Raw genomic sequence first — 57,671 nt, 5'->3', positions numbered from 1 at the left:
ATACAGACTACCGCAAGCAGAAAGAGCATGAGCGTTTCGTACAGCAAAAGCATTATGATGAACAGCAACAATACATTGCTGAAATAGAAGGGCAAATCGAGCAGCTTGATAAATGGTCTGAGAAAGGGCATGCCATGTCCACGAAACGAGGAGGAGCTAAAGAATATTACCGTAAGAAGGTAAAAAAGCGGAACGTTCAAATCCGTTCCAAGAAAACCCGATTGGAAGCGGAACTTGAGAAAAATCGGGTAGAGGTGCCCGCTACAGAAACATCTGTCTCATTTGAACTGGAAGGGCTGAAGAAGAAAGGGAAGCGCGTGTTGGAGCTGAAAGATGCCGGTAAAGCGTTTGGCAACAAACCGCTCTTTCAACATTCTTCGTTTACTGTGCAGGCAGGTGAGCGGCTTGCATTGCTTGGACCGAATGGTTCCGGGAAAACGACACTGTTCCGAATGCTTTTAGGAGAACTCGATTACGATGGGGATGTCTGGCTATCAGAGGGCATGACACTCGGATACTTGCGTCAAACCGCCTTCGATTTACCGGATGACCAGACAATGGCTCAATATTTTTATTCGCCGTCTTACGAGGAGCAAGGTTTCCTTCGAATTCAATTGACTAACTTGGGTTTTACTGCGGATCAATGGCAGCTGCCTCTCGGTGCCCTTAGTCAAGGTGAGCGGCTTAAAGTGAAATTGCTCGATTTCATCCTCAGGAAAACGGATGTGTTATTGCTGGATGAACCGACGAATCACTTGGATCTACCGTCGTGTGAAGAGCTGGAGCGCACCCTGGAAACTTATCCGGGCACATTGCTGTTTGCATCCCACGATCGATATTTCACTGAGCGTATGGCAGATGGATTGCTGTTATTTGAAAAAGGGACCATTCGTAAAGTACCGTATAGTTTGGTGGAATGGGAAGAACGGAATTCCTCTGCTCCAGTTATATCTTCCGGCCAAGAAAAACTCCGGCTCGAAACGGAATTACAAGCGGTATTAGGTAAGTTGAGCCTGCTGACCCCTGAGAATCCGGAATACAGCAAACTAGATCAGCAATTTCTTGAGTTAACCCGGCTACTGAGGGAATTGAATAGCTGAAAACGAAAAAGCAGAGGCACCCGCGCTCTGCTTTTTTTCCTAGACGGAAAATGAAACCATATCCCATTATGTATTGTCTAATAATTTGAGAGAAAGCGGAGGTGGGGGATTGGAAATACAAGAACGTGACAGGTTGCTTACTGAAGCGATGGATATACATGGAGATTATTTACTTCGTGTCGTATATGCCATCGTAAAAGAGAGGGCCAAAGCGGAGGATATCGTCCAAGAGGTTTTTATTCAATATTACATACATATCGATAAGTTCGAACATCGTTCCTCCGTTAAAACGTACTTATATCGGATAGCGATCAACCAATGCCACAACCTTTTCAAAAGCTGGCATTACCGTAAGCTAGAACTCTCCCATCAAGTTGTCCAGATACTAGTATCCTTTCAAAATACTGAAGAACAAGTGATACACGAGGAATCGAGTGAAGAGTTGAAGAGGCTAATCGAACGGCTCCCGCTAAAGTATAAAGAAGTGATCTGGTTGTACTATTATGCGGAATTGACGGTATTAGAAGTAGGGGATGTACTAGGGTGCTCCGTTAATACAGTAAAGACCAGATTAACACGAGGACGACGACTTTTAAAAGGAATTCTGAAGGAGGAGAACGGCGGATGACTAATAGAGTGCAGAACCACTTGGACGCAACATTGGAGGAACGACTGGTTTTAGAATATACGGTAAAGCAACGTATTCTCTATCAAGCACAACAACGGCTTGTTTCCGAAGGGCCGCCTAAGCGAACAGTTGTGAAGCCGCTCTTGACAGCTGCCGTCTTTGTAGTTGTGGCAAGTGTTCTCTTAGTCCCTTATGTGCAGCAAGAGCAACAAGAGCGCACTTTCCAGGAATTTATATCCAAAGAAACAATCCAAAAAGTCATCGTACCAAATGTAACATATCCGAGTTTAATCAATTCCATTTATGTTGAAGAAAATGCTGAAATCATTCATACCGATGAAGGAGGGATCTATTCGTATTCCATCGACGATCAGGCAGAGACGGTATTGGTAGCGTCAACTGAAAGAATTGAGTTTTCGAGTGTGGATTTAGCAGCAAATGAAAACTGGGTGATATGGGGAGGACGCGGAATCCACATTCTAAATCGGCAAACAGGTGAACAGCATGTGCTGTTAGAAGGCTATGGAAGTTTTCAGTTGGTAGGAGACCAAATGATATATTTAGGGCTTTCCGAAATGCCAGCATATTATGTATATGATTTAAACAAGGAGGAAAAGTTGCTACTACATGAAATAGAAGGTGGTGGTAGTTCACCTGCAGTAACGAAGGAATGGCTGGCAGTGGCAGAAGAAGTGGAAGAAGATAACGGAAACTCATTGAACGTATCCATCTATAATTTAGAGAATCAAGAACTAATACAAACCTATACGCTACCTTATGAAAGTTTCTCCTATCTAACACTTGGTGATGATAGGATCTATGGTAAATTTTCTTCCAATGGAAGTGATGCATCGCTAGGTTATCTTGACTTAGCCACTGGTAAAGTTCATATTTTGGATGTCCCTGAAAATAGCGCCTATGCAATCTATGATGATTATTTAGCTCTAAGCGTGACAAAAGGTGAAAGCGATACTGTAAAACTATTTCGCCTGAAAGAGAGTACTGCTGAACCAATTACGATGTTGGACGGTGTCGGAGAACGACTTGTCAAACCGCGTTTTAATGAATCCGGAAAACTCATCGTAAACGGAGAAGGACCGGAGACGCCGCTTTATGTTATAGACACGAAAAAACCGCAGGGAAACTAAAAACCAGCGGATCCATCGAAGAGCAGGGAGCTCTACGATGGATCCGCTGGTTTTCACTATTTACTGAATGGGCATGAATGCTACTTGCCAAATGCCGTCTTCATTTTTGATCAGTTGAAATCCAGAAGGTGATTCGCTTTCACTTTTTGGGTAATATTCAATATAGCCTTCAATTTTACTTGTCTGAAGAAATCGACCATCTTCAAAATTCCGGTACTGTTGAGTCAATTGTTCAGGTGTACCGCGATCTGATTCAAGGATTGCTTGATCTTCCTCTTTACTCCAGTGAACGTACTCTTTGCGGTCGGTGTAAAGTGCGTAGACGACCTCATAATTTCCTGAATATGAAGCATGAATGTAGAGCTTTGCAACGCTCATTGGTGATAACCCCGCTAAATGTTGAGTATCTAAATCTTTCTCAAATGCAGTGTATACGTTCTGTTCCGAAGTGTTCAAATCAGTGGCAGGCTGCTCACTAACCTGGTCTTCAGGCAGCGTTTGCAAGCCTTGTACAACGCCTGCTACAAGGAGTTGTTCTTTTTCTTCGCCGTCCACGGAATATGAAATTTTAATGGTACGCGTTTTGTCAGGAACTACATTTCTCAATGATACCTCTAAAATTAAGCTACTTTCACCTTCAATTACAAAGTCATGAATATCATTGATTTTTCCAATTTGATCGCGACCATAAACACCAGGATTTTTCATAGCGTCTGCAAGATAGAATGTATAAGAAATTCCATCAGTGGTAGTAAGGGATTGCTGATTCTCTTTGATTAATTCAATGGAATTAATTGTCGCATCCTGTTTTCCATTCCACACTATTGGCATGACAATGTAGTAGGTTTCATTCGCAAGAAATGGTCTTGCTGAAAAGTCCTCTATAGTGAGCACCCCTGAATTATTCGCATCATTGCCTATTATTCCAGCCTGTTTTGTAGAATCTAACAGTTCGCCTTTTACTAGAAAAATACCTATGAATAACAAAGATATCGCTACAATTGTTCCAACTATAGCAGGAACAAATCGAGCTGGACGTTGTGAACGGCGAATTTTTTGTCTGACAACCTGTTTGTGCTGTTGGGTAAATGATTCTTTACGAAAAACGGTCTTGTCAAAAGCGGAACGAATTTTTTTCTCCTTATCTTTCATCCTGATCCCCGCCTTCCAGCAGTTGTGCTAATTGTTCGCGACCTCTCTTTAGTCGGGTGCGAAGGGTGTTTTGATTCACGTCTAGCAGTGCACTGATTTCAGGTACTGTCAGATCCTCGTAATAATAGAGCAAAATGACTTCACGATACGTGAGTGGTAGTGCTAGCACACATTGCACCAACTGTTCATCCTCACTGTTTTGAAGCGTGTGTTCATGTGGAATATATTCTTTAGATCGAAGAAATTGAAAGAGCGGGCTCCCAACAATTACACGCTTGAACCATGAACTTTTCAACACATCTTTACATCGGTTGATTGTAATACGATATAACCATGCTTCAATAGATCGAATTTCATCCAACTGATGAGCTCGATGAAAACAAGTCACGAATACATCTTGGACAACTTCTTGAGCGCGTCCCCAGTCTTTTAGGTAACTGAACGCAAGATTCGTCAATCGGTTTCCATATTGATCCATCAATTGTTCGAGCCACTCATCCTGCTTCCATTCTGGAACGGACTTGTTATCACGAGGCATGCCAATCCATCCTTTCTCACTGCACTCCACTCAGGTGTACCTTAAAGACGAGTGAAAAAGCACGACCGTTTCATTTTTCAATCAAAGAATTCATTTTTCTATCGTTAATCATCAAGCAAGGGGTAGTATACAGGTAAAGGGAGTGATCACGTGATTTCAGAATCAGGATGGAAATTGGACAATAGCTATAGTCGGTTACCAGAAGTTTTTTTTGCAGAAGCGAGTCCGAAAAAGGCCGCGTCTCCCAAAGTGGTCTTGGTGAATGAGGGCCTTGCTGAATCACTTGGACTGCAGGTGAAGAAGCTAAGTCAGGAAGTGCTTTCAGGAAATGAGTTGCCAGAAGGCGCTTCGCCAATCGCCCAGGCGTATGCTGGCCATCAGTTTGGGAATTTCACGATGCTTGGTGACGGACGTGCCATACTTTTGGGTGAGCAATTGACCCCATCTGGAAATCGAGTGGATATCGGCTTAAAAGGATCTGGTCCCACAGCATTTTCACGCGGAGGCGATGGTCTGGCGGCACTTGGACCCATGTTACGCGAGTATATCATTAGTGAAGCGATGTACGCATTGGGCATCCCCACGTCACGGAGTCTTTCGGTGACGTTAACGGGCAATGACGTGCTTCGTGAAACTGTATTACCCGGGGCTGTGCTTGTCCGGACAGCTAGCAGTTATTTACGCGTGGGCACGTTTCAATACGCAGCTGCTCGTCAAGTACCTGAAGATTTGAAGGTGTTGGCGGATTACGCGATAGAGCGGCATTATCCAGAAGTTGCCTCAGAGGAAAATCCATATGAACTGCTGCTCGGAAAGGTTATCGAGCAACAAGCAGCATTGATTGCCAAGTGGCAGCTAGTCGGGTTCATCCACGGGGTCATGAATACCGATAATATGACGATTAGCGGGGAAACAATTGACTATGGACCATGTGCATTTATGGACACATACGACCCAGCGACTGTGTTCAGTTCCATTGATGTGAATGGGCGTTACAAATACGGCAATCAGCCGGGCATTGCATCGTGGAACTTGGCACGGTTTGCAGAAACCTTACTGCCGCTGCTTGATGAGAAACAAGACGTGGCCATTCACATTGCGCAGAAACAACTCGGCCGGTTTGGTGAAATTTTTGAGCGGGAGTGGCTGAATGGGATGCGAGCGAAGCTAGGTTTGTTGGATGAACAACCTGAAGATGAAGCTCTTTCAAAAGAGTTGTTGCTGCTGATGAAAGAGGCTCAAGCAGACTTCACGAATACGTTCAGAGCATTGACAGATGAAAGTGGAGAGCAGCCGGATTGGTTTAGTCAAGATGCCTTTTGCGAGTGGAGAAAAAAATGGATGAAGCGACAGAAGCAACAACGTGCATCCATCAGTGATTCTAATGCATTGATGAGACGCAGCAATCCATCAGTGATTCCGCGAAATCATCGGGTGGAAGAAGCGATCAAGGCAGCAGAGAACGGAGACTTTAGCGTCTTGAACCAGTTAAATCGGGTTCTGGCTTTTCCTTATTCGTATTCAGAAGAGCAGGCGGCATATGGAGTACCACTGGATTCAACAGTTCCTTATCGTACGTACTGTGGAACGTAATTGAGCTCAGTGTAAACCTAAGTTCTGGCAGCACAATCATAAAACAAAAAAACCAGCTTGTAATCGACATTTCTCACTGTCGAGGGAGCTGGTTTTCTTTAGGAATCCCCACACTTCGAGAAATGTTAGGGGGTTTATGAATCGTATCATTAACTTCAAGGAAAAATCAGGCAAGAAAACTTAGGTGGTCGGAGTGGTTTCATCATTCAAAAGGCTGAGGGCGTCTTCGATCAGGCGGATGTCAGTGAGGATTATCATTTTCAATTGAGTGGGCGCAAGTTGATATTCTTCGTTGAGGTGATGTAGCTCACGTACCATCACATAACTTTCACACTCTGTCTGCATATTCTGTCCCTCCTCTATAAGTATTTTTACCCGGTAGATACTAGGGGTAAACTAATTTTTTAAGAATTCAAGAAAAGTTACTGTAACAATTGTTACAAAACGATGACGTGTTTTCATACAAAGCTTGTTGACATGCGAACGATTGCTGCACTATCGTTGAATGAGTAACATTTTCCATACAAAAAAACCAACTCACTTTTATTAGAAGTGTAGTCGGTTTTATTCGCTTTTATTCATTTTGAAACTGTCATCTCGTACTGGTGCATATAAGTTACGCTGTAATATCCCGCTTAGTGAACACTGTATAACTGACGATTAGGAAGACGATAAGATAGACAGCTAAGACTGCTAGCGAGAAGGGCAATGTGATGTCATCATTCAAAACGAAATTAGACTCGTAAATTGTAAGGTCCATGTGTGTGAATAGGAGGTATTTCACGATCTCAAATCTACTTAAGAGACTGACAATGACATTTCCCGTGAAGTAGATGAATAAGGATAGCCCAATTGCCATCCCGCTTGAGCGGAACACGCTTCCAATCATGAACGCGAACGTTGCAGTGATGATTACGTTGACAAATGAGAGGAGTAGCATATAGAGTCCGTGGCTCCATATGGAAACTTCCACGACGTTGCCGCCAGATATAGCGAGAGCTTGCCCGCCCTCTGATGGAAAGAATATGAATGCACTTAGGATAGTAGTGATAAAACCGATGAGCATCAGCAAAATACCGAATAACAAGATGGCTAGATACTTGGAAGTCATGATCTTCCAACGTTTTACGGGACGCGTCAGCAACATTTTAATCGTTCCTTGTGAAAACTCGGATGCAACGATGCCTGCAGCTACAATGACAGTGAGCAATAACGCAATGCTGCCAACTGATGGATTGTAAATCATACTTTCCCGGCTAATGTCATTCAGTGGTGCAATATCATTTGCAAGTCGATATTCATAGATTTGAACATTTTCTTCTGCAAGGCGTTTACTTTCTCCTTTAAGGTCACCCATTTCTAAAGAGGTCTTTTCCATCTCCAAATTACTACGCATATTAGCTTTCCAATCGGATTCCTCATCCATTAGACTACCCGACCATTTCATGATCCCCGCTAAGCCAATAATGAGTATGACCATCAATCCAGCCATGATCCAAGTCCCTTTTTTCGACCACAGTTTCATCCACTCATTTTGAAGCAGTTTCAGCAAGTTGGCCACCTCCTGTCAATTCGAGGAATTGGTCCTCAAGTGTTTTACGATGCGGTTGGATTGCGTAAAGCTCTAACCCGGCTGTAGCCAACGCTTTAACGAGTTCTGGAATTTGTGTTTTTTCCGCTTGGATCACGAACCCTTCGTTGACGCTTTCTGTCTTGAACCCGAGAGATCCAAGGAGTTCAAATGTTTGATCAGCAGGAAAAGCTTCAACATAATAATGAGCTTCTTGTGTCTCACTCATATCGCGCATATCGACTAGCTTGCCGTTTTGAATGACAGCAATCCGGTCACACATGAGTTCGATTTCTGACAGCATGTGGCTCGATACGAAAACAGAAACGTTCTCTGTTTCAGCAATGAGGCGCAAGTAATCTCGGAATTCACGAATTCCTGCAGGATCCAGTCCGTTAGTAGGTTCATCCAGAATCAGGAATTTTGGTCTGTGCAGCAAGGCTTGAGCGAGACCAAGACGCTGACGCATCCCGAGCGAATAGGTACCGACTTTTTCATGGATACGATTTTGCATGCCAACTTGCTTCACGACTTCGTCAATACGTTCTTTTGTTACCCCTTTTTGCATGCGCGCAAAGTGCAGCAAGTTTTTGTACCCGGACATGAATTTATACATTTCCGGATTTTCGACGATGACGCCTACTTTAGACAGCGCTTCTTCAAAATCTGCGGAAAGCGTTTGTCCGTCAATCACAACTTCTCCTCCGCTTTTTTCCATAAGCCCGACCATCATGCGGATGGTAGTCGTTTTACCCGCACCATTTGGGCCGAGAAAGCCTGTGATCTGGCCAGGATATAGCTGCAAACTCAGGTCATCGATAATTTTCTTTCCACGGATCGTTTTAGATAAATTCTTCAATTCCACGATAGGAGTGGGTCCCATGTTATTTCCCCCTTTGTTTCGTACTTAATAGGTAAAATGAAGTCCATAATAAGGTATACGGATAGAAGTTCATATAGTTTCATATTTTTGGGAATGATAAATAAACGGTTGTTGCTTTCCCCATTTTGTCTCAATCACGAGTACAATGAAGAAAATCGATAATGCACTTAGGAGGAAGAAATGATGGAGATAGGAATTAGCACGTTCGTTGAGACAACGCCTGATCCGGAAACAGGAAAGGTGAAGAGTCATGCAGAACGCTTAAGAGAAGTGGTGGAGGAGATTGTGCTCGCAGATCGGGTGGGGCTCGACGTATTCGGTGTCGGTGAACATCATCGGGCAGATTACGCAGCCTCTTCGCCAGCGGTATTGCTTGCCGCGGCGGCTTCGCAAACTTTTAACATCCGATTGACCAGTGCAGTTACCGTATTATCTTCTGCGGATCCAGTACGCGTATTCCAAGACTTTGCGACACTTGACGGAATCTCGAATGGACGAGCTGAAATTATGGCGGGGCGGGGATCATTCATCGAATCGTTCCCGTTATTTGGACAAGATCTGTCGGATTATAATGAGCTGTTCAATGAAAAATTGGATCTGTTATTGAAATTGCGTGAAACGGAAATGGTTTCATGGGATGGAAAACACCGACCGGCAATTGACGGAAGAGGTGTATATCCGCGTCCTGTACAAGATCCTTTACCCGTCTGGATTGGCAGTGGGGGAAACCCTGAATCTGTCGTACGAGCAGGAAAGTTAGGACTGCCACTTGTACTTGCGATAATCGGAGGACGTCCTACACAATTTGCCCCACTCGTGCAGTTATACAAGCGAGCTGCGGCTGCAGCAGGGCATGACGTGACAAAATTAAAGATTGCCTCCCACTCGCATGGATTCGTTGGGGAAACGACTCGGGCAGCTGCAGATGCATTTTTCCCTTCTACACAATACGCCATGAACGTAATTGGCAAAGAGCGTGGTTGGGCACCCTATAATCGAGATGCGTATGATGATGCACGAAGTCTGGAAGGGGCATTGTATGTAGGTGATCCGGATTATGTGGCGAAAAAGATTATCAAGTTGCGGAAAGAAGTCGGAATTACAAGATTCCTGCTTCACGTTCCTGTCGGTTCCATGCCACACGACGAAGTGATGAGTGCAATCCGTTTGCTCGGTGCGGAAGTGGCACCGCAAGTCCGGGAAGCAATTGCGGAATGGGAAACAGAATCGTGAGATGAATAAAGGGAGGGCGGCAGTGTGTTTGTAGACACTGTCGCCCTTTTTTAGTCAGGATAAAGGAGCTACACCAAATAACCACTTTTGAATAACCCAGAGAACAAAAAGGACGACTGCATACTTGACTAATTTCCCCCCTCCTTTTTTATCAACAAAGAGGAAGATGAGTGCAAAATAGGCCGCCTCAATTCCTGAAATCACCCATTCGGACAGGTGCAGCCATACCCCGATACTTGCAATGACAAGTATGACGACAAGGTGAATTCCGTCGTGTGGTTCATTGACGGTTTCGTCTTGAGTTGTTTCTCTCATGAAGCAAAAGCTCCTTTCATAATAATTACCTGTTCCGAAGGAGAACCCGCTCGTTTCCGGGTGTAACCCGCCCGTTCCGAAGGAGAACCCGCTCGTTCTCGGGTGTAACCCGCCCGTTCCGGAGGAGAACCCGCTCGTTTCCGGAGTCAACCCGCTCATTCCGGAGGAGAACCCGCCCGTTTCAGAGCAACATCCATCCACATACCCCCGGATTTAATAGTTCTGCAGAAAACATCGTAACAGCCAATTCATACACCGCCATGAATCCACATAAACTCTAACAGTGGATGAGTTGTGGGACAGGCGACCTAGCCCAACGTTCTGTAACCAAATCATTAAATTCTGATTATTCTTTATTGTAACAGTTTATTCCACAGAAAATTGATATACTAAAGAAAAATTGAAGGGAATTGGTGTTGAATGCTAAACAAACGAAATGGAAAACAACTTCTTTTACTTGCTTTGTTAGTCGCTGTCGCATATCTCCCGATTGCATATGAGCAAACATTTCCAGCAATCGCCGCTTCAGCAGCACTCATTACTACACCTGCAAATGCATCCTCTGCACTTTCCAAAAAATTGGACGTCCTGCTAGCAGATCCGAAGTTGCAGGGCGGGATTACAGGAGTGAGTGTCAAAAATGCGGAGACGGGCGAATCGGTCTATTCTCATATGAGTGATATTCGTTTGCGGCCTGCGTCCAATATGAAATTGCTGACAGGAGCCGCAGCTTTAGAGGTGCTTGGACCAGACTATCGATTCCAAACTGAAGTGGCAACGACGGGGAAGCAAAAAGGATCTGCACTTCACGGGGATGTATATTTAATAGGAAAAGGAGATCCGACGCTTCTTCAAAGCGACCTGGTGAAGTTTGCGAAGCAGTTGAAGCAACAAGGCATCAAAACCATTCAAGGTGATTTGTTTGCAGATGACAGTTGGTATGACGATGACCGGTATTCCCAGGACTTGAATTGGTCGGATGAATTCAACTATGTGGGTGCACAAGTATCGGCTCTCACGCTTTCGCCGAATGAAGATTATGATACAGGGACAGTCATTGTAGAGGTGAAGCCGGGGGCAAAAGCGGGCGCGCTTCCGGACATTTCGTTAACACCTGCAACCAAGACATCCGTTATTGTGAATAAAGCGACGACAGTTGGAAAAGAAGGTAAAAAGACGATTTCCATCCACCGGGAACATGGGACAAATCGAATTATTGTGGAAGGCTCCATTCCGGTCGGTGCCTCAAGTTCACGTTCATGGACGGCGGTTTGGCAACCATCGGAACTTGTGCTCGATGTATTCCGGAATGCCTTGAAGAAGGAAGGTATTCAAGTGAATGGAAAAAAAGGACTTCAGCGTGCAATAACACCCAAAAACGCTAAAACGCTCGCAATCAAAAAGTCCATGCCGCTAAATGAAATCTTCATTCCGTTCATGAAGCTGAGTAACAATGGACACGCAGAAATGCTCATGAAAGAAATGGGAAGAGTCGAAAAGGGGGAGGGAAGTTGGAACGCCGGCCTTGCGGTAATGTCTGAAACGCTTGAAGGACTCGGTATTGCAAAAGATACGGTGTTGCTGCGAGACGGCTCCGGCATGTCACACAAAAATCTAGTCTCATCAGAAACGTTGACGACGCTTCTCGTCCGGGCCCAAGAAGAGTCTTGGTATCCTGCGTTCAGAGAATCGCTGCCACTTGCAGGCGAAGCGGAACGCATGGTTGGCGGAACCCTTCGCAATCGTCTTAAAGGGGAGTCGACTAAAGGGAATGTAGCTGCGAAAACGGGTTCGATCACAGGTGTATCCACACTGTCAGGGTACGTGACAACAAAAAAAGGAACCCCTCTCGTGTTCTCAATCATGATTAATAATTATATTACGGGACCTGTGACACAAATAGAGGACGCCATCGCAACTGCAATCGCGGAAGCCGATTTATAAATGAAAGCAGATATTCCGGATCTCCCTGGAATATCTGCTTTCTTATTGTGTATGATCTACTAGGTTTTCAAAATCGAAAATGAGTGAATGAGCAATCCTTTAGTGACAGTCTCATCATATCCTATTCGCTATGGGACTTATTTTTAACCTGCAGAATTGCTTGTTTTGCGGTTTCTTTTAGCAAATTGAATGGATTCAACATGGCGTCGGCTACTGTTACGCTGACTGAAGTGATTGCGTGCACACTATCAAATAAGTCACCGAGCGCAGCCCGACTTTCTTCTGTAATGGTTCCGGAAATTAGAACTACCGGAACATTTGCAAGCCGGGCTGCCTGTGCAATTCCATAAGGCGTTTTCCCTGAAAAAGTTTGACTGTCAGAACGCCCTTCTCCGGTAATGACAAGGTCGGCAGTTTCCAAGTATTCATCAAAACGTAGCGTTTCTAATACGACACTTATACCGGGTTTGAAAGTGCTCGGAAAGAAGACTTGGAATGCCCCGCCAGCCCCGCCAGCTGCTCCTGCACCTGGTGTATGGTGCAACGAAATTCCTGTATGCTGCTCAATAATGTCTGCGAAGTTGGTAAGACTTCTATCAAGAATTTCAACCTCCGTGGGAGATGCCCCTTTTTGAGGTCCGAAAACTGACGAAGCACCGTCTGGTCCGATAAACGGATTGGTGACATCTGCTGCAATTAGAAACGTGCTCTCAGCAATGCGAGGATCGAAAAAGAACGAATCGATAACATGTAATTGCTGCAGTGCAGCTCCTCCTTTAGGAATTTCATCCCCTTTTGAGTCTAGCAATCTCATTCCAAGTGCTTGTAAAATCCCTGCGCCCCCGTCATTAGTGGCACTTCCCCCAAGTCCGATAATAAAATTCCGGCATCCCTCATTCAGTGCGTGTAAGAGTAACTGCCCCGTTCCAAAAGATGACGTGATCAGTGGATTCTGAGCTCGATCTTCGAGACGCATGAGGCCGGAAGCTTCCGCTAACTCGATCACGCAAGTAGCGTTATCTCCTAGCATGCCGTAGCGCGCTGGGATGAGGTGACCAAGTGGCCCTTCGACAAGCCGAGATATGAATCTCCCATTTGTCGCCTCGACCAAGCTTTCCATTGTTCCTTCCCCGCCATCGGCTGCAGGAAGTAAATGGATTGTGCTAGTAGGATCAGCTTCACGAATCCCTTCCGTTATCGCTTCAGCTGCATGCAGAGCAGACAAGCTCCCTTTGAAGGAATCGGGTGCAACGAGTATCCTCATACAAACATCATTCCTATCACATAGTAGTTGATGTCTATTATTATATGTACAGAATAGTCTAAATACATTAGACTTGTTGTATAACTATTAAACAGATTTGTAGATTATTTTATACATAGAGGTGGTTATGTGCTGACAAAGCGTCTGGCAGAAGAAATTGTTGAACAAACGATGCTTAGATTATCTTGGAATTTGAATGTCATGGACACGAATGGAATGATTTTAGCTTCAGGAGAAATGGAGAGGGTAGACCGAATCCATGAAGGGGCAGCGCATGTAGCAAAAACCGGTAAATCAATATGGATATCCGAAGAGAGTTTAGAGGAATGGCCAGGCTCAAAGCCCGGTGTGAATTTACCGGTACATTATAAATCACAACTAGTTGGAGTTATCGGCATTACAGGAACCGAGGAGGAGCTGAGAGATGTTGCGCCTCTTGTCCAGTTGACAACTGAAATGATGGTACATCAGTCTTTGTTGACTGCGGAAACGGAGTGGAAGCGAACTGCTAGGGAATTAGTGTTCAAAGAATTGGTTAGTGGGCACCCGGTTTCAGGAGCTACATTGGATCGGATGAATGTGTTATCAATTTCTTTGAAGGGTCCATTTACAATTGTGATTGTTCACCAAAGTGAGACGACACGTATTCCCAATCGTCTAGCAGATTGGTTAGCAGAAGCGCTGGGAATTCGATCTGTGCTGCCTGGAGCGGATCATGGCCATGTCATACCGTTTCTAATATGGGGTGTGGATCGGGAGATAGTGAAAAAAAGAGTGGAACATGCTTATAAACGGAAAGGTGTTTCGATCCTTAAAGTTGGAATCGGTAAAACAGTGTCCGTAGAAGAGGATATCGTATTGGCCTATGAATCTGCCCTCCATGCGATTGAGTTCAGTGTGAAGCATGAAGTCATCAGCGACTTTGAAGCAATTGCAATGCGTGCGTTGGTAGGAGCATACCAGCAACCTTTGCACGAGCATTACGTGGAGAAACTGTTAGGAAATCTTAACGAGCAGCTAATGGAGACGCTTCGAACCTATTTTGACTGCGACCAGCATGTTCAAAATACGTCAAATGAGCTTGGAATACACCGACATACGCTTTCGTACCGACTGAAACGAATCACTGAACTCACAGGGTTGGATCCTACTCGCTTCAGCTCGGCAGTTCAACTGCAATATGCCATGTTGCTAAAAGCTGGCGCACGGATATAAAATGACCGAGCGAAATCCGCTCGGTCATTTTAATCCGATGAATGCAAGATGTCGCCCGGTCTTCTTGTCTTGCCGGTATGAAAACCCATCGTTGCTTTGAAATGTACATATCGGATCGATCATAATGTTAGCACTTGGAATGCCAGCAAGTTCACACTGCGTTTTCACAGTCCGCTGATTATCAATATGATATTTACCTGTCATTTCATTGAACAAAATCCATGGTTCCGCATAGCCGAGTGCATGAAACTTCTCGTAGACATCCTTGTCCACTTCGAACTTGTCTTGACTAAGTGCTGGTCCAATCACTACCTGGAAATCTTCCGGACAACATCCTTCGTGTTCAATGAGATGTTGGAGCAATTTCGGCGTGATTTCTTTGACGGTACCTTGCCAGCCGGAATGGATGACGCCTACGATACCTGCGGGTTCATTGGCAAAAAGCACAGGTACGCAGTCTGCCATGAAGCCAGCGAGAACGATACCACGTTCGTTCGTGTACAGGGCATCCGTGTCGGGGATAGCAGTTGCCTGATCTGTAGCACCTCGTCCGCAATCCGAACGGGTTACTTTGTGGAAGTTCGAATTATGGGTTTGGTTAGCGCAGACGAAATCGGTAACTGCACGTTCAAGAGATGCAGCGAGGGTTTGACGGTTTTTTAAGACATTAGCCGGATTTAAGCACGCGTGTAATGCTAAGTTATGGTCTTCAGGTGCACTAGGATCTTTCAACGTAATACCAGAGAGTGAGCTTCCTTTTAAGTCGTATCGCTTTATTTTCATACCATGCACCTCCAGTTTTCAAAAGATTTGCTAATAATTGTACCACGTCATGGGATTATTTGTGCATGGGATAGGGAAGAAATGAATACACCCTGCCGTATTGAGCAGAGACATTGACAACCTAATTTTTGTGCATTATTGTAGACTATGTTATTCCCTAGTAAGCAGATAGGAATTAATCGAAAAATGAAGAAAAGGGGATGCCAATATACATGAAAGCACTCTGGAACCGATATGCGAATGCATCTTTGATTCTTAAAATAACGATAGCCCTGATTTTAGGGGTAGTAGTTGGATTGCTGATGGGCGAGCAAGCGAGCATGTTTGCGCCTCTTGGAGATCTGTTGATCCGTCTTTTGACCTTCCTGATCATCCCCCTCATATTATTTACGCTCATTGTTGGTGTGAATCAGACAACGATTTCGAACCTCGGCCGAATGGGTGGGAAAGTATTCATCTATTACACGCTCAGTTCTGCAGTTGCAATTGTTGTAGGGCTCGCGGTAGCGACGCTTTTCCAACCTGGATCAGGCATGAAGTTGGACGGGAGTGAGACATTTGAGGTCCCGGATAACCCCGGAATTGTCAATGTGTTACTGAATATAGTCCCATCAAACATTGTCACGGCATTCACAGAAATGAATTTGCTAGGAATCATTTTTACCGCTCTCGTTTTCGGTATTGCAATTTCTGCTATGCGGGGATCCGAAGGGTTGAACGAGCTTGGTAATCATTTGCTGAAAACGATTAGTGCGCTGAACGAAGCATCGCTGTTCATCCTGAAAGGGATTTTACAATACGTACCGATTGGTGTATTTGCAATTATGGCAAAAACGGTGGGAAGCCAAGGGGTCGATACACTTCTTTCGCTCGGTGGAATGATTGGTGTGCTCTATGCGGCATTGCTTGCACAAGTCGTGTTGTACATTGTCGCCATGTTGTTATTCAAAGTGAATCCGCTCACGTTTTTCAAACATACCCGGACTCCGATTACGACAGCATTTGTGACGCAGAGCAGTGCAGGCACATTACCATTGTCGTTGACTGCAGCCCATGATTTAGGATTGCCACGAAGTTTGTATGGTTTCAGTTTGCCGTTAGGTGCTACGATCAATATGGATGGGGCGGCGATACGAATCGCCGTGTCTGCAGTATTTGCTGCAAATATTTCGGGTAACCCGCTGTCGTTGACGGACATGCTAACGGTGGTCTTGGTCGGAACGCTTGCCTCAATTGGAACTGCAGGCGTACCAGGTGCTGGGATTGTCATGATTGCAACGGTTTTTGTGCAGCTTGGCTTACCGATTGAAGCAGTCGCTTTGCTTACGTCGATTGATGCTCTGATTGGAATGGGGGCAACTGCACTGAACGTCACAGGCGACCTCGTAGGTACGACGCTCATTAGTCGTACAGAAAAACAAAAAGGTGCTTCAAAAGAACACACAGAAGAAACTGCGGCGCACTCGTAAAGAGTAGCGTTCCAATAGACTGGTCAGAGCCAGCTTTCGGTGATGCGATATGCGTCCTGAAAGCTGGTTTTTCGCATGGAGTCTGCGTATTGCCTCATTGGAATGAGTGTAAATCCAAGGATCCTACTTCTTCTTACTCGACGAGCACGCACGGAGATGTTTGCATCGAGCTAATAGATTGATTTAATACCTGTGAGGGTATATGATGGAGTCAATTAAAACCAGAAGGAGTGTATGTCATGACACCTCAAGCAACCGTTTATGTATCTTCTACTTGCCCTTACTGCACGATGATGACGAATTATTTGGATGAACAAAAAATTCCATATGAAACCGTCAATGTTTCAGTAGACCAAGAAGCAGGTAAGCGACTCGTAAAAACGACTGGACAGATGGGTGTGCCTCAGACCAAATTGAATGACGTCTGGATTTTAGGATTTGATCCTGAAGGTGTCCAAAAAGCCCTTCGCGGAGAGGCTCAGTGAAGCGTATTGTTGATAAGTTCCGCTGTATGACGTGTTCTGTTGAAACAGACGTGGAAAAGGAAATGACACGGAAATTATTCCCGAAGTTTTGCATCGGACACGTTGCGTTATTTGCAACCGGCATTTTTCTCGTGATCATGGAATGGATGAACTGACAAACCGGCTATCCCTTAACTTTAAATGGGGTAGCCGGTTTGATTTTTTTCTATGAACTTGCGATACTTTACAATAGGAGTGAACGAATTTTTTGTGAATTCATTTGCATTATGCACTTATATGAAAAGGGGAATTGTCATGAAGCTGGATCGATTGCGTCGGTCATTTGAAGAACTTGCGAAGTTTACAGAGGAAGGGGAAGGCATCAACCGACTCGCTTATACAGAAACGGAGCGTAAAGCACGGGAATATATGATCCGGCAGTTCGAAGGAGCCGGCCTCGCTGTGCGCACAGATTACGCGGGAAACGTCATCGCCCGACGTGAAGGAACGACAGCTGAGCTGCCCGTAGTAGCAACAGGTTCCCACATCGACTCGGTCTATGCAGCAGGGGAATTTGACGGAACCGCTGGTGTGCTCGTTGCACTTGAAGTGATGCGCTCGCTTGCGGATGACGACGTTAAAACGCAGCATCCGATGGAAGTCATAATCTTCGCCTGCGAGGAATCGTCACGTTTTGGAGCATCGACACTTGGCAGCAAAGCAATGTCAGGACGGTTGGATCCTGCATATACTCGCTCGCTAACAGATCGAAACAGCGTTACCCTCATGCAAGCGTTTGAAGAAAACGGACTCGACTTGGAAGAAGTCCACTTAGCCATGCGCTTTCAAGATGAATTCAAAGCGTTTGTAGAACTGCATATTGAGCAAGGACCAGTGCTGGAGAAACAGCAAGCGGCTATTGGTGTTGTCTCTGCCATTGCCGCACCTGTCCGTTTCCATGTTCACGTTGGAGGAACAGCTGATCACTCAGGGACAACTCCGATGGATTATCGACATGATGCGCTACTTGGCGGTGCTGAAATTGCACTAGCTGTTGAGCGGGCTGCAATTGCGGAGATTGAGTACGGTACAGTTGGGACAGTCGGTGTATTTTCGATAAAACCGGGTGCTATGAATGTCGTACCAAGTGCAACCGAGATGGACGTCGACATCCGAGGTACGAACACAGAATCACGGCAGCGTGTCGTGGATGCACTTGAAACAGCGGTTAAAGAAGTGGCCGAAGCACGTGGCTTAGACATTTGGATGGATGCCATCTCGAGTGAAGAGCCTGTTCAAATGGATGTCGGAGTGGTGAATGAACTCAAAGCAGTGTGTGAAGAGCGCGGTGTGAATTGGCTGGAAATGCCGAGCGGTGCAGGTCATGACGCCATGAATATGGCGGCGTTCTGTCCGACCGGTATGATCTTTGTTCCATCCAAAGACGGACTTAGTCATAACCCTGCGGAGTATACATCCATGGAGGAATTGTTGGAAGGGGCAGGAGTGTTGCGTGCATTCATGCTAAGACAAGCTAAAGTTGTGTAATCGTTAAAACAGTACGGTGGGACAGTAGTAGTCTCGCTGTACTGTTTTTTGTAAGTGTTCATCTTTGAAACGAGTGATTTTGCCAATTCACACCAAATTCCATCGGCTGATGAATTGGATCACAAAAGGGCAATGTAGAATCTACCGATTAAAGCCCTCAACTCACTTTAATTGTGTCCCGTTATCGGGGATTTTCCTCAAGTGTCGGGGAAATCACTCCAAGTGTCGGAGAAATACCCTCCAGAGATCGAGAATTCCCTGCAAGTGAACGGCAACCGCTCCAAACTGATCGACAACGAGTGAAATCGTAAAAAAAGCCGGCCCATATTCAGAGGGCCGGCCAACACGATTACTTTGCAAAAGGATCCTTATGATCATATTGGTTATTATGAACGACATCACTACGTAAGTACTCAAGGATTTCATCTACAATCTCCACGCCGTTCTTCAACGACTCTTTCTCCTGAAGAGTTGTGTTCTGACCGGGGTATAGCACTTGGTCAAATCCTGGAGCTGGTTTCACCTCATTCAATTCCTTCATCATACCGGAAATGTTGGCGCGGAACAGATCGGAACTTGTGAAGGCACCTGGATCGATCACAATGTGGAGTTGTCCAAGTTCCCTGCCTTTCGTCAAATCATGATACATCGATGACACGTGCTTGCCGAAAGGGAGTCCAAGCAATACACCTGACAAGATATCTATCATCATCATAAGACCGTAGCCTTTAGGTCCGGCAATCGGGAGCAATCCTGTCACCTTAAATGGATCTGTCGTCGGCACGCCGTCTTTGTCCACTGCCCACGTATCCGGAATGGATTCACCTTTCGACCTTGCATGCAAGATCTTTCCCCATGCTTGAATGCTTGTCGCCATATCGAAAATGATCTTGTCGTCGCCTACGCCAGGCGCCGCGAACGCTATCGGGTTTGTGCCGAAATACGGCTCAGCTCCGCCAAAAGGAACGACCATTGGATCGGATTGGCACATTGAAATTCCAATCATTCCAGCTTCCGCCGCTTGTTGGACGAAGTAGGACATGGCTCCGCTATGACTCATCCGACGAATACCGACAATGGCTGTGCCGTTTTCCTTGGCCATTTCAATCGCACGGGTCATCGCGTCTTTTGCGGCTACGTGCCCCACGCCGTTATCTGCATCGAGTACAGCAGTTCCTGGTCCGGTCTTCTTGAATTGAACATCCGGATTAACAGTAATGCCGCCTTTTGCTATTCGCTCCGCGTAATATTCCGTCCGCATCGCCCCGTGTGAAAAGATTCCGCGAGCATCAGCGTGAGCGAGCACATCGGCAACTACCTCCGCGTCTTTCCGTTGCAGCCCCGCTTGTGTCAGTTTGTTTGCCATCAGTTCTTTCAATTCCTCAATCGATACGTTCATCTCCAACACTCCTTCTGGCTCTGCCAGTAATTTAGGTGGTCTTCATCTGAAACCATTCTTGTAAAAATGCAATCCCATGATTCACAGCACGCATAGAGTCCGGATCATCCATATTGGCATCGAAGTTGTGCTTCCCGTGGGCTATGGTCATGAGTTCGTTTGGTACCCCTACTGAATCCAGTTTTGCTTTCATGGCAACCGATTCCGCGTACGGGACATCTTCGTCATCATCCCCATGTATCAGAAGAGTTGCCGGATATTCGGAATCCGCTAATTCAACGGGTGCATAGCGCGCAAGCTCCCCTTCTTCCATAGCGTCTGAACCCGCCACCCAATCGAGCCATGTACCTTGCTGGCGGCAATACAAGTAAATCGCATACCGGCGTTCGATCGGAGCCGACGAAATCGGATGAGGCTGAATCAGTTGTTTCGCCAATAATTCAGGCACCGTCGTCATAGATGTAAAGTGCGGACTCGGGTTCCGATACCAGTCACCCGTAACTTGTCCGTATCCGTAAAACGCCACGATCGCATCGGGCTTCACATCAAACGTTCCGGATAGCAGCGCTAGATAACCTCCTGCTGAACTGCCGACCACAGCTACCCGTTTCTGATCGAAATCGAATTGAGCAGGTGCTTCCGTCTTAATCCACACTAGCAAATCCTTCACATCATCCCGTATCTCGGAAAGCTTGGACTCAGGAGCTAGTCGATAATCTACAGAAAACACGTTGAATCCAGCCTCATTATAAAGACGGATCTGCTCACGGTTCATGTCATTCCGAGTACCCCAAATCAGGCCGCCGCCATGAATGTAGATCAGTAAAGGTGCCTGTGCAACAGCAGTTTCATGAAGCACACCGTGAATCTCACACCCGTCCACTCGTTTGTAAACAAAAGTCTCTGCCATAATCGCATCCTCTTTCCTTAATATCTGTCTGTCTTTTCGTTGAAAGTATCGATGGGTCATGATAATCGTCTAGCGAACTCTTATGTAAATCCGTTTCTGCCACTATCTTACGACACGAAACGCCAAGAATACAGCTTTCAATTCACAATTTTATGTTTTTGCAATGTTACGATGCTGTATTTTATTCGTCTGCAATGCAAATTAGGATACAATGGGTTTGGATAAAATATAACCAGCTTTCGCCAAGTTTGGTGTTTCCCAATGTAGGAAATACATGCTATGGCAAGCGCGTTGATTTTAAAAAATACTTACAGGGGTGATTTTTGTGCTTCATACGATTATCAAGAAGAACTCGTACCAAGACTCCATTAACCTCATGTTGCTGACAAACTCAGTAGCTACTATGGAAGGTCTCAACAAAGTACAAATCATGATGGCAACGCCAGCGAACAAAGACATCTTTAAAGATGCAGGGTTGCATACAGAAGAACTTGAAGCAGCAGAATCGAACGATATGGCAATCGTTGTCGACACAGACAATGCAGATATGATGGATGCAGTTCTTGAAAAAGTGGAACAATATCTGAATGACCAATCCATCAGCAACAAAAAGCAAGGATTCGAAACTGTTCGTACGTGGGACAAAGCAGTGGATGCACTGCCGAATGCAAACGTTGCCATGATTTCAGTGCCAGGTGAATATGCGGCAGATGAAGCGGACAAGGCATTGGACCGTGGTCTTCACGTGTTCATGTTCAGTGATAACGTTACAGTGGAAGACGAGCTTCGTTTAAAGCAAAAAGCACACGACAAAGGGCTGCTTGTCATGGGGCCGGACTGTGGTACAGGAATTCTTGACGGAGTACCTTTAGCATTCGCAAACGTTGTGAACAAAGGTCGTATTGGACTTGTCGGTGCATCAGGAACAGGAATCCAGGAAGTATCTACAATTATCGATCGCTTAGGAGAAGGCGTAAGCCACGCTATCGGTACGGGTGGACGTGACTTGAAAGATCCGATCGGTGCCATCACGATGATGGATGGAATCCGGGCTCTTGAAAACCACAGCCAGACTGAAATTATCACAATTATTTCCAAGCCACCTGCAGAACATGTACGTAACGAAGTGATGGAACTTCTTCAAAGCTTGACGAAGCCGGTCGTTGCTGTATTCCTAGGAGAAAAACCTGAGCAGTATGAAGGCAATGTGTACCAAGCATATACACTCGCGGAAACTGCTCATATTGCAGTGGACCTCGCTCGTGGTAACGAAGTGAAACCTGATTACAATTCAGGAGACTTCACTGTAGAGAATGCAAGCTTGAAAGAAGGTCAGAAGACACTTAAAGGATTATATTCCGGTGGGACACTAGCATCTGAAGCAGCTGTTCTGATCTCTGACGCCTTAGGTCTGGGCACACACATTAAAAACGAAGAAGGCTATGTATTGAAGCACGAGGGTCAGGAAATTGTTGACCTTGGCGACGATAAGTATACACAAGGGAAGCCACACCCGATGATCGATCCTGAAACTCGTTCGAAATTCATCGAACAAGCAGGAGACGATGAAACAACGGCTGTTATCTTGCTGGACTTTGTTCTTGGCTATGGTTCACATGACGATATGGCAAGCGCTTTGCTTCCGTCTATCAACAAAGCGGTAGCAAAAGCAAAAGAAGGCGGTCGTACATTGCACGTCGTCGCTACTGTATGTGGTACGAAAAACGATCCGCAAAGCTATGACGGTCACGTAAAACAGTTGAGAGAAGCTGGCGTCATCGTAAAAGAAACAAACAACGAAGCAGTCCGTACGGCACTTAGCATTGTTGGACTTCACGTTGAGGATAACCAGAAGAAACATGTAGAAGGAACCAAGTCGGCTAAGAAATTCGATCTCTCTGTATCAGAAGACATCGCGTCACTCGTTTCGGAACGCCCACGCGTCATTAACGTCGGCTTGAAGGGCTTTACTGGGGCACTATCAGACACAGGTACACAGTTCGTCCAATACGACTGGCGTCCAGTTGCTGGCGGTAATGCACGTATGGCTAAAATCTTAAGCTTGCTGAAATAATTTCAGAATGATGAAGATAGAAGGTCCAGATCCGCTCTGGACTGGGCCTTCTCCATGCAGATGGAGACATCTGTAAATATGACGAATGAGGTGTGTACGTTATGAACTACAAGTCAATGGATGAAGCAAACAAAGCGGTTATTGATAAAATTACTGGATCCGCTCCGTTTCTAGTGGGTGTTGTACCGGCTAAAGATAAAATTAAAGAACTGAATGACGGAAAAGTATTGCTACATGCAGGTCCACCAATCGAGTGGAACGACATGACTGGTCCGATGCAAGGATCTTGTATCGGTGCATCGATCTATGAGGGCTGGGCATCTAACGAAGAAGAAGCGGAAAAGCAACTAGCAAGCGGCGAAGTGAAATTCATCCCATGTCACCACGTGAATGCGGTTGGCCCGATGGGTGGTATCACATCTGCTAATATGCCCGTATTCGTTGTGGAAAACCGGACAGATGGTAACGAAGCCTATTGCATCATGAACGAAGGAATCGGGAAAGTTCTTCGTTTCGGTGCCAATTCACAAGAAGTCATCGATCGTTTGAAATGGATGCAAAATGTTCTTGGACCAACGATTGCAAAAGCACTGGCACTTACTGAAGACGGATTGAATTTGAACGTTATTATTGCTAAAGCGATTACAATGGGCGATGAATTCCATCAGCGTAACATTGCAGCATCTTTAATCTTCTTGAAAGAGATGAGCCCATACATCGTACAGTTGGATATGGATGAAAACGACCGTAAAGACGTTATTCAATTCTTGGCTGACACTGACCAATTCTTCCTCAATATCGCAATGGCGACAGGAAAAGCTGTAATGGATGGAGCTCGTACTATTCAAGACGGAACTGTTGTCACAGCAATGTGCCGTAATGGTAAAGACTTCGGAATTCGTATTAGCGGAATGGGTGATGAGTGGTTCACAGCTCCAGTTAACACGCCGCAAGGTCTCTTCTTCACGGGGTATTCCCAAGATGATGCTAATCCGGATATCGGGGACAGTGCAATCACTGAAACATTCGGTGTCGGCGGTATGGCAATGATCGCAGCACCTGGTGTTACTCGTTTCGTAGGTGCAGGCGGTTTTGATGATGCGCTTGCAACAAGTAATGAAATGACAGAGATTTGTGTCTCACAAAATAGTAACTTTACAATCCCTACTTGGGACTTCCAAGGAGCTTGCCTCGGAATCGATGCACGCAAAGTAGTTGAAACGGGTATTGAGCCAGTGATCAATACAGGAATTGCGCACAAAAAAGCAGGAATGGGTCAAGTCGGAGCGGGAACTGTCCGTGCTCCTAAAGAATGTTTCGAAAAAGCATTAGAAGCATATGCCGTGAAGCTAGGATTGATCTAATGGTTCGGCCGCAAGCTAGATTAACGATCCTGCATGCGACGGAATACCAGCAACAGATCCCGTTCCATTTGGCAAAGCATCCGGTTTGCCAAATCCATAGCATGTTTCAGAATGGGCTGAATATCAAAAGCGCTAATCGTCTATTTTTCATCGGAACGGTAAAAAATGGTCGTTTACCATTTGGTATTCATCTGACACCAGAGCAATTGCAGCAATTGTTAAATGGAATAACTGAAGATTCCTCTGTTTCTTGGGAACCGAATGAGCGCACTCTCTCGTTCGGAGAGACAGGACCAGTTGTGAGCATTGTAGGAGCAGACCCTTTTGACTGGAGAATCTTGCGTGCACCGATAACGAGTGAGTTAATAGCGGATAATTTGACGATGCTTGTTGCTATCTTACTTGAAGAGCCGCGAGTGACTGGTTTGGACATCGATATCGAATCATGGTTGACCAGACAGTTGCAGGGACATCCTGCTAACAGTCTGACAGAGCAGCATCTCTTTGCGTTATTGGATGTCATGGAATCTTCAAACACAAACGATATCGAACAGCACCTCAGGTTCCTCATAGGTCGGGGACAAGGACTGACCCCGTCAGGTGACGATCATTTGGTCGGCTTGCTCGCCATACATGAAGCAGCAGGCATTTTATCCAACCCCTTTGTGGAGACGTTAAGACGCCTTATTGAAAAGGAACGCCTGACGACTGATATAGGTAGGGAGTACTTACTCTACGCTTTAGATGGACAGTTCAGCTCGACAGTCGTACAATCGGCTTCAGAATTGACACGGAAGACAGATATTTATATGCTAAAACCACTGCTTTCGGAATTGCTCGATATGGGGCATAGTTCTGGAATCGATACAGTTTTTGGCATGTTACTCGGCTTACTAACGCTAAGGAGGAAACTAGAATGACAGAAAAAGTAGTAATTGCACTCGGGGGTAACGCAATCCTGCAACCTAAGCAGGAAGCGACTTATGAGAACCAGCGTGAAAACGTACGGATCAGTACTGAAATCATTGCGAAAATTGTCAAGAATGGTCATGAAGTCATCGTTACACACGGCAACGGCCCGCAAGTAGGCAACATTCTTCGTCAGAACGAAGAAGCCAAAGACGTTGTTCCTGCACTTCCACTTGACGTTTGTAGCGCAGAATCACAAGGGTTCATCGGGTACATGATGGAACAGACCTTGAAGAACGAACTCAATAAATTGGGCCTCAACAACCAAGTGGTCAGTATGCTGACGCAAACAGAAGTAGACCGTAATGATCCTGCATTTGCAGATCCATCCAAACCAATTGGTGTCTTCTATTCAGAAGAAGAAGCGAAGCAATTGGCAGCGGAAAAAGGCTGGGATGTTAAAGAAGATGCAGGTCGTGGCTGGAGACGTGTTGTTGCTTCTCCAAATCCGAAGTCGATCCTCAGCTCCCAGACGATTAAAATGCTGACAGATAACGATGTGATTGTCATCGCTTCCGGCGGCGGCGGTATTCCGGTTGTACGTGAAGAAGATGGCAGCCTTACAGGAATCGAAGCGGTTATTGATAAAGACCGCAGTGCGTTCCGTCTAGCTGAAGAGGCAAAAGCGGACGTTCTCATGATCTTGACTGATGTCGATAACGTATTCGTAAACTACGGCAAGCCGGATCAAAAAGCACTTGGGACGATTACGCTTGAAGAAGCGAAAGCCTATGCAGACCAAGGCCAATTCTCTGCAGGCAGCATGGGACCTAAAATGGAAGCAGCTATGAAGTTCGCTGAAATGGGTGGACGTGCTATCATCTGTTCTCTTGGACAAGCGGACCTTGCAGTAGAAGGTAAGGCTGGCACACAGATTAAAAAATAAGTTTACCAATGGTATTGACCATAGTCATCACGACACTGGTCAATACCCTTTTGGTATGTACATAAAGTTTTAGAGGATTACATAATGGGTCAATTTTCAAAGGGAAAGGGGAGAGTGCGGGTGAAAAATAGGCGGGCGCGTTCTTTTAAAAAGGAACTCATTTACTCGTTTCTGACAATAGGCTTGACGTCGATTATTGTCCTCGGAATTTTCCAGTTTTTCCAGCTCTCCTCTTTAATCGAAGGCAATCAGGAAAGTCAAAAGAAAGTGACCGGATTTCTAGAGGACAATATTGAAAGTTATATGGATCAGCACGGAAGAATCATTGAAACGATGTCTTCTAATATTGCGCCATTATTGGAAGAGGGTCGTACATCAAAAATAGAGGAGAAGTTGCGCGATATAAAACTGAACTACCCTGGATTTGTAAACTTGTACGTAGGAGATGCAAACGGCGAATCTCTTGTATTTTATCCATCTGTCTACACGGACGGGGTGAAACGAGAGCACTTGAATTTTAGCGACCGATCCTATTACAAGGAACTTCTCGAAAGAAACGAACAAGTCGTCTCTCCAGTCTTTTATGGGAGAGGAGGGACGGATATCCTATTGGTTGCGATTGTTTCACCAATTTTCGATAGCAAAGGGAAGATGCAAGGGTATATTTTAGGAGCTATCGATTTAAACGCTTTGGAAAAATACGTGTCTACGCGGATATCGGGCGAAGCGAGTTACGCGGTGTTACTGGACCAAGATAACAATGTGATTGTGCACCCTGATGTTAATACGAAAACAGAAATGGTGAATCTGACGGATTCCAAAATTGTGAAGACAATCAATGATCAGTCGGAGAAGTCCATGAATAGCCTGACCATCAAAGAAGAAGGCAGCGAAGAAGAATTCATTACCTATGCGAAAATCCGGGATCTCGATTGGACCGTATGGATTGCTAATCCGTCCACCCTGATAACAAAACCACTCAGAAGTGCTGTGAACACAATTTTATGGTTCATTCCGGTTACGGCGTTATTTGTCGTTTTGGCCAGTCTGTATTTAACCAATCGACTCGAAAGGACGATCCGCAATCTCCTTGATACGATTAAGCGCTATTCTGTAAGTTATAAGACGAACCAACCTGTTCAACTATCAGAACGCATTGAAGGGCCGCAAGAAATGACGGATTTGCTGACTCACTTCAATGATATGATATCCGAAATTGAAGAAAACCGAAACGAACTCATTGAACTGAATACACGACTTGAAGGACGTGTTCAAGAACGAACTGCTAATTTGGAACAGCGAAATGCCGAGTTACAGGCAGTCAACCAATTGATTACGCCGGTGTCTTCAAAAATGGATCTGTCTCATTTCATCCAATTGTGCCTTCAAAACATCGAGCAATCGGTACCTTTCAATGTGCACATTTGGTTTCGTGAACTGGCAGTGACGAGCCAAGTCATTTACGCAGATAAAAGTTTGCAGAGTTATTTGGAAAAAAATGTACAAGGCGCTAATCACCATATGGAACCGATTGTATTGGATGGGCTGCCAAACGGCTATCTGATCATCGATTTACTGGATGGGCAGACGATCGAGCCGAGAGAGCAGGCATTCCTACAAACGTTTTCCCGCTCGCTTGCAATTATGTTGCAGAATAAGCTGTTGTTTGAGCAATACCGTAACAAGCACGCTGAACTTGATGCAGTTCTTGAAAGTATGTCAGAAGGAATTATGCTTCTCAATAATGATCAGCAGATCGATTATGTGAACGAATTCTTTTTGAATGTCACTGATGGAGATGGCACGAATGGACCTCTGGTGCATTTGTCCGATGTGTTTGAACGTATTCACGTGCTGTTTGAGATTACTACCGAAGAACTTGCTTCGTTTTTTGAAAACGAAGCAAGCGAATTGAAACTGGAATACAAAACGAAATCGGGCAACGCTGATTTCTATATGCTCCATAAATTTTCTGTCATATCAGATGAGAAAAAAATTGGTGAGGGACTGCTAATTCGTGATATAACAAAAGAGGAAGAAATCGATACATTGAAAAACAACTTAATTTCATTAACTTCCCATGAATTCAAAACACCGATCACGAACATAAGAGGAAGTGTGGAAACGCTGCTGCGGGAAGATGTGGAGTGGGAACAGGACTTCCAAGATGAATTGCTGGAAGGGGTCCATGAAGACATTGAGCGCATCCAACACTTGGTAGATGATTGGATGGATATTTCAAAAATAGAATCCGGTTCCATGTACATTGAACGGGATATGGTCCGAGCAGATCACGTGATTGAGAAGTCGATTGAACTCGTACCCCTTACATTGAAAGAAGGTGCGACTCTTTCGTTCCACAACAAAGCCGAGGATTCCTTATTTTTCTATGCAGACAAAACCAGGGTGCAGCAAGTGTTGGTGAATCTCTTTACGAATGCTTTACGATATAACGATCATCCACAAAAGCGGATCGATATTACCTTGGAAAAAAAGAACGAGTTCTTAACGATCGCAGTAACGGACAATGGAATTGGTATTTCAAAAGAGCATTTACAAAAAATCTTCAATCGGTTCTATCAAGTGGACGTCACTGCTACTCGACGTTCAGGTGGGACAGGCTTAGGACTATCCATTTGCGAAGGGATTATGGAAGCGCATGAAGGAAAGATCGAAGTCGATAGTAAACCAGGAGAAGGCAGCACATTTACACTCTACTTTCCAATACGAGAGGGGTCTTAAGAGGTGAAACAAAAAATATGTGTCGTAGACGATGAGGCGAAAATTTTGCGTTTCATCTCTGCGAATTTACGATCGGTTGGCTATGAAGTCGTGACCGCGGATTCAGGGGAAGAATTGTTGGAAAAATATGATCTGATTTCACCCGATTTGATATTACTCGACATTATGATGCCAGGAAAGGATGGTTTTTACGTATTGGAAGAACTACGGAAGTTTTCCCATACGCCTATTATCATGCTTACAGCAAGAAGTAATCCTAAAGATAAAGTGAACGGGTTGAACCTCGGGGCTGACGATTACTTGACGAAACCGTTTTCGCTAGACGAACTGTTTGCGCGCGTCAATGCAGTTCTTCGCAGGAGTCAGCCAAGTCTTGCAGATGGGGCAGCAGGAACATCGTCTGTAATCGAAACGGGGTCTTTACAAGTGGATGTCGGTGGAAAGAGGATCTGGATTGACGATGAAGAGTTGAAATTGACCCAGACGGAGTTTTCTTTGTTGGAAATCCTGGCATTGAATCTCGATAAAGTGGTACAACACGAATCGTTGCTGTCAGAAGTGTGGGGCCCCCAGTATCGAGACGATGTCGAGTATTTACGTGTGGGGATAGCAAGGATCCGCCGTAAAATCAAAGAGCGATTGAAGGAGCCCGAAGAGTATATTGTCACGTATCCCGGTCTTGGATACATGTTGAAAAGTGTCACAGCCCATCACGAATAGGATGGGTATACTCCAACGTGCTACATACTCACTTTGAATCATGGTTAAATGCAGAGAGTCTGGATTCAGGGTCGATCGATACTCCTTGCTAGTATGTTGAAGTGAAATTTCTATGGTTCCGAGATATTAGTTGGTTGGAACGGAAGGCGACGACTCCGGAGGGATCGATGCAGATTGAAGACCCCGCAGGAGCGAAGCAACGAGGAGGCTGAAATCGAGCCCCTCGGAAAGCGTTCGCCTGGAGTGGAAAGCAACGCTGCCAGGTCTTATTATTTAATTCAACCTATTGTAGTATGTGCAGAGTAACATTCTTTTAGATATTTAATGTTTTGGCAATGTTAGCTGATTTGATTTTATTCGTCTGCAATGCTAGCTACAGTATCATACAGGTGTAAGGTAAATGATCATTTTACTTAAGTAACTACTATAAAAAATTGAGGAGGAACAAACGATGGCGAAACACATACAAGATAATGGCCAGAAAAAAGAACTCATTCCTTATTGGATCAAAGCCGTTATCGTATTCTTCTTAGGTTGGGTTGCAATTTATGGAACGCGTGCAATCTTGAACCCTGTCATGGATGATATTCAAACTGAATTCAGCTTATCTGCCGGTCAACTCGGTATGATCAGCAGTATCTTCTTCATCGGTTATGCGGGATTGAACATTCCCTCCGGTATTCTCGGTGATAAAATCGGTAAAAAGAAAGTGCTTGTACCGGGGATTATCCTATTCGGTATCTTCGCAGCAATCGCAGGATCTATGCCGACATTCTTCCTATTCGTACTCATGTGGTTAATGGTTGGTATATTCCAAGGGTTCTATTATGGACCTCAATACGGATTGTCTTCTGAAGCAATACCTAAGAAACACATTACTGTAGGATCAGCAATCATCAACAGTGGTATGGCGTTTGGTCTATCTGCCGGTTACTTCTTATCCAGTTGGACGATTGAAGCTGGCATGTCTTGGAGAGCACCGTTCTATATCGTTGCGATCCCGGTTGTCCTAATCGGTTTACTTATGTGGTGGCTTGTTAAAGAAAATCCATATGGCAAGAAAACTAAAGCTGAAATTGATAATCAAGAACCGTTCAAAATCGGCATGCTGTTCAAAAACCGCAACTTGCTCATGTCTTACATCGTAATCTTCTGTGCGATTTACGGATTCTTCGTAGTCGTAACATGGATGCCTTATTACTTGCAGCACGCACGTGGAATTGAAGGTAGTGCAGTTGCAACCGTTTCTTCACTAGTTCCGTGGGCAGCTATACCAGGATCGATTTTCTTCAGCTGGGTTGCAGACCGTATGGGGAAACGTCGTCCCGTGCTACTCGTCATGCTTCCACTTTCATTGATTTCACTCGTTTCCATCGTTGCATTCGACAACATGTATGTCCTATATGCAGCGCTGATCGGGTACGGTATCTTTGGTAAAATCAGTACAAACCCTGTACTGGTGGCTGTTGTTGCAGACAACGCTCCTAAAAATGCATATGGTACATCATTCGGAATCTACAACTTCATCGGAATGTGTGGTTCCATCCTTGCTCCATACATCACAGGTTTCTTGGCTGACGTGACTGGTAACCTGGATATGGGCTTCTACTTTGCAGGTTTCCTACTTATCATCGGTACAATTGCTGCAGCGATGATTAAGGAAGATAACAAACCTAAATTAACAGACAACACAGCAGTAACTGAATAAGTGAACTAGACAGACTGTCCTCTTAGCCGGGCAGTCTGTTTTTTTGCAACCGATGCTCTGCTATAATAGAAGCATGACAAAACTAACAGCAAACCAAATCAGCCAACTTCATAGCAATGGCGTCTATACAAAACCACCGGAACATCCGCTCTTCACGTTAGCAACTTTAACGTCCCACACCAATGGAGAAGATGTGGTAACGCTGCTGCAAACAGTGAGTCAAAGTCCGAATACGACTGTTGCGGCCTCCTACTTCATGCGTCGTTTTGGGATGTTTACGGCTATGCAACTTGTTCAATACATACAATATGAGGAATTTTGGCAAGGGGAGCCCAAAGAGTTAACGTTTGGAGCCGTTCGTGAGTATGGAAATATGACGGTCAGTACATATCCAGACATAGAAGGATGGACAGAAACCCCTATTGAAGCCACGGCGGATGTCATTCGAAATCTTCTTATCCAGATCCAGACGGTGGTCGAGGCGCTGCGTTCGGCAGCTCCGATTTCTGCAAATGTGTTATGGGAAAATGTATTCGGCTTCTGGCTTTGGCAGTTTCATGTCCTGCTGAATGATCCAATCTGTTCAGAAGAAGCAAGAATCGTCTACAATCAGCTAAAAGAAGATTCGTGCTGGGAAGGGATCTCTGCGCATTCCCGGTTTTCATCCTATTTAAATGGAAGTGAACCAACAGACCTGCTGAACACAACGGTCAGGAAAACTTGCTGCCTTTCAAAAGACGTCCCGGGATTAATGCAATGCGGTTTTTGTCCATTGAAAGTATAAGACGGCAGTCATTTTGCTCGGTAGGCTAGATAAGATTGCTGCAGAGAATAGAGCAATCCCATGGCAGCCCCACTATAAAAAATTCCCATAAAGATACCCGCTGAAAGATTGTGCGGATGACTGATGAAGTTTGACAAGACTAGAGCAACTACCGTTGAAACTGTAGAAAGCCATGCGGGTCGGACATGAAATACCCATTTCGCGATTAGAACCAATGCAAGTGTCACAGGGACTGCCCAAAGTGCATCCCAAACATTCGTATGAATCGTAGGAAATTCAGTCAGCAACCAGATCACTCCTTTTCTCATAGTGTGGAAACATTGGCGAAAGACTATACATAGACTGGAGGCGCAGAAATGTCGAAACAAACAACCATGAAGGTTAGAGAGCGCGGTATTCGAATCGGGAGTCTACCCACAGGGGAAAATAACTGTATTACGGACGTTGCAGATGTACGGGTAGGGCAAGTCACGCTCGACAAACCGCTTGCTAAAGGCGAATATGCTGCGACGGGTGTTACAGCAATCTTGCCGCACGCTGGAAATCCTTTTCGTGAAAAAGTAGCGGCGGCGAGTTATGTCATTAACGGCTTCGGTAAGACGACGGGACTCATCCAGTTAGATGAGCTTGGAGTTCTTGAGTCACCGATCATGTTGACGAATACATTCAGTGTTCCAGCAGCAACTGAAGGAGCGCTTCGATGGCTGCTCGAATCCACACCTGAAATCGGGGAGACAACAGGAACTGTCAATATCGTGACGGGGGAGTGCAATGACAGCCGGCTTAACTCGATTAGAGAGCTATCCGTTACATCTGCTCATGCCAAGCAAGCAATTGAAACGGCATCTATCGAACCAGTTGAAGAAGGAGCAGTAGGGGCCGGAAAAGGAATGGTCTGCTTCGGTTATAAAGGTGGGATCGGAACATCCTCTCGTCTGATTAATCGTGAGGAACCATCTGATGTTTTTACAATCGGCTGTCTTGTATTAAGTAATTTTGGTGCTCGTGATGATTTTGCGGCTGAACGTTATATGAAAGAGGTAACTATCGTTCAACCGAATGCTCCGAAGCCTGCAGATGGCTCGATTATCATCGTACTCGCAACGGATGCACCGCTCGATAACCGTCAGTTAAAACGTATTGCGAAACGGGCGGGAGTTGGGCTTGCCAGAACCGGAAGCCATTATAGTAATGGAAGTGGGGATATTGTGATTGCATTTTCAACTGCACATAAATTTCCGCATGATCAGCCCGATGCAAAGGAAAATGTGCAATTACTCCGCGATAGCCACCCTGTCATGAACCAACTATTCCAAGGAGCTGCAGAAGTGACGGAGGAAGCTATTTTGAATTCGTTATCTCAAGCGGTTGACACAACCGGTCGTAACGGAACAACTGTTTATCAAGCCCCATTCTCTTAACTGTTCCATGTGAAACAATTTCCGACTGATTTCGACATAGGATAGAAAAATAACAACTAAAAAAGCCGTTTCAATACCAGGATTACTGGTACTGAAACAGCTTTTTTTCATGAAATTAGTTCCAGTGACCTTGTTTTAGAAGTTTCTTTTTTCCTTCAAATGCGAATGTCACAAGAACAATATTTATAATTAGCAGAACAAGTACGATATAGAGTGCTGGTGTATAACTTTTGGCGAAATCATAAATATATCCGTAAGCTGGAAGTGCAACAATACCAGCAATGGCAAGTCCTAGAGAAGCGGTGGAGTAAATTTGCGCATATTCTCTGCTGCCGAACAGGCTTGTTGTGAGTGCTGGCGCTAGCGTTCCGACGGAGTTGGATACAGTAAACCCGTACAGTGCAGTTGCTAAAACAATCACAATTTTACTATCAGAAATAAATAGAAGGGCAAGTACAGAAATTGCTGCTAAAATCATTGCAACATATACTGTATTTCTTGAACCTATTTTGTCTACAAGATAACCGAGTGCAAGAGCTCCTAAAAGCACGCCAATCATATATCCCGCCATCGCATTTCCAGCAAATATAGCATCATATCCTAGTGATTGGATATACGAAGGAATATGAATTGCAAAACTAGCAATCGATGTGATCAGAAGGAAGAAGAAAAATAGTGAGTAGAAAGCAGATGATTTTCGAGCAATCGCTAATGTAACTCCTTTATCTACTTCTTCTGTTTTTGTTTCGTCGCTAACATCTGTAATTTCTTGTGCTCCATAAGGCAACAAACCGATTGCTTGCGGTGATTTACGAAGGACTAAGAGAACGGTTGGGACAACAATAATGATCACTGCTAAGCCAAGACCAATGTAGCCTGTACGCCAAGTATGTTCAGCTGTAGCAATTGTATATCCAATGATTGGCTGAGCAATCGCGCCAAGTAAACCGCCAGATGCTCCAATCAATCCAAGTGCCATACCATTTTTCTTCTTGAACCATTGATTCACGAGGACGGGGCCTACGATTACTGTTGTAAACACTCCGCCGACAGCCAATGGAACAGCAAAAATGTACCAACCCCATACGGAGCTACTAAAACCAAATCCGACATATGAACCGGCTTGTAAAATAATTGCGATGACTAATACTGTACGAATGTCATATTTAGCTAAGATTTTACCTCCGATTGGAAGGAAAATCATTGTTACGATTGAAGCAATACTGAAGTATAACGTTAAGTTACCAGTTAGAATATCTAAATCTTTGGTAGCTCCTGGAATGAATAGACCTGATGATGTATTTAATGCCCCTTTTGAAAGTCCAACAATCAAACAGAGTGCTACAAGTATCCACCAAGCATAGTGGATTTTTTTCTTAGCTGTCGCCATCATATCCCACTGCTTTCTTTATTATATTTTTGCAATCAATGTCTTGTGGGTCTCTGTCGTGACGATTTATGAACATCTACATAATCTTCTTCATTCCAAAAGAACCACCTTTGCATAGGAGGCTTTTTAAAGATTGGTGTCTATGGGGAATCGGTTTAGCAGAGTCCTTCCGAAAAATCAATTACCAATCGAGCATACTTAATCGACAGTTCTGTGTCAATAGAAATTATTTAAGATTAAACCTTCAGATTTGGTTATACAATTGTTTGACATTTAAAGGGTTGTTTCATAGTGCCCATATTTTGTAAAATGATTGAATAAGCAATGGAGCATATACCCTTATCATGCAAAGATATGATGTCTTTCTTACTGTAGGATTCACTTTCGTTTTTCGTCGAGATACCGCCTCTTAAGTAAAGTGTACCTAGTATACTAACAGAGCGTAGATTTTCCGATTTTGAAACAATAATATTGCTAAATCATTAAAAACTAGAAAACATAGTTTCATTTCACAAAATTATCTTGTTATTATGAAAATATTTTGGTATTGTTAATTGACTATTAAATCAGACAGATGTTCTTTTCTGTTCACTATGTGGAGGCTCATATGAAACTATTTGTATCCGTAGATATGGAAGGTATAACAGGCTTGCCGGATGAGACGTTTGTAGATTCACATCGGCACAATTATGAACGGGCTCGTCGCATTATGACGGAGGAGGCGAATGCAATCGCTTCAGTTGCATTTGAAAAAGGTGTACAAGAAATTCTTGTGAATGATAGTCACTCAAAAATGAATAACTTACTCGTGGAAGAGATGCATCCTGATGTAGAGTTAATAACCGGAGAAGTGAAACCGCTTTCAATGGTGCAGTCATTGGATGAATCGTATACAGGTGTTGTGTTCGCAGGATATCACGCCCGTGCGGGACAACCTGGTGTCATGAGCCATACGATGATTTTTGGTGTTCGCAATATTTTTATCAATGATGTCGTAGTTGGAGAACTCGGGTTCAATGCGTATGTTGCTGGCCATTATGATGTGCCTGTCTTAATGGTAGCGGGTGACGATGGAGCATGCAGGGAAGCAGAAGAACTCATTCCAGGAGTTGTAACAGCTGCGGTGAAACAGTCCATTTCCCGTTCGTCTGTCAGGACGCTGCATCCATCGAAAGCGCAAGCATTGCTGAAAGTGAAAATGGCAGAAGCACTTGAAAAACGTAATGATATTAAACCACTAAAAGCACCTGATCATCCGGTTATGCGTATCGAATTTACGAATTATGGAGAGGCGGAGTGGGCAGCGATGATGCCGGGGTGTGTGATAGAAGAAGGAACGACAATCGTTCGTTATGAGGCAAAAGATATCGTGGAAGCCTATCGTGCCATGCTTGTCATGACGGAGTTAGCAATGCAAACCAAGTTTTGTTAAGGAGGAAGCAGAGTGCCGCTATACATATTGAAGCGTTTCATCATGATGATTGTCACCGTTCTCATTATTGCCACGCTGACATTTGTACTCATGCGGGCGATCCCAGGTTCACCGTTTGACGAAGAGCGTACGTCCAATCCGACCATCCAAGCGAACTTGGAGAAGTTTTATAAGTTGGATCAGCCAATGCCAATCCAATACTTGAACTACCTGAAGTCTATTGTGACGTTCGACTATGGACCATCCATAAAAAAACCGAATGAGTCCGTAAACACATTGCTTGCACGGGGGTTTCCCATCTCTTTTGAACTAGGAATGGCAACTATCATCGTCGCTGTCATTTCGGGAATTATTCTCGGTACATTTGCTGCACTTCGGCATAATGGGATTGTCGATTATGGAGCTATGACTTTCGCAGTAATCGGAATTTCAATACCGAACTTTGTTCTTGCCACCCTGCTGATTCAGCAAATAGCAGTAAATTGGCAATTACTGCCTCCCGCTACTTGGAGCAGTCCAAAGCATATGATTTTACCCGTTATTGCACTAGCAACCGGACCTACTGCCATTATTGCACGTCTTACTCGTGCCAGTATGTTGGAAGTGTTGACACAAGATTATATTAAGATGGCGCGTGCAAAAGGCTTAAGCCCTTTCCGTATTGTAGCAAGGCATGCATTACGCAATGCACTCATGCCGGTAGTAACGATCATGGGGACGATGCTTGCGGGAATTTTGACAGGAACATTCGTTATTGAAAAGATTTTTGCAATCCCTGGCATGGGGAAGTACTTTGTCGATAGCATTAACAATCGAGACTATCCCGTTATTATGGGATCTACTGTTTTTTATAGTGCATTTCTAGTGTTCATGCTGTTTTTAGTAGATATTGTATACGGATTCTTGGATCCCCGTATTAAGCTTCACAAAAAGGAAGGTGAAGTGTAATGGTTGCCAAAGATCCAAGAGTCTCCGTTCCTGATGAGTGGTTCAGGAAAAAAGGAGAGGACCACGAACGCGCCGAAGCAGTCGTTCGTCCATCGTTATCCTATTGGAAAGATGCGTGGCGGAGGTTGCGAAAAAATAAGCTGGCAATGGCTGGGTTGGTGTTCCTAGTTATTCTTACGCTTCTTGCGATATTCGGTCCTGTATTTTCTCCCTATGAAGTCACTGCAACTGATTTGCGAAACCAAAATACAGCGCCAAGCGCAGCCCATTGGTTTGGGACAGACGAAATGGGCAGGGATGTTTTCACAAGAACGTGGTATGGCGCGCGCATTTCGTTATTCGTAGGTGTCATGGCTGCGCTTATCGACTTTTTCATCGGAATTATTTATGGAGGTGTTAGTGGATACAAGGGCGGACGTACGGATTCCATTATGATGCGGATTATTGAAATCCTTTACGGCCTCCCTCATTTACTCGTAGTCATCTTGCTAATGGTCGTGATGGGCCCGAGTCTAACGACCATCATTGTTGCACTGACGATCACAGGATGGGTAGGGATGGCCCGGATTGTACGAGGGCAAGTTCTGCAAATAAAAAACTTTGAATTTGTGACTGCATCGAAATCATTTGGTGCTGGAACTCCGCGGATCATCCGGAAAAACCTGATTCCGAACACAATGGGACCGATCATTGTTCAAATGACACTTACTGTCCCGAGTGCTATTTTTGCGGAAGCCTTTTTAAGTTTCCTCGGTCTCGGTATTCAGGCGCCGTATGCAAGTTGGGGCGTAATGGCGAACGATGCTCTTCCGGTCATTCTATCTGGTGACTGGTGGCGCTTATTCTTCCCGGCGTTCTTCATCTCCATCACAATGTTTGCTTTTAACGTATTAGGTGATGGCATGCAGGATGCGCTCGATCCGAAATTGAGGGGGTAATGGATGTGATAGGACAACAGTTGGAAAATGCGTCCAGCGCAGGAAATGCACCAGTAAAAAGGGAGCATCTGCCGGGTTCAGGCATTGCTACAGAAGAGAAAAGAAAACATAAGAAGACCATTTCGCAAGAGGTAATGCTCTCAGTACGTGACTTGGAAGTTTCTTTCAAAACGTTCGGAGGAGAAGTGCAAGCAATCCGGGGCGTTTCGTTCGACCTGTATAAAGGAGAAACTCTCGCCATCGTTGGAGAATCAGGATGCGGAAAAAGTGTGACAGCGAATACGATTATGGGGCTCATACCACAACCGCCAGGCCGGATTCGGAATGGAGAGGTACTTTTCAAAGATCGGGATTTGACCAAACTGAACAAAAAAGCGCTGCGTGAAATCCAAGGTGTAGATATCTCGATGATTTTCCAAGACCCGATGACTGCCCTTAACCCGACGTTGAAAATCGGAGAACAGTTAATAGAAGGATTACGAACACATCATAAAGTGTCGAGAGCAGAAGCGAAAAGGAAAGCGGTTGAAATGCTTAGCCTTGTAGGCATCTCCAATCCTGAAGAACGACTTAAACAATACCCTCACCAGTTTTCGGGTGGAATGCGCCAGCGAATCGTGATCGCGATCGCTTTGATCTGCGAACCTGAATTGCTCATCGCCGACGAACCGACGACTGCATTGGATGTCACCATACAAGCACAAATTCTGGAATTGTTCGATGAAATTCAACGTAAAACTGGAGTAGGGGTTATTCTGATTACACACGACCTCGGTGTTGTCGCAAAAATTGCAGATCGCATTGCGGTCATGTATGCAGGGAAAATCATTGAAATCGGGAATAAGCGGGAGATTTTCTACGACCCGCAGCATCCATATACGCAAGGGCTGCTCAACTCAGTACCTAGACTTGACTTGCAAGAAGAAGAGTTGAAACCGATCGAAGGGACACCGCCAGACCTATTCGCACCACCCGAAGGTTGTCCATTCGCTGCAAGATGCCCCTACGTCATGGAAGTATGCGAACGAGTTTACCCGGCAACTACCCAACTTACCACACAGCACACTGTAGACTGCTGGCTTCAAGATGAGAGAGCACAAGCGGTATTTTCTTAAAAGGTAGGTTCGACGTTTGTTATCTTCGTTTATTTGTAACGAAAGACGGTTCCCGCGGAATTAGCGAAGAGTGAAGACCCCGCAGAAAGCGTTCGTCTGTAATGGAAATTAACACTGTTTGCGCTAACTGTATTAACTAGGTATCAAAGGATTCATTATAAAAAAGGGGGAAGTCACATTGAAGAAGTGGATCAAGTTTGTATTATTTACTGCACTACTCGTAGTACTCGCGGCCTGTACGGCAAACGAAGAAGCGGGCAAGAAGCCGGAAACCGATGCAGGAGGAAAAGATGGCAAAGATAACAAACCTGCCGCAGAAAAAGTACTCTACTTGAACAACGGCGAAGAACCTACATCATTTGACCCGTCAGTAGGTTTTAACGCAGTCTCTTGGAGTGCCCTTAACAACTTGATGGAAGGACTCACTCGCTTGTCAGAAGATCACTTGGCAGAGGAAGCATCTGCAGAAAAAATCGATGTATCTGAAGATGGATTGACGTACACATTCACAATCCGCGATGGCGCAAAATGGTCTAACGGAGATCCACTTACGGCAAACGATTTCTTATTCGCGTGGCAGCATATGCTAGACCCTGAAACTGCATCTCCTGCAGCATTCCTTGCATACTTTATTGAAGGCGCTGAAGCGTATAACAATGGTGAAGGTACTGTTGAAGATATCGGAATTGAAGCACCCGACGAAAAGACATTTGTCGTGAAGCTGACTGCTCCAAACGAAGCCTTCTTGAACATCATTACGAACCCAAGCTTCTTCCCGATCAATGAAAAAGTAGCGACAGACAATCCGAAATGGTTTACAGAAGCAGACTCATTCGTTTCCAACGGTCCATTCAAATTAGCTTCATGGGACCATGATGTGAAATTTGTCTTTGAAAAGAACGAAAATTACTGGGATGCAGACAAAGTCAATCTCGACAAAGTGAACTGGGAAATGGTGAGTGAGTCTACAACCGCATACCAGATGTACCAGTCCGATGAGTTGGATAGTACAGATGTCCCTTCAGAAATCGCAGAAGACTTGAAGGATAATCCTGAGGTGAAAGTAGAAGACCAAGCAGGATTGTACTTCTTCCGATTCAACACATCCATGGAACCGTTCACGAACAAGAAAATCCGCAGAGCGTTTGGTGAAGCGGTTAACCAGGAAGACATTGTAGAGTTTGTTACGAAAAACGGTGAAAAGCCGGCTCATGGTTTCGTTTCTTATGGATTTATCGGACCAGATGGTAAGGAGTTCCGTGAGACTGCGGGAGATTTCATATCATTTAACCCTGAAGAAGCAAAGAAACTGCTAGAAGAAGGCATGAAGGAAGAAGGATATACGGAACTGCCGAAAGTAACGTTAACGTATTCGACAAGCGAATCTCACCAAAAGATTGCAGTCGCATTGCAATCGATGTTTAAAGAAAATCTTGGTGTGGACATTGAGTTGCAAAACGTAGAAGCTGGAGTTTTCCTTGCAGATCAGAAAGAATTTAAATATCAGTTCTCACGTTCTTCGTTCTTGCATGATTATGCAGACCCAGTCAATGCGTTAGAAAGCTTCGTTTCAGAATCATCCATGAACCGTACGACATGGTCAAATCCTGATTATGACAAGTTGATCGAAGCGATTAAAAATGAAACAGATGAGAATAAACGTTGGACATTATTACAACAGGCGGACGAGATGCTTATGGAGGAAATGCCGGTAATTCCACTTTATTACTACAATCAGTCAATATTAGAAAAACCTGGTGTTACAGGGATTCTCCGTCACCCAGTCGGCTATCTCGACCTGAAATACGCTGACAAAGAATAAGTAGGAGGGACTGTGTGCGCCGAATGTTCGACGCACACAGTTTTGTTCGTTCAAGGCTAGAAAGGAGAAGTTGTCCATGAAGATCCACTCGATTGAACTTGCGACAGTGGCTGTTCCATTGCGAAAACCATTTAAAACGGCATTGCGCACCGTTCATACTGCCTACTCAACGTATGTAAAGGTCACCACAGAAGATGGAAAGTCCGGCTGGGGTGAAGCGCCACCGACTCACGTGATTACAGGCGACTCCATGGCGAGCATTGCCTATGCCATTGAAGAAGTGATAGCACCCAAACTGGTTGGGATGGATATTCGGAACCGAACCGAACTTTTCGCCGTTCTACATAAAACAATGATTGGAAATACAAGCGCTAAAGCCGCAGTCGACATGGCGATACATGATCTGATTGGCCAACTTGCGGAGCTCCCGCTTTATCAATTCCTAGGAGGTCACAAAAATCAGCTCGATTCGAACTTTACGGTAAGTGTGAATGATCCTGCTGAAATGGCAGACGATGCGTTTCAGTACATAGAAGATGGATTCACTACATTGAAAGTGAAGGTAGGAATCGGTTCTTCTGAATTAGATATGCAACGTGTCAAAGCAATTCGGAAACGAGTTGGAAATACCGTCAAGATTCGCCTGGATGCCAACCAAGGCTGGCATCCTAAAGAAGCGATTCGGACAATTGCTGCGATGGAAGATGCCGGTCTTGAGATTGAACTCGTCGAACAACCCGTCCATGCAGAGGATATAGATGGATTGCTCTATGTGACACAAAATACATTAACGCCTATTATGGCAGACGAAAGCGTTTTTTCACCGCGTGATGCGCTGCGTGTCCTACAATGCGGAGCCGCTGATTTAATCAATATTAAATTGATGAAGTCAGGTGGAATCCATGAGGCATTGAAGATTAATGCACTCGCTGAAAGTTACGGAATCCAATGTATGACAGGCAGTATGATTGAAACGAAACTGGGGATCACGGCAGCCGCTCACTTTGCTGCAAGTCAGCCGAATGTTACCCGTTGTGACTTTGATGCACCTCTCATGCTAAATGGAGATCCCGTTATTGGAGGCGTCACATACTCTCGTCAAACCGTTCACCTACCTGACGTGGCAGGGCTCGGTGTACAGATTGACCCAACATGGCTAACTCATCATAGAAAATCTGGAAACGAGGAGGAACAACGATGACGGATTCCCAATCAGTATTGTTATCTGTGAAAGATTTAAAACGGCACTTTGATGTAGGAAAAGGAAAGACGTTGAAAGCGGTGGATGGTCTCAGTTTTGAAATTTATAAAGGGGAGACGTTCGGTCTCGTAGGAGAATCAGGCTGTGGGAAGTCCACAGCGGGACGTACGATTTTAGGGCTGTATAACAAGACGGACGGAGACGTTGTATTTGAAGGGCAAAATGTCCACGATATGAACGATAAAGAGCGTCACCAGTTTCTTAAAAAGATGCAGATGGTCTTCCAAGATCCTTACGCGTCTCTTAACCCTCGCTCAACAGTCTATGAAATCATTGCAGAGCCGATGGAGATCCATAATATGTATAAATCGAAAAAGGAATTGCGTGCACGCGTGAACGAGCTTCTGGAAGATGTCGGGTTAAATCGCGATCATGCGAACCGCTACCCCCACGAATTTTCTGGCGGACAACGACAACGCATTGGTATCGCTCGTGCGCTCGCACTCGATCCTGAATTCATCATAGCAGATGAACCCATTTCTGCTTTGGATGTATCAGTTCAAGCGCAGGTTGTCATGTTATTTCAGCGGCTGCAGCGCGAAAAAGGATTGACCTATCTCTTCATTGCACATGACCTTTCGATGGTGAAATACCTCTCAGATCGGATTGGCGTCATGTATTTAGGTCATTTAGTGGAATTGACGACAAGTGATCAGCTCTATGGAAAACCTTTGCATCCTTATACAGAAGCCTTGCTCTCGGCAATTCCGATTCCGGATCCCGATATCGAGGAATCGAGAGAACGGATTCTTTTGGAAGGGGAACTGCCAAGTCCTATAGATCCTCCATCCGGTTGTGTATTCAGAACTAGATGTCCGTATGCAATGGCGGTTTGTGCCACCCAGAAGCCGGATTGGCTTGAAAAAGATGAGGGCCATTTTGTCGCATGTCATTTACATGATGAATCTTTAATGAAAGAAGTCAAAGAACAGGCAAAACCGATGCACGTATAAAGGGGATTTTTAAGTTGAAGAAATTACTGCTTACTGGCTTTGAACCTTTTCTCTCATTTCCTGTGAACCCGACGATGCAAGTCGTTGAAAAACTGGAGGGGACTATAATTGGAGACTATATGATTTGCGGCAAAATCCTACCGGTGAATTTTAATGCTTCCGGTGAAGAGTTGCTTGAGCATATCAATAAGGAGAACCCGGATGCCGTCCTATCATTAGGTCTTGCGGGCGGCCGTTATAAAATGACTCCAGAACGGGTTGCACTCAATGTGAAAGATGGAGAACCGGACAATGAAGGGCATCAGCCGATTGATGAAACGATAGATCCAAATGGCCCGCCTGCCTACTTTTCTACGCTTCCCATCCGTGAGATGGTGAACCGTTTGAATGCAACGGGATTACCCGCAGCAATCTCTAATTCTGCGGGAACCTATTTGTGTAATAACGTGATGTATGCAGGTCTTCATTGGGCGGCCAGACATAAACCGGAAATGCCATCAGGCTTTTTGCATATACCTGCTTCGTTTGAGTTGGCAATTCAGCAAGGCAAAATTGCGGGTTGGTCGTTGGATGAGCTAGTTAAAGGGGTCACCATGTGTATTCAAACTCTTTCAGATGAAATTTAACTGGATTTATTATTGTAGAGTGGATTTTCGTGTCGCGAAATGTCGTAAAACAGAGAACGATAGAACTGGATGGATTAGGTTTGGCGGGTATATCCTTCTAAAGTAATGGGGCAATTCCCAGTGGTGTAGAATCAAATAATATTCATACACTGGATTTGAAAAATAGTGATGCAAAAGGGTTTTAACCTGTAAATAAAAAATTCCTGCAATATTTTTCAGGGAGAATATGATCTACGTTCCCTTTGTTACAGAGTTTGTCATCTGATTGTCATAGTTGAAATAATCTATGTATTTGGTATTCTGAGAAAATAGTATTGCCAACGGAAAAATTGTGTAGTATAGTTGAAAAAGCTTATAAAGTCAGAAAATTTGATTAACCTTTTTCGTACATATCACCATAGGCAAGGAGGAACTGCGTTGGCTGAGACAGTTTTGGAAATTGAGAATCTGCGAACATCATTCAACATCAAGGGAAACTATTACGCAGCTGTGGACGGTGTTTCATTAACTGTTCATAAAAATGAAGTCGTGGCGATTGTCGGTGAATCCGGATGTGGTAAGAGTGCCTTGGCGCTCTCCATCATAGGTCTTCATAATGCGAAGACGACAAAACTGGAAGGTCAAGTGAACTTGAAAGGGCAGAATCTACTAAGCCTGCCGGTAGAAAAGTTGAACAAAATCCGCGGGAAAGACTTGGGCATGATCTTTCAAGATCCGATGACAGCTCTGAACCCGCTTGCAACAATCGGCCGTCAAATTGAAGAGCCGATGGACTACCATATGAAACTTTCCAAGTCCGCCAAGAAAAAGCGGGTCTTGGAATTACTGCAACAGGTCGGCATCAAAGATCCTGACAGAATCTACAAACAATACCCACACGAACTATCAGGCGGAATGAGACAACGTGTCGTGATTGCAATCGCACTTGCCTGTAATCCAGTAATGCTGATTGCGGACGAGCCGACAACAGCATTGGACGTGACGATTCAAGCCCAAATTATGGATCTGATGAAGGAGCTGCAACGGATCACGGATTCCGGAATCATCCTCATCACCCACGACTTAGGGGTAGTAGCTGAGATGGCAGATCGAGTAGCCGTTATGTATGCCGGAGAATTCGTTGAGATTGCAGACGTCAATACACTATTTGCAAATCCCTTGCATCCATATACACGCTCACTTTTGAGTTCGATTCCTTCCAACATGACAGATAAGGAAGAACTGCATGTCATTGAAGGAATTGTGCCATCGATTCAAAAATTGGATCGCGAAGGATGCCGCTTTGCTCCTCGAATTCCTTGGATTTCACAGGAAGCACATGAAGACAATCCATCGATCCATGAAGTGGAACCAGGTCACTTTGTACGCTGTACGTGTTACAAAGACTTCCACTTCCCTGAAGAACGAGTGGAGGATGAAAACTATGTCACTACTTAATGTAAAAGACTTGCAAGTACACTTTCCAATCCGTGGAGGTTTCTTCCGACGGGTAGTCGACCAAGTACGTGCAGTGGATGGAGTCAGTTTTGAACTGCAGCCTGGTGAAACGTACGGTCTAGTGGGGGAGTCAGGTTGCGGAAAGACCACTACAGGCCGCGCAATTATCGGGCTCAACAAAGCAACTGGTGGGGAAGTCCTCTTTAATGGAGAAAACCTCGCCACTATGAATGGACACGATCGCAGGAAACATATCCGTGATATCCAAATGATTTTCCAGGATCCTTATTCTTCATTAAACGGAAGAAAGAACGTCTTGAATATTATTGCTGAACCTCTACGCAACTTTGAGCGGCTTTCGCCAAAAGAAGAGCTGACTCGCGTTCAGAATATGATAGAACGTGTAGGCTTAAGCCCAGAATCCATTTATAAGTACCCTCACCAGTTTTCTGGTGGTCAGCGGCAAAGGATCGGGATTGCCCGTGCGCTTATGCTCAATCCTAAATTGATCATTGCCGATGAACCTGTGTCCGCATTGGACGTATCCGTGCAGGCTCAGGTCTTGAACTTCATGCGTGAAATCCAGAAAGACTTCGGATTGACTTACTTATTCATATCCCACGATCTCGGGGTCATCAAACATATCTGTGACAGAATCGGTATTATGTACAAAGGCCGTTTTGTCGAAGAGGGTACTGCAGAAGATGTTTACACGAATCCTCAGCATCTCTATACAAAACGATTGATTGCCGCAATTCCTGAGATGGATCCAGCAAAACGATTCGAAAAAATGGAGTTGCGTCAGGAAATCAATGCCGCTTACCGGACAGAGTATGACAGTTATTTCGACAAAGACGGCAGAATGTTTGACTTGAAACCGCTTACCTCAACGCATTCAGTTGCTGTGAACCAAGGAGGGCTGTAAGAAATGGTTAAATTCATCATTCGGCGACTGCTCGTCATGATTCCGCAACTCTTTTTGCTAAGCCTCATTATATTCGTCTTGGCAAAACAAATGCCAGGTGATGCAGTAACGGGTGCGTTCATGGGAAACCCTAACGTAACACCGGAACAAGTAGAAAAGATCCGTGAACAATATGGTCTTAACGACCCGTGGTATGTACAGTACGGTGCTTGGGTAGGAAAAGCGGTCAAAGGGGATTTAGGGAGTTCTTATACCCATAAGCAACCTGTAACTTCACTGCTTGCAGGACGGGTAGCGAATACAGTTACACTGTCACTATTCATTTTGATTGTCTCCTATGCAATTGCCATACCGCTCGGCATCATAGCCGGCAGGTGGACGGACACCTGGGCGGATAAACTAATCGTCACGTATAACTACTTTTCATTTGCCACACCTTTGTTCGTTTTCGCTTTACTCATGCTGTTCTTATTCAGTTTTATACTCGGCTGGTTCCCTACCGGGGGAAGTGTGGATATCCGAATAGAAACAGGATCATGGGAATACTACGTCAGCAAAATAAAGCACTTAGTCCTTCCAGGAATGTCCGGAGCTCTGCTCGCAACTTTCGGAACAATCCAATATTTAAGGAACGATATTATCGATACGAAATTGAAAGACTTTGTTAAAACAGCACGCTCAAAAGGGGTGCCTGAAGGTAAAGTCTATACACGGCACATTTTACGTAACTCGTTGCTGCCGATCGCTGCATTCCTAGGATATGAAATTACAGGATTGATTGGCGGTTCGATTTTCTTGGAAACGATCTTTAGTTACCCAGGTCTCGGTCAGCTCTTCATTCAATCGATTACAGGACGCGATTTCACCGTTGTAACAGCCATTGTCATGATTTCAGGGACAGCTGTTATTGTCGGAACGATGCTCTCGGATATTATTTTGAGTGCGATTGATCCGCGTATCCGAATTGAATAGAAAAGCAGATGAGGAGGGAATCGAGATATGGTTACAGTGAATCAAAAAGAATTGATCGCTAAAGAAAAAGCAAATAATCCGTCATTTGCCAAAACAGTTTGGCGGGAAATCAGACACGATAAAATGGCACTGATTTCGTTAGTATTGCTACTTGGTATGCTGATTACTGCATATGGATCACCGTTATTCATTGACCAGGAACAGCTCCAACGAGTGAATTTCCTTGAAACATGGGAAGCACCTTCAGAAACTCATCTGCTTGGAACAGACGATGGAGGGCGGGACGTATTTGGACAGTTGCTGATCGGAACGCGAAACTCATTCACGATTGGTCTAAGTGTAACGGTAATTGCCGGTCTGTTCGGTTTAACGATAGGCTTAATAGCCGGATTTTTCGGTGGCATGGTCGACAATGTAATTATGAGAATCATTGACTTCTTAATGGTCCTGCCAAGTTTGATGTTCATCATTGTATTTGTTGTGATTGTCCCGGAATATACAGTATTCACATTCGTGTTAATCATGAGTGCGTTTGCCTGGTTTGGAAAAGCCAGGCTGATCCGGTCGAAAGGTCTTGCAGAACGAGATCTCGATTACATTAATGCATCCAAAACACTTGGGACTCCGAGTTGGAAAATCATGTTCTTTGAAATGTTCCCGAACCTGAGCTCACTTGTCATTGTAAATATGACATTGACACTCGCGGGCAACATCGGTCTTGAGACCAGTTTGACATTCCTAGGTTTTGGACTTCCGGCAAGTACCCCCTCTCTCGGGACACTAATCGCATTTGCGACAAATCCGGATATCGTCCAAAACAAATGGTGGGTTTGGTTACCTGCAGCATTACTGATATTAGTAATGATGCTGTGTATAAATTACATCGGGCAAGCGGTGAAACGTGCGTCGGATGCGAGACAAAGATTGGCTTAAAAAAAAGGGGAGGTAAGACAATTGAAGAAAAGAAGTTTAATGTTGCTGGCAAGTCTGATGCTCGTCCTCAGTGTGTTCCTGGCTGCTTGTAATGGTGGCGATAGTGCAGATGGCGGAAAAGACGACGGGAAAGATAACGGGAAAGATACCAATACTGAAAAAGGTGGGGAAGATGCTAAAGCAGACCTTGATTTCCCTCTAGAAACTAGTAACGACAAAGAAGCAATCGAAGATGGGGAAATGACAATCGCAATGGTTGCAGATGAGCCATTCGAAGGAACATTAAACCGTAACTTCTATTCAGGTACGTATGACGCTGAAATCCTTGGATACTTCGATGAAGCACTACTTGATACGGATGGTGACTACTTGATAACTAACAACGGTGCTGCAACATATGAGCTTTCTGAAGATAACAAGAAAATAACATTGACTATCAAAGACGGCTTGAAATGGCATGACGGAGAGCCTGTTAAAACAAGTGACCTCCTTTACTCTTACGAAATTCTTGGTCACCCGGATTACGCGGGTAACCGTTACGATTTCATGATCGAAAACGTAGTAGGTATGCCTGAATACCACGAAGGCAAAACAAAAGAAATCTCTGGTATCAAAATTATTGACGATCAAAAGATGGAGTTCTCATTCACTGAAGCAACACCATCAATCCTTTCTGGATTCTGGTCTTATGCAACACCACGTCACCACGTTGGAGATCTTATGACTGGTGAAGTGACAATGAAAGATCTTGAGTCTTCAGACAAAATCCGTGTAAACCCAATCGGTTTCGGACCTTATAAGATTGAAAAAATTGTACCAGGCGAATCTGTACTTTATGCACGCAATGATGACTACTGGAGAGGCAAGCCGGCTCTTAAGTCAATCGTTCAAAAAGTGGTTAGTTCTGCAACAATCGTTGAATCAATGAAAAAAGGTGATATTGACCTAGCGAGTATTCCAGCTGATCAGTACGAAACGGTTAAAGATGTAGAAGGTATGGAACTTCTTGCAGATATTGACTATGCTTACACGTACATCGGTTTCAAACAAGGTAAGTGGGATGCAACGAAGAAAGAGAACGTAACAGATCCTAACGCGAAAATGGCTAGCAAAGAGCTTCGCCAAGCAATGTGGCATGCAATGGATAACAAGACAATCGGTGAAAAACTTTATCACGGTCTTCGTTTCCCAGCAACATCTTTGATTATTCCTGTATTTGAAAGCTTCCACGATGAGAGCATCGAAGGACGCGCTTATGACCCGGAAAAAGCAAAAGAGCTTCTTGAAGAAGCAGGATTCAAAGATACAGACGGTGATGGATTCCGTGAAGACCAAAATGGTGAAAAATTAGTCATTAACTTCGCTACAATGTCAGGTGGAGAAACAGCTGAGCCGATTGCAAAAGCTTACATGCAAAACTGGGCTGACGTTGGACTGAAAGTAGAGCTAGTTGATGGTCGTCTACACGACTTCAACGCATTCTATGACATGGTTGAAAATGATGATCCGAAAATCGATATTTACCAAGGGGCATGGGGAACTGGTTCTGATCCGGATCCATCTGGACTATATGGACGTACAGCATCATTCAACTACACTCGCTACACAAGCGAAAAGAATGATGAGTTGTTGAAGGCGGGTACTTCTGAAAAGGCATTTGACTTGGAATACCGTAAAGATATCTACAACCAGTGGCAGGAACTTATGTTTGAAGATGTTCCAGTCGCACCAACGGTTTACCGTTATGCACTTAAAGGTGTTAACAATCGTGTAGTTAACTACACAATGGATCCAGGTTCTGACTTGCGTCTGTACGAAATGGGTGTAAGTGAATAAGTAATCGAAAGAAATCCGTCTCCTGCAAAGGAGGCGGATTTTTGATGAGGTTCAACTGGCAATAATGGGTATACTTAATTGAAAGGAGTTGACGTGGACATGTCTGTTAAAAATTCTGATCGGTTTATCATTGCTTATAATCGTATTGAAAAATCATTATCAAAAAAAGTTGATGAAAGCGGTTTTCTTCCTTTTTATCGACTGATTGAAAAAGCAAAAATTAAAAACTCGGTTGTTCGGAATTACGAAGAAGACTTACGCGAGTTTGGGGACTTGCGAAACGCCATTATTCACCATCGAACAGGCGTTGATTATGTAATTGCTGAACCACATGATGATATCGTGGAACGCATTGAATTGATTGAACGGAAAGTGAGCAATCCTCTCAATGTGGGTGCTTTGTTCGGTTGTAAGGTACATACACTCCAAGCGTCAGATCCGCTTACAACCGCCCTCAAGCTAATGCGTGAGAATAAGTTTGGTCAGTTGCCTATTTACGAAAGCGGAAAATTCAAAGGACTCATTACAGCTGCAGGTATTACGTATTGGCTAGCAGGACAATCGACAGAAGACTCTATTTCCCGGGAAATACCGACACTGTCTGACGTCTACAACTATGAAAAACGTAAAGAATCGTTTGAATTTGTCAGAAGAGATCTTTCTGTGTACGAAGCGGAAGATTATTTCAAACGGGCGATTTCAAAAGGGACACGTCTTGAGGCGCTGCTCATCACTGAGAATGCCGGGCATGACGAAGAGTTGATCGGGATTATAACTCCTTATGATTTATTGAAGATTGACTAACGTAATGAGGGATTTGCGTGTGTGGTGCAAATGTAGAGAACTGTTCATAAATCTCCGATTGCAAACATCAATACAGACTCTTAGGAAGGATATTGTTCATACACCAAAAAAGAGACCTCCATGCACCTGAATAAGCGGGCGAATGGAGGCATCTTTATATCATCCTGTATGGACACGGTCGTATGAATACTTGAAAGACTCTTTCTTAGGCCGAATCAGTAAGAAAAATAGTGTCAGCGGGCCAATTCTTCCTAAAAACATGACTGCACAAAGAATCCATTCGCCAATGGGACTCAAATTCCCAGTGATGCCTACGGACAGTCCTACCGTCCCGAATGCAGACATCGTCTCCAGTAACAAAGGAAGGAATGGGAGCGTTTCTGTTATCGTCAACAAGAAGAACGCCGTAAATACGAGCATGGAACTAACTGCTGCGATTGCAAGCGAGCGGAAAATGATTTCTGATTTAATTGTTCGTTTAAACAGATGAGGTTCTGTCATCCCTCTAAAATACGCTAGAGTTGCAACTACAATGACGATGAATGTTGTCAGTTTAATGCCTGACGCTGTAGAAGCGCTGCCTCCTCCGATAAACATCAGCAACAGCGTCAACAGGAGAGAACTGTTTTCCATATCCCCCATGGCGACCATATTGAACCCAGCCGTTCTTGGAGTCACCGCTTGGAAATAGGAGGTCAGTACTTTGTCTCCTATGGACATACTCCCGATGGTCTTCATATTATGATATTCCAATACAAACAATAAAAATGTAGCAATTAAGTTAACCGTGAGCGTCCCGGCCAGCATGATTTTAGTATGAAGAGACCATTGTTTAGGTGATTGTTTTGCTATGACCTCCATGACGACCGTAAAACCCAGTCCTCCAATGATAAAGAGTGAAGATAAAATGAGCGTTACTGGAAAGTCTCCGGCAAAACCCATTAAGTTATCAGGGAATAAAGAGAATCCTGCGTTGTTAAAAGCCGAAATGACATGGAAGAGACTATAGTAGAGACCTTGTTTCAAACCGAACTCGGGCACCCAAAAAAATGATAATATAATAAATGCCAATCCTTCTGTCACGAAAACAAAGATCAGAATGCTTCTCAAAAATCTAACTGTTCCCCCCAACGATTGCTGACTGAATGATTCTTGAAGAAATATCCTGTTTTTCATGCCTACTTTTCGTCCGAGAATCATTAGAATTGCTACAGCGAAAGCCATTAACCCAACCCCGCCTATTTGAATAAGAGTGAGAAGTACAATTTCACCGAAGAGCGTAAGAGTAGAACCAATGTCAAAAACACTCAATCCAGTCACAGTTGTCGCGGATGTTGCAGTAAACAATGCATTTGTCCACGTAATTGGAATCGTCGTTGCGAAGGGGAGTTTGAGTAACAAGGTACCGATGAATATCGTTATTAAAAAACTGCCCGCAATGAGAATCGGCGGAGTCACCCGTCTTTTTTTGCGTATGAAAGAAACGTACATCATCGGACCTCCTTTTGGAACAAGATAGGGTATGTTTTGATTATTGATCGAAATGGTAGAATTGCAATAGGTAAATAGATGGAATAAATCGGAAAGTTTGTTTGGCGGGTAATACGAAGGTGAATTCAGAATGGAGAGCAGCCTCCAGTGACAGTGAGGAGGCATGGCGGTATTTTGTAGAGTTCTCTGATGTTGCAAGGAATGGTACGGGGGAATGGATCAATCAATTCTTGATAGTAATTCAACCAGTTCAAATTTAACTATCTATTGTGTTTTAGTTTCTTTAGGCAGCAAATAGGGCGCCTTTCTATAAAAGCTTTGTATTCAGTTGCTGAGAATTGAATCCGACCTACGGCAGTTAGTGACGTGCCAATCGTTTGGATAAGGGATAAATGCCGATACTCTGAAAAACGAGAGAAAGGAGAACGACTGCAAATCCAAGCGAAACGATGATATCAGCATTACCGTTCGCTTCTGCTTCCAAACTAAGCAACAGAAAGACCGACATCGTACCTCGAATGCCTGACCATGAGAGAAGGAAAGCGTCACTAAAGCTGATGCGCTGTTTTAATCCATCAAAAACTTGCATCGTTCCAGCGATGACCAAAAATCGAATGGAAATGGATACAATGAAGATCACGATGGCCAGTATCCAGTGATTGAAAACCAGATACTTTGCAGAGGTAATCCCGATCAATAAAAATAGTATGGAGAGCAATGCAGGTTCAACGACTTCCCAAAACCCGTTAAGTGCCATACGATACTTTTTTTCGTTATGTGTGCGTTCAAGTTCAGCAGACAGCATGATTCCGGCAGACACTGTCGCAAGAACACCGGAAAAGCCGAAGAATTCCGCGAGATGGAAAACTCCGTATGCTATAACGATGCTGAGAAGTACTTGGTTTTCTTTATGGGGTGCAAGGTGGAGGGCTTTACTGAAGAGCCAGCCGATGAGCAAACCAAGACCCGCACCGCCGATAGATACATACAGGAAATCACCTATGAAAGAGGAAATTTGAAACGATTGGTCACTTGTAAACATCCCCAGCAAAACCCCGAACAGTACCACACTCGTCCCATCGTTAATCATCGATTCGCCATCCACAATTTCAGCAATGGCGGGATCATCCGTGGATTGCTTTAATATGGAAACCACTGAAACGGGATCCGTAGGAGTTAAGATGGAAGCAAACAAGAGGGCACCTACAAAGGAAATGCCAATATACATGCCTCCAAACCAATAAACGAAAGCTCCTAGTGCTACCGCCGTCAAAATAAGACCAAGTGTACTTAGAACTCCAATCACGCCTTTATGAGCTGTCAGTGCTTTTGCAGAATATTGATAGGCTGAGATGAATAGGAGCCCCGGTAAAAAGACATCATAGATAATGTCTTTCGATACGGACATAGTAGCGAAATAAGGAATGAAAGACAAACCTATGCCGACGAGTACAAGAAACACCGGCAATGGGAAGTTCTTCTGCCAGCGGTCAATTGTAAGTGCAGTGTACCCGATCGCAAGTAATATTGTAATTTGTATAGCAATCAAAAGTCCTCACCCTTTCACATTCTTACTCCATTTGTACCACTAGTCGTAAGCTTTGAAACGGATGAGAAAAGTTCATAAGTGAAGGGAAACGATCTTCTGGTTTAGATATTGCAAGTAATCCCAACCATAAAAAAACCTAGGCAACACCCTCAATGGCGTTCACTAGGTAGCTTTTCCTGTTATTGCTGAAATTGTTGGAACATGCCGCTCAAGCATGTAACCGTCCGACTCATTACGGCACCACTGCCTAGTGCAGCGGCTATACTGCATGCTTCCAGCACTTCCTGTTCCGTACATCCAGCATCTACACAACCCTTTGTGTGGAAGGTCATACAGGTTTTATCGTCTGCATAGACACTGAGAGCCAGTGCAATCAGTTGCTTCTGTTTTCCATCGAGTGCTCCATCTGCAAAGCAACTCTCAGTAAAAGAGTGAAACCCACTGCCGATCTCTGGCAATTGTTCTGTAAACTGTCCCATTCCTTCTTTATACCCTTTTAATACGCTATCTGCTGAGTATTCCTCCATTATTAAAACTCCCTCCTGTTCAATTCATGAGTAGCATATGTATATGAACGATAATCATGCGGACGAATATTTTAAGATTTGTCTTGGAAGAGAATAAGTTCAGGGCGAAGTTCCTCTCCAATATCCAATGTGATGAACGAATAGAAAGGCAACTTCCTTTTGTCCGTAGGCGAACCAGGATTCATCAGAAGCATGCCTTTGAAATACTTAATAACTGGAATGTGGGAGTGGCCAAAGACGATGGCATCCACTTGCTCATTGGCAAACGCTTCGACCGCACGCTGCTCGGTCGTTTTCTTGTCGCCGTGACCGTGAACAATACCGATCCGCAGTCCGCCGATATCGATGACCTGTCTGGCAGGAACAAGAGCACGCATCTCTTCGCCATCCACGTTCCCATAGACCCCCCTCACTTCTGCTAAACTAGAGAGCGTTTCAAACACTTCAGGAGAGCGCCAATCACCGGTATGGATAATGAGGTCTGCATCGCTGCATGCTTGTGTTAACCGATTTGGCAGTTTACTTCCTCTTCCGGGTATATGCGTGTCACCTGTGATGATAACTTTCATTACAATCCATCCTTTCAGTTTCCTCTACTTCAAATGTTTCGGCCGATCCGCGTTATCACTTTTGTTTGCAACTTCTATGAAAAGACTATTATCTGAAGATGGATTATGCGGCGAACTCGTCAAACCGGAAGTGTCGGTGAGTAAGCTTCTTAAGGACTCGATTTCTAGACGCAGTACGTGCCAATCTTGCTTCGTGACGGGTTTTGCGCTTTCCATCAGCTCGCAACCCACTTGTCCATTCGGTTCCAGCGTTGCCCACTTAACGTCACTTACCCGTGAAATGCCTTGCTCACGGAGCTTCATTTCCATTTGGTCAACCGTAAAACGCAGCTTGTGCAACGTGTTCTCCTGAATGACACCGTCTTTGATAATCAGTTTCGCACGTCCCGTTATCGGATGTTCCATTTTGTCCATTTTTACTTGTGAATACTCCATCATAATAAGTGTTAAGACGAGGACAAGACCTACTGTGAACGTCGACCAGATGTCATGTCCAACAATCGGCTGGACAATCAGTGAGCCTAATCCAATAACGATGACGGTTTGTGGGAGTGTCATTTGAGAAATCGACTTGCGTCCAGCTAGCCGTAATAGGAACGTTCCCACAAGTGCTACAAGAATCGCTTTCCACAATAAATGCCAATCCATCACGTCACCTCGTTTTTAGCCAGTATGAGAATAACGCACCGAAATTATCCTCGCTTGTTCCATATCATGAGGTCACTATTGGCCGCAGAGTCTGTAATTCATCCTTCACCCATAACGTACCCTGAATGGTAAGGAAACAAGAGTATACTTGATATCGGTGAAACCTTTTGTCTTTAGTAACGTAATACATGGTATACAAATATAATTAAAATGCAAGATCGCTCTTCTCGTAAGAAGAGCGATCCGGTATTCAATCGAGTACTTTGTCCAGGAACTGAGACAGTTTTTCTTCATACTCGCCTGTGATATTATCATACGCTTTTGTATGTCCGGCATCCGGAACGATCCATAACTCGTTCTCACCGCTGGCTGCTTCGTGCAATTCAGTCGCCATTTCAGTAGGGACCAAGTCATCTGCATCCCCATGAATCAGAAGCAAAGGAACCTTATTCTTCCTTACTTGATCCACAGCGGATGCTTCTTGCAGCGTGTAGCCTGCACGAATCTTAGCAATGACGCTTGTAACGTCGAGTAATGGAAATGTTGGTAAACCGTAAATGGACTTCAGCTGATGCGCCAGTTCTTTTTTAACCGTACTATAAGAACTGTCTGCAATAATACCTTTCACTTGCTTGGGTAATTGCTCTCCGCTCGTCATTAGAACCGTAGCAGCGCCCATCGAATTCCCTTGCAAAATGATTTGTTCAGCGTCATGCTGTTGAATGAGGTATTTAATCCAGTCTTTGTAATCGAGGCGTTCGTGCCAGCCATAACCGATATAGTCGCCCTCACTATCTCCGTGCCCGCGCGCGTCAGGGAGCAGGATGTCAAATCCTCGATCATAGTAAAATTTAGCATACTTTCCCATGTCTTCTCCGGTATTGCGGAAACCGTGGGCAAGGATGACGGCTTGGTGTGTTTCATTTTTATTGTTTTTAATGAATTGTGCTTTGAGTTTCAAGTTATCATAAGATTGCATGGTAATGGTGTTTTTTGGCTGTTCTGCATACCAGATTTTAGCTTCTTTTAGTAGGGCTTGATCAGCATCACTGGCGATATCATTCACGGCTTCAGACTCACTATGCAGTTTCACTTCAGTGCCGCGCTTAATACCTTGGTTATAAAAGTAATTGCCAGCAAAACCAAGCGCAACAAGCAGTGCGACTATAAGTATACCGAGTGCAATTGCAATTTTTCTTTTCAAAAAATTCCACCCCCTGAAATTCAGTGTACCATTTTTTCTATTAAAGGGGAGTGACAAGTTCTAAGGAGGACGAATCATGAATTTAAAACCATTGCTCACAATCTGGAGCCAGCCGACTGAAACTTTGCGGTACTTGAAGAACGAGACAACTACCAGTTATGCTATCCTTATTTTTGCCATCGCTGCACTTGCCTCGGGAGGGTACCAAGCGGGAAGTTCAGGGTTATTTAGCGGCCTGCCTCTCGGCGCACTCATCCCGCTGTGCATTTTACTGACATTTGTCGGGGCACTCATTTCATGGGTGATTGGCGCAGCGATCTACCACTGGATTGGAAAAGGGATGTTTGGCGGAACCGGCACCTTCTCCGAAATGCTTCGCGTCGTCCCAGGCACGACACTGCCAACGATTTGGCTGGCGCCGGTCAACTATTTGGTCATCTTAGGATATGGGAAGTTAGCATTCGAAG

Annotated in this window: 53 protein-coding genes (2 of these 53 only partly in view); 35 read left to right on the top strand and 18 right to left on the bottom strand. The window is 44.5% G+C overall.

The annotated features are described in order from the left end of the window. The 3 genes from abc-f to H9659_RS04970 form a co-directional block, all read left to right on the top strand. Nucleotides 1-1,100, top strand: the 3' portion of a protein-coding gene (abc-f, locus tag H9659_RS04980; RefSeq protein ID WP_191688817.1) for a ribosomal protection-like ABC-F family protein. Its footprint begins 562 nt before the window's first position; only the last 1,100 of its 1,662 coding nucleotides appear in the window; its start codon lies beyond the left edge, outside the window; the stop codon is at nt 1,098-1,100. Nucleotides 1,101-1,209: 109 nt separating this feature from the next. Continuing rightward, nucleotides 1,210-1,728, top strand: coding sequence for a sigma-70 family RNA polymerase sigma factor (locus tag H9659_RS04975; protein WP_191688816.1), 519 nt, complete (start codon nt 1,210-1,212; stop codon nt 1,726-1,728). Then, nucleotides 1,725-2,876 (top strand): hypothetical protein, encoded by a 1,152-nt coding sequence (locus H9659_RS04970; protein WP_191688815.1) that lies wholly within the window; start codon nt 1,725-1,727, stop codon nt 2,874-2,876. Before H9659_RS04975 ends, H9659_RS04970 begins: the two co-directional genes overlap by 4 nt. A gap of 60 nt (nt 2,877-2,936) precedes the next feature. Here the strand turns inward: H9659_RS04970 and H9659_RS15370 are convergent, their stop codons facing one another. Both H9659_RS15370 and H9659_RS04960 read right to left on the bottom strand, forming a co-directional pair. After that, entirely contained in the window at nt 2,937-4,028 is a 1,092-nt protein-coding gene (locus tag H9659_RS15370; RefSeq protein ID WP_225217649.1) for a helix-turn-helix domain-containing protein, read from the bottom strand. Next, the gene (locus tag H9659_RS04960) at nt 4,018-4,566 is read right to left on the bottom strand and encodes a sigma-70 family RNA polymerase sigma factor (RefSeq protein WP_191688814.1); all 549 of its coding nucleotides are present in this window, start codon (nt 4,564-4,566) and stop codon (nt 4,018-4,020) included. The genes H9659_RS15370 and H9659_RS04960 overlap by 11 nt, the downstream gene beginning before the upstream one ends. 153 nt (nt 4,567-4,719) lie before the next feature. On the opposite strand from H9659_RS04960, the gene H9659_RS04955 reads away from it, so the two are divergent. After that, nucleotides 4,720-6,159, top strand: coding sequence for a protein adenylyltransferase SelO (locus tag H9659_RS04955; protein ID WP_191688903.1), 1,440 nt, complete (start codon nt 4,720-4,722; stop codon nt 6,157-6,159). 180 nt (nt 6,160-6,339) lie between these two features. Here H9659_RS04955 and H9659_RS04950 read toward each other — a convergent pair whose 3' ends face one another. From H9659_RS04950 to H9659_RS04940, 3 genes are all read right to left on the bottom strand, one after another. Then, entirely contained in the window at nt 6,340-6,504 is a 165-nt protein-coding gene (locus H9659_RS04950) for a hypothetical protein (protein ID WP_191688813.1), read from the bottom strand. Nucleotides 6,505-6,775: 271 nt separating this feature from the next. Continuing rightward, a complete protein-coding gene (locus H9659_RS04945; RefSeq protein ID WP_318240689.1) occupies nt 6,776-7,720 on the bottom strand; it encodes an ABC transporter permease in 945 nt (314 codons plus the stop codon). Beyond that, complete coding sequence (locus H9659_RS04940) at nt 7,689-8,612, bottom strand: ABC transporter ATP-binding protein (RefSeq protein WP_191688811.1); 924 nt, start codon at nt 8,610-8,612, stop codon at nt 7,689-7,691. The genes H9659_RS04945 and H9659_RS04940 overlap by 32 nt, the downstream gene beginning before the upstream one ends. Before the next feature lie 183 nt (nt 8,613-8,795). On the opposite strand from H9659_RS04940, the gene H9659_RS04935 reads away from it, so the two are divergent. Beyond that, complete coding sequence (locus tag H9659_RS04935) at nt 8,796-9,845, top strand: LLM class flavin-dependent oxidoreductase (RefSeq protein ID WP_191688902.1); 1,050 nt, start codon at nt 8,796-8,798, stop codon at nt 9,843-9,845. Nucleotides 9,846-9,899: 54 nt separating this feature from the next. Here H9659_RS04935 and H9659_RS04930 read toward each other — a convergent pair whose 3' ends face one another. Further along, nucleotides 9,900-10,319: a hypothetical protein gene (locus tag H9659_RS04930; RefSeq protein WP_191688810.1), complete on the bottom strand. Its 420-nt coding sequence runs from the start codon at nt 10,317-10,319 to the stop codon at nt 9,900-9,902. A 261-nt stretch (nt 10,320-10,580) separates the two neighbouring features. On the opposite strand from H9659_RS04930, the gene dacB reads away from it, so the two are divergent. After that, nucleotides 10,581-12,104 (top strand): D-alanyl-D-alanine carboxypeptidase/D-alanyl-D-alanine endopeptidase, encoded by a 1,524-nt coding sequence (gene dacB / locus H9659_RS04925; RefSeq protein WP_191688809.1) that lies wholly within the window; start codon nt 10,581-10,583, stop codon nt 12,102-12,104. 121 nt (nt 12,105-12,225) lie between these two features. Here dacB and H9659_RS04920 read toward each other — a convergent pair whose 3' ends face one another. Continuing rightward, a complete protein-coding gene (locus tag H9659_RS04920) occupies nt 12,226-13,368 on the bottom strand; it encodes a glycerate kinase (RefSeq protein WP_191688808.1) in 1,143 nt (380 codons plus the stop codon). A 129-nt stretch (nt 13,369-13,497) separates the two neighbouring features. Between H9659_RS04920 and H9659_RS04915 the strand changes: the two genes are divergently transcribed. Then, nucleotides 13,498-14,583 carry a CdaR family transcriptional regulator gene (locus H9659_RS04915; RefSeq protein WP_191688807.1) on the top strand — a complete coding sequence of 362 codons (1,086 nt, stop codon included), beginning with the start codon at nt 13,498-13,500 and terminating at the stop codon, nt 14,581-14,583. Between the two features lie 24 nt (nt 14,584-14,607). Here the strand turns inward: H9659_RS04915 and pgeF are convergent, their stop codons facing one another. Beyond that, on the bottom strand, nt 14,608-15,366 hold the full coding sequence (pgeF, locus tag H9659_RS04910; RefSeq protein ID WP_191688806.1) for a peptidoglycan editing factor PgeF: 759 nt from the start codon (nt 15,364-15,366) through the stop codon (nt 14,608-14,610). A gap of 212 nt (nt 15,367-15,578) precedes the next feature. On the opposite strand from pgeF, the gene H9659_RS04905 reads away from it, so the two are divergent. From H9659_RS04905 to H9659_RS04890, 4 genes are all read left to right on the top strand, one after another. After that, nucleotides 15,579-16,835 (top strand): dicarboxylate/amino acid:cation symporter, encoded by a 1,257-nt coding sequence (locus tag H9659_RS04905; RefSeq protein ID WP_191688805.1) that lies wholly within the window; start codon nt 15,579-15,581, stop codon nt 16,833-16,835. 239 nt (nt 16,836-17,074) lie between these two features. Further along, complete coding sequence (locus H9659_RS04900; RefSeq protein ID WP_191688804.1) at nt 17,075-17,320, top strand: glutaredoxin family protein; 246 nt, start codon at nt 17,075-17,077, stop codon at nt 17,318-17,320. Continuing rightward, nucleotides 17,317-17,475: a hypothetical protein gene (locus tag H9659_RS04895; RefSeq protein WP_191688803.1), complete on the top strand. Its 159-nt coding sequence runs from the start codon at nt 17,317-17,319 to the stop codon at nt 17,473-17,475. The genes H9659_RS04900 and H9659_RS04895 overlap by 4 nt, the downstream gene beginning before the upstream one ends. A gap of 139 nt (nt 17,476-17,614) precedes the next feature. Beyond that, nucleotides 17,615-18,847 carry a Zn-dependent hydrolase gene (locus H9659_RS04890; RefSeq protein ID WP_191688802.1) on the top strand — a complete coding sequence of 411 codons (1,233 nt, stop codon included), beginning with the start codon at nt 17,615-17,617 and terminating at the stop codon, nt 18,845-18,847. 349 nt (nt 18,848-19,196) lie between these two features. On the opposite strand, the gene allD is transcribed toward H9659_RS04890, so the two are convergent. Further along, nucleotides 19,197-20,246 carry an ureidoglycolate dehydrogenase gene (allD, locus tag H9659_RS04885; protein WP_191688801.1) on the bottom strand — a complete coding sequence of 350 codons (1,050 nt, stop codon included), beginning with the start codon at nt 20,244-20,246 and terminating at the stop codon, nt 19,197-19,199. 31 nt (nt 20,247-20,277) lie between these two features. Continuing rightward, nucleotides 20,278-21,156, bottom strand: a complete 879-nt coding sequence (locus H9659_RS04880; RefSeq protein ID WP_191688800.1) for an alpha/beta hydrolase — start codon at nt 21,154-21,156, stop codon at nt 20,278-20,280. A 325-nt stretch (nt 21,157-21,481) separates the two neighbouring features. Between H9659_RS04880 and fdrA the strand changes: the two genes are divergently transcribed. The 8 genes from fdrA to H9659_RS04840 all read left to right on the top strand — a co-directional run bounded on the left by fdrA (nt 21,482) and on the right by H9659_RS04840 (nt 32,403). Further along, the gene (fdrA, locus tag H9659_RS04875) at nt 21,482-23,230 is read left to right on the top strand and encodes an acyl-CoA synthetase FdrA (RefSeq protein WP_191688799.1); all 1,749 of its coding nucleotides are present in this window, start codon (nt 21,482-21,484) and stop codon (nt 23,228-23,230) included. Nucleotides 23,231-23,331: 101 nt separating this feature from the next. Further along, entirely contained in the window at nt 23,332-24,594 is a 1,263-nt protein-coding gene (locus tag H9659_RS04870; RefSeq protein WP_191688798.1) for a YlbE family protein, read from the top strand. Then, on the top strand, nt 24,594-25,514 hold the full coding sequence (locus H9659_RS04865) for a DUF2877 domain-containing protein (RefSeq protein WP_191688797.1): 921 nt from the start codon (nt 24,594-24,596) through the stop codon (nt 25,512-25,514). Before H9659_RS04870 ends, H9659_RS04865 begins: the two co-directional genes overlap by 1 nt. Beyond that, nucleotides 25,511-26,449 (top strand): carbamate kinase, encoded by a 939-nt coding sequence (gene arcC / locus H9659_RS04860; RefSeq protein WP_191688796.1) that lies wholly within the window; start codon nt 25,511-25,513, stop codon nt 26,447-26,449. Before H9659_RS04865 ends, arcC begins: the two co-directional genes overlap by 4 nt. A 120-nt stretch (nt 26,450-26,569) precedes the next feature. After that, nucleotides 26,570-29,191, top strand: a complete 2,622-nt coding sequence (locus tag H9659_RS04855) for a sensor histidine kinase (protein ID WP_318240688.1) — start codon at nt 26,570-26,572, stop codon at nt 29,189-29,191. A gap of 3 nt (nt 29,192-29,194) precedes the next feature. Next, nucleotides 29,195-29,911, top strand: a complete 717-nt coding sequence (locus H9659_RS15635) for a response regulator transcription factor (protein ID WP_191688794.1) — start codon at nt 29,195-29,197, stop codon at nt 29,909-29,911. Nucleotides 29,912-30,362: 451 nt separating this feature from the next. Then, on the top strand, nt 30,363-31,619 hold the full coding sequence (locus H9659_RS04845) for an MFS transporter (protein ID WP_191688793.1): 1,257 nt from the start codon (nt 30,363-30,365) through the stop codon (nt 31,617-31,619). 73 nt (nt 31,620-31,692) lie between these two features. Further along, nucleotides 31,693-32,403: a hypothetical protein gene (locus H9659_RS04840; RefSeq protein WP_191688792.1), complete on the top strand. Its 711-nt coding sequence runs from the start codon at nt 31,693-31,695 to the stop codon at nt 32,401-32,403. 8 nt (nt 32,404-32,411) lie between these two features. Here the strand turns inward: H9659_RS04840 and H9659_RS04835 are convergent, their stop codons facing one another. Continuing rightward, nucleotides 32,412-32,690: a hypothetical protein gene (locus H9659_RS04835; protein ID WP_225217648.1), complete on the bottom strand. Its 279-nt coding sequence runs from the start codon at nt 32,688-32,690 to the stop codon at nt 32,412-32,414. A 69-nt stretch (nt 32,691-32,759) separates the two neighbouring features. On the opposite strand from H9659_RS04835, the gene H9659_RS04830 reads away from it, so the two are divergent. Next, the gene (locus H9659_RS04830) at nt 32,760-33,824 is read left to right on the top strand and encodes a DmpA family aminopeptidase (protein ID WP_225217647.1); all 1,065 of its coding nucleotides are present in this window, start codon (nt 32,760-32,762) and stop codon (nt 33,822-33,824) included. Between the two features lie 115 nt (nt 33,825-33,939). Here the strand turns inward: H9659_RS04830 and H9659_RS04825 are convergent, their stop codons facing one another. Further along, nucleotides 33,940-35,214 (bottom strand): MFS transporter, encoded by a 1,275-nt coding sequence (locus H9659_RS04825; protein WP_191688790.1) that lies wholly within the window; start codon nt 35,212-35,214, stop codon nt 33,940-33,942. A gap of 607 nt (nt 35,215-35,821) precedes the next feature. On the opposite strand from H9659_RS04825, the gene H9659_RS04820 reads away from it, so the two are divergent. The 14 genes from H9659_RS04820 (at nt 35,822) to H9659_RS04755 (ending at nt 51,216) form a co-directional block, all read left to right on the top strand. Then, nucleotides 35,822-36,646 (top strand): M55 family metallopeptidase, encoded by an 825-nt coding sequence (locus tag H9659_RS04820; protein WP_191688789.1) that lies wholly within the window; start codon nt 35,822-35,824, stop codon nt 36,644-36,646. A 12-nt stretch (nt 36,647-36,658) separates the two neighbouring features. After that, nucleotides 36,659-37,594, top strand: a complete 936-nt coding sequence (locus H9659_RS04815) for an ABC transporter permease (protein WP_191688788.1) — start codon at nt 36,659-36,661, stop codon at nt 37,592-37,594. Next, nucleotides 37,594-38,532, top strand: coding sequence for an ABC transporter permease (locus H9659_RS04810; RefSeq protein ID WP_191688787.1), 939 nt, complete (start codon nt 37,594-37,596; stop codon nt 38,530-38,532). Before H9659_RS04815 ends, H9659_RS04810 begins: the two co-directional genes overlap by 1 nt. A gap of 134 nt (nt 38,533-38,666) precedes the next feature. Beyond that, entirely contained in the window at nt 38,667-39,647 is a 981-nt protein-coding gene (locus tag H9659_RS04805) for an ABC transporter ATP-binding protein (RefSeq protein WP_191688900.1), read from the top strand. Nucleotides 39,648-39,825: 178 nt separating this feature from the next. After that, nucleotides 39,826-41,469 (top strand): peptide ABC transporter substrate-binding protein, encoded by a 1,644-nt coding sequence (locus H9659_RS04800; protein WP_191688786.1) that lies wholly within the window; start codon nt 39,826-39,828, stop codon nt 41,467-41,469. 76 nt (nt 41,470-41,545) lie between these two features. Further along, the gene (locus tag H9659_RS04795) at nt 41,546-42,670 is read left to right on the top strand and encodes a mandelate racemase/muconate lactonizing enzyme family protein (protein WP_191688785.1); all 1,125 of its coding nucleotides are present in this window, start codon (nt 41,546-41,548) and stop codon (nt 42,668-42,670) included. Then, nucleotides 42,667-43,683: an ABC transporter ATP-binding protein gene (locus H9659_RS04790; RefSeq protein ID WP_191688784.1), complete on the top strand. Its 1,017-nt coding sequence runs from the start codon at nt 42,667-42,669 to the stop codon at nt 43,681-43,683. The genes H9659_RS04795 and H9659_RS04790 overlap by 4 nt, the downstream gene beginning before the upstream one ends. A 14-nt stretch (nt 43,684-43,697) precedes the next feature. Beyond that, the gene (gene pcp, locus H9659_RS04785) at nt 43,698-44,309 is read left to right on the top strand and encodes a pyroglutamyl-peptidase I (RefSeq protein ID WP_191688783.1); all 612 of its coding nucleotides are present in this window, start codon (nt 43,698-43,700) and stop codon (nt 44,307-44,309) included. Between the two features lie 417 nt (nt 44,310-44,726). Then, nucleotides 44,727-45,746, top strand: a complete 1,020-nt coding sequence (locus H9659_RS04780; protein WP_191688782.1) for an ABC transporter ATP-binding protein — start codon at nt 44,727-44,729, stop codon at nt 45,744-45,746. Then, nucleotides 45,733-46,671 (top strand): ABC transporter ATP-binding protein, encoded by a 939-nt coding sequence (locus H9659_RS04775; RefSeq protein WP_191688781.1) that lies wholly within the window; start codon nt 45,733-45,735, stop codon nt 46,669-46,671. Before H9659_RS04780 ends, H9659_RS04775 begins: the two co-directional genes overlap by 14 nt. A gap of 3 nt (nt 46,672-46,674) precedes the next feature. Then, a complete protein-coding gene (opp4B, locus tag H9659_RS04770) occupies nt 46,675-47,643 on the top strand; it encodes an oligopeptide ABC transporter permease (RefSeq protein ID WP_191688780.1) in 969 nt (322 codons plus the stop codon). A 27-nt stretch (nt 47,644-47,670) separates the two neighbouring features. Beyond that, complete coding sequence (locus H9659_RS04765; RefSeq protein WP_191688779.1) at nt 47,671-48,576, top strand: ABC transporter permease; 906 nt, start codon at nt 47,671-47,673, stop codon at nt 48,574-48,576. A 21-nt stretch (nt 48,577-48,597) separates the two neighbouring features. After that, nucleotides 48,598-50,412, top strand: coding sequence for an oligopeptide ABC transporter substrate-binding protein (gene opp4A / locus H9659_RS04760; RefSeq protein WP_191688778.1), 1,815 nt, complete (start codon nt 48,598-48,600; stop codon nt 50,410-50,412). A gap of 99 nt (nt 50,413-50,511) precedes the next feature. Further along, complete coding sequence (locus H9659_RS04755) at nt 50,512-51,216, top strand: CBS domain-containing protein (RefSeq protein ID WP_191688777.1); 705 nt, start codon at nt 50,512-50,514, stop codon at nt 51,214-51,216. A gap of 159 nt (nt 51,217-51,375) precedes the next feature. Here H9659_RS04755 and H9659_RS04750 read toward each other — a convergent pair whose 3' ends face one another. From H9659_RS04750 to H9659_RS04725, 6 genes are all read right to left on the bottom strand, one after another. Then, complete coding sequence (locus tag H9659_RS04750) at nt 51,376-52,710, bottom strand: TrkH family potassium uptake protein (protein ID WP_225217646.1); 1,335 nt, start codon at nt 52,708-52,710, stop codon at nt 51,376-51,378. A 355-nt stretch (nt 52,711-53,065) separates the two neighbouring features. Next, nucleotides 53,066-54,256, bottom strand: coding sequence for a cation:proton antiporter (locus H9659_RS04745; RefSeq protein WP_191688776.1), 1,191 nt, complete (start codon nt 54,254-54,256; stop codon nt 53,066-53,068). Nucleotides 54,257-54,435: 179 nt separating this feature from the next. After that, nucleotides 54,436-54,783: a carboxymuconolactone decarboxylase family protein gene (locus tag H9659_RS04740; RefSeq protein WP_191688775.1), complete on the bottom strand. Its 348-nt coding sequence runs from the start codon at nt 54,781-54,783 to the stop codon at nt 54,436-54,438. A 71-nt stretch (nt 54,784-54,854) separates the two neighbouring features. After that, nucleotides 54,855-55,352 carry a metallophosphoesterase family protein gene (locus H9659_RS04735; RefSeq protein WP_191688774.1) on the bottom strand — a complete coding sequence of 166 codons (498 nt, stop codon included), beginning with the start codon at nt 55,350-55,352 and terminating at the stop codon, nt 54,855-54,857. 24 nt (nt 55,353-55,376) lie between these two features. Continuing rightward, entirely contained in the window at nt 55,377-56,000 is a 624-nt protein-coding gene (locus H9659_RS04730) for a DUF421 domain-containing protein (RefSeq protein WP_191688773.1), read from the bottom strand. A 250-nt stretch (nt 56,001-56,250) separates the two neighbouring features. After that, nucleotides 56,251-57,204 (bottom strand): alpha/beta hydrolase, encoded by a 954-nt coding sequence (locus H9659_RS04725; RefSeq protein WP_191688772.1) that lies wholly within the window; start codon nt 57,202-57,204, stop codon nt 56,251-56,253. 76 nt (nt 57,205-57,280) lie between these two features. Here H9659_RS04725 and H9659_RS04720 point away from each other — a divergent pair, with 76 nt between their 5' ends. Further along, nucleotides 57,281-57,671 carry the 5' portion of a YIP1 family protein gene (locus H9659_RS04720; protein ID WP_191688771.1) on the top strand. Its footprint extends 248 nt past the window's final position, so only the first 391 of its 639 coding nucleotides appear in the window; its start codon is at nt 57,281-57,283; its stop codon lies off the right edge, out of view.

It is taken from the genome of Sporosarcina gallistercoris (assembly GCF_014836415.1).
In the GTDB taxonomy this organism is placed as follows: domain Bacteria; phylum Bacillota; class Bacilli; order Bacillales_A; family Planococcaceae; genus Sporosarcina; species Sporosarcina gallistercoris.
This window is presented reverse-complemented; position numbering and strand designations above follow the sequence as displayed.

Bases quoted from the DNA above. Each gene is read 5' to 3' on its own strand.
- H9659_RS04970 (WP_191688815.1), top strand. From the start codon at position 1,725: ATGACTAATAGAGTGCAGAACCACTTGGACGCAACATTGGAGGAACGA.
- H9659_RS15370 (WP_225217649.1), bottom strand. From the start codon at position 4,028: ATGAAAGATAAGGAGAAAAAAATTCGTTCCGCTTTTGACAAGACCGTT.
- H9659_RS04960 (WP_191688814.1), bottom strand. From the start codon at position 4,566: ATGCCTCGTGATAACAAGTCCGTTCCAGAATGGAAGCAGGATGAGTGG.
- H9659_RS04950 (WP_191688813.1), bottom strand. From the start codon at position 6,504: ATGCAGACAGAGTGTGAAAGTTATGTGATGGTACGTGAGCTACATCAC.
- H9659_RS04940 (WP_191688811.1), bottom strand. From the start codon at position 8,612: ATGGGACCCACTCCTATCGTGGAATTGAAGAATTTATCTAAAACGATC.
- H9659_RS04935 (WP_191688902.1), top strand. From the start codon at position 8,796: ATGGAGATAGGAATTAGCACGTTCGTTGAGACAACGCCTGATCCGGAA.
- H9659_RS04930 (WP_191688810.1), bottom strand. From the start codon at position 10,319: ATGAGCGGGTTGACTCCGGAAACGAGCGGGTTCTCCTCCGGAACGGGC.
- dacB (WP_191688809.1), top strand. From the start codon at position 10,581: ATGCTAAACAAACGAAATGGAAAACAACTTCTTTTACTTGCTTTGTTA.
- H9659_RS04920 (WP_191688808.1), bottom strand. From the start codon at position 13,368: ATGAGGATACTCGTTGCACCCGATTCCTTCAAAGGGAGCTTGTCTGCT.
- pgeF (WP_191688806.1), bottom strand. From the start codon at position 15,366: ATGAAAATAAAGCGATACGACTTAAAAGGAAGCTCACTCTCTGGTATT.
- H9659_RS04905 (WP_191688805.1), top strand. From the start codon at position 15,579: ATGAAAGCACTCTGGAACCGATATGCGAATGCATCTTTGATTCTTAAA.
- H9659_RS04900 (WP_191688804.1), top strand. From the start codon at position 17,075: ATGACACCTCAAGCAACCGTTTATGTATCTTCTACTTGCCCTTACTGC.
- H9659_RS04890 (WP_191688802.1), top strand. From the start codon at position 17,615: ATGAAGCTGGATCGATTGCGTCGGTCATTTGAAGAACTTGCGAAGTTT.
- allD (WP_191688801.1), bottom strand. From the start codon at position 20,246: ATGAACGTATCGATTGAGGAATTGAAAGAACTGATGGCAAACAAACTG.
- H9659_RS04880 (WP_191688800.1), bottom strand. From the start codon at position 21,156: ATGGCAGAGACTTTTGTTTACAAACGAGTGGACGGGTGTGAGATTCAC.
- H9659_RS04870 (WP_191688798.1), top strand. From the start codon at position 23,332: ATGAACTACAAGTCAATGGATGAAGCAAACAAAGCGGTTATTGATAAA.
- H9659_RS04865 (WP_191688797.1), top strand. From the start codon at position 24,594: ATGGTTCGGCCGCAAGCTAGATTAACGATCCTGCATGCGACGGAATAC.
- arcC (WP_191688796.1), top strand. From the start codon at position 25,511: ATGACAGAAAAAGTAGTAATTGCACTCGGGGGTAACGCAATCCTGCAA.
- H9659_RS04845 (WP_191688793.1), top strand. From the start codon at position 30,363: ATGGCGAAACACATACAAGATAATGGCCAGAAAAAAGAACTCATTCCT.
- H9659_RS04840 (WP_191688792.1), top strand. From the start codon at position 31,693: ATGACAAAACTAACAGCAAACCAAATCAGCCAACTTCATAGCAATGGC.
- H9659_RS04830 (WP_225217647.1), top strand. From the start codon at position 32,760: ATGTCGAAACAAACAACCATGAAGGTTAGAGAGCGCGGTATTCGAATC.
- H9659_RS04825 (WP_191688790.1), bottom strand. From the start codon at position 35,214: ATGGCGACAGCTAAGAAAAAAATCCACTATGCTTGGTGGATACTTGTA.
- H9659_RS04820 (WP_191688789.1), top strand. From the start codon at position 35,822: ATGAAACTATTTGTATCCGTAGATATGGAAGGTATAACAGGCTTGCCG.
- H9659_RS04810 (WP_191688787.1), top strand. From the start codon at position 37,594: ATGGTTGCCAAAGATCCAAGAGTCTCCGTTCCTGATGAGTGGTTCAGG.
- H9659_RS04805 (WP_191688900.1), top strand. From the start codon at position 38,667: ATGCTCTCAGTACGTGACTTGGAAGTTTCTTTCAAAACGTTCGGAGGA.
- H9659_RS04795 (WP_191688785.1), top strand. From the start codon at position 41,546: ATGAAGATCCACTCGATTGAACTTGCGACAGTGGCTGTTCCATTGCGA.
- H9659_RS04790 (WP_191688784.1), top strand. From the start codon at position 42,667: ATGACGGATTCCCAATCAGTATTGTTATCTGTGAAAGATTTAAAACGG.
- H9659_RS04775 (WP_191688781.1), top strand. From the start codon at position 45,733: ATGTCACTACTTAATGTAAAAGACTTGCAAGTACACTTTCCAATCCGT.
- opp4B (WP_191688780.1), top strand. From the start codon at position 46,675: ATGGTTAAATTCATCATTCGGCGACTGCTCGTCATGATTCCGCAACTC.
- H9659_RS04765 (WP_191688779.1), top strand. From the start codon at position 47,671: ATGGTTACAGTGAATCAAAAAGAATTGATCGCTAAAGAAAAAGCAAAT.
- H9659_RS04755 (WP_191688777.1), top strand. From the start codon at position 50,512: ATGTCTGTTAAAAATTCTGATCGGTTTATCATTGCTTATAATCGTATT.
- H9659_RS04750 (WP_225217646.1), bottom strand. From the start codon at position 52,710: ATGATGTACGTTTCTTTCATACGCAAAAAAAGACGGGTGACTCCGCCG.
- H9659_RS04740 (WP_191688775.1), bottom strand. From the start codon at position 54,783: ATGGAGGAATACTCAGCAGATAGCGTATTAAAAGGGTATAAAGAAGGA.
- H9659_RS04735 (WP_191688774.1), bottom strand. From the start codon at position 55,352: ATGAAAGTTATCATCACAGGTGACACGCATATACCCGGAAGAGGAAGT.
- H9659_RS04730 (WP_191688773.1), bottom strand. From the start codon at position 56,000: ATGGATTGGCATTTATTGTGGAAAGCGATTCTTGTAGCACTTGTGGGA.